A 57,671-nucleotide genomic window follows, 5' to 3' on the forward strand; every position below is an offset into this window, starting at 1 on the left:
TATACACACCGCCATCCAAGCCAAAAACAGGAGCTTCATTCGGGAATTTCCAACATAACGTGGGTAATAAGCCACTTTCGTGGGTTTGTGGGATTTCAGCCCCGGTGAGTGCCTGTAAAAAAGCGCCTGTACCAAAGGTAATTTTGGCATCGCCTTTTTCACGGCAACCGTGACCGAATGTGCCTGCAAACTGGTCAACGATAACAGCCGTAACAGGGGTTAAGTGGCCATCGAGGTTGATAGCCCCGAAATCACCAATGTTGTCTTTAATCGGTGGAAGACAATGAATAGGCACACCGAAAATGTCACACAGCTCTTGATCCCACTCTAATGTGTGGATATTGAGTAAAGAGGTACGTGAGGCGGAATTATAGTCAGTCGCAAACACATCACATAAGCGGTCAAGGAAAAACGCATCCATCGTGCCAATACGCAGTTTATTTTTGTCTGCTAACGTTTTGGCTCCCACCACATTTTCCATGATCCAACCCATTTTGCTGGCGGAAAAATAAGGGTCGAGGGGTAAACCTGATTTGGATTGAACTCGGGGTTCTAGTCCAGCCTCTTTGAGCTGAGAAATCATTTTTTCAGTACGCAAATCCTGCCAAACGATTGCATTGTAAAGCGGGAGTTTGCTGTCAGCATCCCACGCCACGATACTTTCGCCTTGGTGGCATAAGCCAATGGCGTCAACGACCTCGCAGCTATTCAAGCACTTAATGATATTGGCGAGTATTTCCTCAGGGTCGTGTTCAACCCAACCACTGTTCAAGGTGATTTGCTTATGAGGAATACTCATCGGGGAGTAATAGTGCCCGCCTTCTTCGAAGACCACGACCCGGGTTCCCGTTGTTCCTTGATCGATAGCGGCATAACGTTGATTGAGCATCACAGTATTCCCAGTGTTATAAATGTTGTAAATAGGTCTGTTTTTTTGCCTACTATCGTTTAATCGGAAGGAAAGTCCACAAAAAACTCACAATAAGTTTCACTGATGTGACAAAAATCACAATAAAGCAACAATGTGAGTAGTTTCTGGGTTATTGTTGTGCTTTGTGTTGTTTTAATTATTGTGATTGTGGGAATTATGTGGTTTTATGTGTGCAAGCAAGTTTTAAGTAAAGGATCTCAGCCATGGATATTAATAATAAAAAAATTTGGGATGTCATTGTCATAGGCGGTGGTGTCATTGGCTGTGCAGTGACACGTAAATTCACCTTGATGGGGGCGAAAACATTGCTGCTTGAGCGAGGTGGAGACATCTTATCAGGGGCAAGTAAGGCCAACAGCGCATTATTACATACCGGTTTTGACGCCACACCAGGGAGTCTTGAACTGGAATGCATGCAAGATGGGTATCGCGAATTCCTTGAAATCAGAGAAAAAATGAATTTGCCGATCCTCGAAACGGGGGCATTAGTTGTTGCATGGAATGAAGAACAACTGAGTAAGTTGCCAAGTATTGTTGAACAAGCTCACACAAACAACGTATTAGATGTGGCAATTATTGATAAAGACGAGTTATATCGCCGCGAACCTCACTTAGCAGACGGAGCGCTTGCTGCGGTGTCTGTTCCTGGTGAAGCGGTGATTGACCCATGGAGCACGCCACTATCTTACTTAACCCAAGCAGTAAAACACGGTGCGCAATACCATTTTCACTGTGAAGTTAAAGGCGGTGAGCTAAATGAAGGATTGTGGCATTTAACCACAACAAAAGGTGAGTTTTCTGCCCGATTAGTGATTAACTGCGCAGGGATTAATGGGGATATTGTTGAGTCGATTTGTCATCCATCACCATTCCAAATAAAACCGCGTAAAGGGCAGTTTTTGGTGTATGACAAGGCCGCTGCTGCGGATATCAATGCGATTATTTTGCCTGTACCAACCGCTATCACGAAGGGCGTTTTGTTATCAAAAACCATTTTCGGTAATTTATTGTTAGGGCCAACCGCAGAAGAACAAGAAGACCGTTGGAAAGCCGAGGTCAAACAAGAGGTGATGGAAGATTTAATCGCCCAAGGTTCGCGCATGTTGCCCTCTTTGCACAATTATAGCGTGACCGCGACTTACGCGGGGTTACGGCCTGCAACAGAAGAGAAATATTATCGCATTAATGATTACCCTGAAAAACAATGGATTTGTGCCGGAGGGATACGCTCAACAGGCTTAACATCCGCATTGGGTGTGGCGAACTACTTGGGTAAACTGTACCAAGAAAACTTCACGCCATTATTTGAATTATCACCGCCAGAAACACTTATTTGGCCAACTATGCCCTCTATTTCTGAATACCATCAGCGTGATTACCAATGTAAAAGTAATGGTGGCATTGTGTGCCATTGTGAGTTGGTCACTCAGCGTGAAATCGAAGCGACATTTGACTCCGATATTCCCCCCGAATGTTTGGGGGCCTTGCGCCGTAGGACTCGGGTGATGATGGGGCGCTGTAATGGGTTTTATTGTAGCAGCCAAGTGGCAGAAATTATAAATGGTCGCTTTGACCATACACTGGCAGTGGAGGCCGTGAAATGAGTTTACATTATGATGTGATTATCATTGGTTCAGGGCCAACTGGTATTGCTGCGGCTCACACTCTACGTCGTCGTGGTATTAAAAATATCGCTATCCTTGAGCGCGAATCCCATGCAGGCGGTGTTCCTCGCCATTGTCAGCACCCAACATTTGGTTTGTTGGTATTTAAAAGGCCGATGAAAGGCAATCAATTTGCCGCAAAAATTGTTGAGAGTCTCGGCGATACGCCCATCTTTACCCGCAGCACCGTGACACAGCTTTATCCGAATGGAAAACTGACCGTTTCTACCGCTGATGGGTTAGTTGAGATGCACGCTAAGCGCATCCTGATAGCGACAGGTGTTCGTGAAACACCACGACATCCACGTTTGGTATCAGGCCTTCGTCCGCAAGGTGTTTTAACTGCTGGGGCATTGCAGCAGTTTGTTTACCTTAATGGTAAAAAACCGTGCCGAAACCCAGTCATTGTGGGCAGTGAGTTAGTCAGTTTTTCCGCACTGTGGACATTAAAAAATGCAGGCGTAAAAGCGCAAGCAATGGTGGAAAGTGGGGAGCGCATTCTGGCATTCAAACCTGCGACCTTATTCGCTAAAGCGATGGGAACACCCGTTTATTTAAACAGTAAAATCACCGAAATTGGTGGTCTTGACCGTGTAGAGTATGTGATGGTGGAAACCAACGGTAAAAACCACAAAATTGAGTGTGATTCGGTCATTTTTACGGGACAATTTGTGGGTGAAAATACATTAATTCGCAAAAGCCACCTTGAATTTGATGCAAGTACAGGGAAGCCTGTGACAGACCAATTTAGTCGCTGCTCAGATGGGGCATATTACGCCGCGGGTAATATGTTGCACCCTGCGGATATGGGCGACCAGTGCTACCAAGAAGGATTATTGACGGGTGAATATATTGCGAATGATTTATTAGCGAATCATCATCAACCGCAAATTCAGCCTGTACAGCGCATTCCAGTAAGCAGAGACCCAAACGTCAGTTTTAGTGTTCCTGCGTGTATCGATATGGATGCTGTTGCTCGAGGTTGTATGGATTTCAACATTAAAGTCGAGCAAGCGGTTCAAGGAACAATCAAAGTGATAGCGGGGAATACAGTGCTGTATGAGAAAAAACACCGTTGTTTACCAACAAGACGTATTTTATTGAAAAATATCGATTTAACAAAAATACAACCAGATGCTACTGAAATTCGCATCACTGTTGTATAGTGCTGGAAATGTTAAATGGTCAAGAAGGATTAAACTATGTGTGAAGGGCGCTCTTCAAAAGTACGGCATCAAACCATCATTGAGTTATTGTCGACTCAAGGTCAGGTGTACGTGCAGGAGCTCGCAAAGCATTTTAATGTCGCGCAGGAAACAATCCGTCGAGATCTCAGTAAATTAGAATCACAAAAGTTACTAAAGAAAGTCCATGGTGGGGCGGTGAATATTCAGTCAAAATTTGAGCGAAATTTTACTGAACGCGCCCAAGCGGCTGTGGATGAGAAAAAAGCCATTGCAATCAAGGCTGCTGAATTGGTTAAACCTGGCGATACCTTATTTATTGATTTTGGTACGACGACGTTTGAATTTAGCCAACGTATTAAGCTAATTGATAATTTAACAGTGATCACCAATTCGCCACTATTAGCAACGACGCTACAAGAAAACCCATCCATTGAAACCATTTTAATTGGTGGGCAGTTTAATGCGGCACAAAACGCCTGTTTAGGAGCGATTGCGCTAAAAAATATTGCTGAGTTTTTTGCTGATTATGCCGTGATTGGTGCAGGGGCTATTCACGCACTACACGGCGTGATGGATCAGCATGTGGATGAAGCGGCTATTGCACAAAAAATGATGGAAAACAGTGACAAACTGATTGTGCTGGCGGATGGCACGAAGGCCAATAAGCACGCAATTAATTTTGTCACGAATTGGGACAATATCGATTATCTAGTGACAACCAGTAAAGAATTTAAATTACCCGAAAATAACAAGCGACCGAAAACCAAAATTATCATCGCTGATATCGAATAAATTTTAATGTAGTACCTATTTAAACCTATCCCTTGGAAAATATTCACGTATTTTTCACGGGATAACTGTACCTAAAATTTGAACACACCAACATCAGGAATTATTATGAGCCTTTATTTTATTGCTTGCCCTTATTCAGACCCAGACAGCAACGTGGTTGAAATGCGCTTCCAAGAAAGTACAAGAGTCGCTGCAGAACTCGCGCTTAAAGGAATAGCCACCTATAGCCAAATCACCATGACACATCCAATCAATCAATATTTGGCCGCAGAAGGTAAAAAAGTCGCATGGTCATCCATCGACATGGAATTTTTAACGCGCTGTGATGGGCTGATAGTGCTGACGTTACCGGGCTGGGAGAAAAGTGGTGGAGTGGCAGCAGAGATCCAATTCTTCAAAGAGCGTGGTTTACCTGTGTGGACTTATGATGAGTTTACTAATCATAATTCACTTTGATGAGATAAGGTCAAAGATAAAAAAGGAAGCCATGGCTTCCTTTTTGTATTTATGGAGAGAGGAGGTTAGTGAGCAGGTTTTAGATAGTCATCTAAATTTTTGCCTTCACCTTTTTTATCGTTGTCGCCATCGAGTATATCATCGATAGAACAACCGAACTCTTCCACATCATTACACATGAGTGTTGCCATGGATTTGGCAATTTCATGTTCACCAATGATAATGTGATCGGCGCCGCGCTCTTTAATAAAGCTGACTTCGTCATCATAGTGGGCACGAACAATAACGGTCACGTCCGGGTTCATTTCTTTCGCGGTCGCGACGATTTCACCTGCTTCATAACCATTTGGAATAGTTAATAATAACGTTTTGGCGCACTCAATGCGGGCAAGGCTGATGGTTTCTTTATTCGCACCGTTGCCGAGGATAGCACTGAAGCCATTTTCCGCCAGTTCTTCAAAGCGAGCACGTGTGTCTTCCACGACGACGACAGGGATTTCACGTCTACGCAGTTTGTCCGCTAACATGCCACCCACACGGCCGTAACCGACGATAATGGCGTGGCCGCAGATATCTACAGGCACTTGCGTTTCTTCTTCTAACGTTTCTTCCAGAAGTTGCTCTTCAATCGTTTCGGTTCTTTCAAGGTATTTATCTAACAGACTAAATAATACTGGGTTAAGCATAATCGAAACGATGGCACCCGCTAACACCAAGTTCTGCGCGTCTTTATCCATCACACCGAGGGTTAAACCCATACCAGCTAAGATAAACGCGAACTCACCGATTTGAGCAAGGCTGACGGAAATAGTGAGTGCGGTTCGCCGTGAGTGCCCAAACATCCTGACAAGCACCAAGGCGGCAGCAGACTTACCAATAATAATGATAGCCAGAACAGCTAAGATGCCAAGAGGTTGCTGGATCAGAACCATCGGGTCGAAAAGCATACCGACGGAAACGAAGAACAGAACTGCAAACGCATCACGCAGTGGTAAGGTGTCTTGTGCTGCACGGTGGCTTAGCTCAGACTCATTTAATACCATACCCGCGAAGAATGCGCCCAGTGCAAATGAAGCATCAAAGATAGCCACTGCTGCATATGCGATGCCTAACGCAAGGGCAAGGACAGCCAAGGTGAATAGTTCACGAGAACCCGTTGATGCGGTACGTGACAAAATCCAAGGAATGACCTTACGACCGACCACAATCATAATGAATATGAATAGAACAACTTTACCAATTGTCCATACAAGGCCAAGTGCGAGCTCACTGAAGCTTGCATCATCCGTATTCATAATCGCGGCGGTGGCAGGAAGCAGTACCAAGGTAAGAACCATGGCTAAGTCTTCCACGATCAGCCAGCCGATGGCAATCTGCCCGCGTTGGCTTTCAATCAGTTGCCGTTCTTCTAATGCACGTAATAAAACAACGGTACTGGCGGTTGAAAGACATAAACCAAAGACAATACCGGTAAAAATGCCCCAGCCAAATAGCATCGATAAGCCAAGGCCTAATAGGGTAGCGACTGCGATTTGCGCGATTGCGCCGGGGATAGCGATGGCTTTAACAGCCAACAAATCTTTGAGTGAAAAGTGTAAACCCACGCCGAACATCAGCAAAATAACACCGATTTCAGCTAATTCAGGTGCAAGCGCTGCATCTGCCACAAACCCGGGGGTAAATGGACCTGCAAGGACACCTGCTGCAAGGTAGCCCACAAGTGGGGAGATTTTTAATCGCTGCGCGATCATACCTAACAAATATGCAAGGGCGAGACCACCAACAATGGTTGTGATTAAGGGCGTTGAATGCTCCATTTAGTCTCCTCTGATTAGTATGAAAATATAAGGTGGGTACATGCCGTTGACTTTTAAAATGAGGCTTTCATTTTAAAATGCCAAATTGCATGTTTTTCTATTTTAACTTTTTTTGAGAAATATTTCCTTAAAAAAATGAAATGTTTTTAAAAAAAAGACAGGCTAAAGGTGCTAAATCGTTACAAACTTTAAGATTAGGGGATTTTTAGCTGAAATTTTTATGAAATATGGCGGGAAAGACCCACACTTATTTTTAAGTAAGTGTGGGTAAAATAAGAAAATAAACCTATTTATGGCCGATATTTGGTAACAATACTGTAAAAATTCCAAGTAAAGGCAAGAAAGCGCAATAATGATAAACTTGCTCAATACTGGTTTGGTCAGCAATATGGCCTAAAACTGCCGCGCCAACACCACCCATTCCGAATGCTAGACCGAAGAACAACCCCGATACCATGCCTGTTTTACCGGGGATCAGCTCTTGGGCATATACCAAAATAGCAGAAAACGCGGAAGCTAATATCATCCCAATGATCACTGTAAGCACGCCTGTCCAGTACAGTGAGGCATACGGTAAAATGAGGGTAAAAGGTGCGACACCGAGGATTGAGAACCAAATAACGTACTTACGGCCTATTTTATCCCCAATAGGGCCGCCAATCATTGTCCCTGCGGCAACAGCAAATAAGAAAACAAACAGATGTATCTGGGCATTTTGCACAGATACACCAAACTTCTCTATAAGATAAAAGGTGTAATAGCTGCTAATGCTCGCCAAATAGAAATATTTAGAAAAAATCAGAACTAATAACACGGCTAATGAGCCAATAACTGCCTTGCGAGGCAGAACTTTAATATCACCCGCAGAAATCGGTTTTTTACTGGCAGCACGATGTTGCTGCTTATACCAATTACTGACTTGCAGTAAAATCACGATCGCTAATAAAGCCGCAAGGGAGAACCAACCTAAGTTACCTTTCCCATAAGGTTCAATAATTAACGCTGCAAGCAATGGCCCTAATGATGCCCCTAAATTACCGCCCACTTGGAAAAACGACTGAGCAAGGCCATGGCGACCGCCTGAAGCCATACGTGCTACACGGGATGATTCTGGGTGGAAGACCGAAGAACCCGTCCCAACTAAAGCGGCTGCAAATAAAATCATTGGGAAGGTTTCTGCCATCGCCAATAAAATTAACCCCGTCAATGTAAAGCTCATGCCAATTGGTAAGGAATATGGCTGCGGGTGTTTATCCGTGTAATAGCCAATAATAGGCTGAAGTAGGGATGCCGTAATCTGATACGTCAGAGTGATCATCCCGATTTGCGCGAAACTTAGGGAGAAATCAGATTGTAATAAAGGATAAATCGCCAAAATTAGCGATTGGATCATATCGTTTAATAAATGGGAGACACTAATTGCCGTCAGAATACTAAAGACGGTTTTCCCTGTTTTATTCACGGGTTTTGATGGACTAGCGTTGTTAGGGGTTGTGGTTTGCTCACTCATAATTATCAGCTTTCTGTGTTACATAATTGTTATCAATATAACTGAAATACAATTTATTGAAATGAATAAATAAGTCACATGAAAAATAACAGCAGTGAATTATTTGACGGCGATCTCATTTTTATGAAACGAATTTCTTATTCTGCAAGAGGTATCAAATCTTGCTCATATTTTTATGCTATAAATCTGCGGGCAGTGACAAACTATAATCTAATATTCGTGAATAAAAATTCCTATACCAGCAGGGAGAAGTGTATGAAGTTTGCATTTAAAGCATCCGCGTGTGCATTAACTGTATCGTTAGCGTTAATACCCGCAACGATGGCAAACGCGTGGGAAAAAGACAAAACCTACAATATCACTATTTTGCACACAAATGACCATCATGGCCATTTTTGGCATAACGACCACGGTGAATACGGTTTAGCAGCACAAAAAACCGTTGTTGATGAAATTCGCAACGAAGTAGCGAAGCAAGGTGGCAGCGTATTGCTACTCTCTGGTGGTGATATTAATACAGGTGTGCCTGAATCTGATTTACAAGACGCAGAGCCTGATTTTAAAGGGATGAATTTAGTGGGCTACGATGCAATGGCATTGGGCAATCATGAGTTCGATAACCCGCTTGAAACACTGCGTCAGCAAGAGAAATGGGCTACTTTCCCATTCTTATCTGCCAATATTTACCAAACCAGTACTGGCAAACGTCTATTTAAACCTTACCAAGTATTTGATAAGCAAGGTGTAAAGATTGCGGTGATGGGGCTGACCACCGATGACACTGTTCGTATCGGTAACCCAGCGAACTTCCCTGATGTGGAATTCCGCGTACCCGCAGATGAAGCGAAAAAAGTCGTTGAAGAACTGCGTCAGACTGAAAAACCTGACATTATTATCGCAGCAACCCATATGGGGCACTATGATAACGGCAACCACGGTTCTAACGCACCGGGTGACGTCGAAATGGCACGCAGCTTACCAGCTGGTTATTTAGATATGATAGTGGGTGGTCACTCACAAGACCCTGTTTGTATGTCCCAAGAAAATAAAGACTACAAACAAGCGGACTATGTACCGGGTACACCGTGTGCGCCAGACAATCAAAATGGTACATGGATTGTTCAGGCCCATGAGTGGGGTAAATATGTTGGACGTGCTGATTTCGAATTCAAAAACGGCAAATTTACCTTAAAACATTACCAGTTAATTCCAATTAACTTGAAGAAAAAAGTCACTAAAGAAGATGGCAGCAGTGAGCGCGTTTATTACACGCAGGAAATTGCACACAACCCAGATATGATGAAGTTACTGACTCCATACCAAGAGAAAGGTGATAAGCAATTAAGCGTCAAGGTAGGCTCTGTTGAAGGCAAACTGGAAGGCGACCGTAGCAAAGTACGTTTTGTGCAAACAAATATGGGTCATCTTCTGTTAGCTGCTCAAAAAGAGCGTGCGGGTGCTGACTTTGCCATTATGAGCGGTGGTGGTGTCCGTGATTCTATCGAAAGCGGTGATATTACCTATAAAGATGTACTCAAGGTTCAACCATTTGCGAACGAGTTAGTTTACGTTGATTTTAAAGGGGATGAAGTCATTCCTTACCTGACAGCGGTTGCGAATATGAAACCGGATGCAGGGGCGTATGGCCAATTCTATAATGTGAATTTAACGTTAAATAAAGACGGTACGATTAGCGATGTAAAAATCGATGGTAAACCTGTTGATACATCAAAAACTTACCGTATGGCGACATTAAACTTTAATGCGATTGGTGGTGATGGCTATCCGAAAATTGATAATCACCCTAACTATGTAAATACTGGATTTGTAGATGCAGAGGTGCTCAAAGGTTATATTGAGAAACACTCTCCATTGAAAGCCGCAGATTACGAACCAAAAGGTGAAATTATTTATAATAATAAATAATTTTTCGAAAATAAGGCCCCATTAAATAATGGGGCTTTTTTATGATTGATTTTTCAATTTTAAAATTAATTACTATTGGTAATAGTGTTTGGCTATTTTTACTTGGTTTATTTTATTTATAAGTAACAGAAGGATGAATATGTTAATAGCCACTATTTTATATTAATTTACGATTTTAAAATCACCATATAAATTTAAGTTTAACTTTAATTAGATATGGTGGCATAAATGAAAAATACTGTTGCTGTAGATTTGGTTAATTTCCTTGAAGATTGTTATATTGATGCTGCATTTGGTGTTTCAGGTGGGTTTGTTTTTCCTCTATGGGATGCTTTATTTCATTCAAAAAAAATAGACTTATTTCATTGTCGTTATGAATCAGGTGGTGTTTTTTCTGCTTCTGAATACAGTATATGTAACAATAAACCTTCTGTGGCATTTGCCACATCAGGCCCTGGGATAACGAATGCACTTACGGGTGTTAAAGCCGCTAGACTAGATGGTTCTAATCTATTGTTTATATCATCAATTACGGATGATTATCACACTGGCAAATATAAACTGCAAGAAACAACACGAGACGAAATAAATAGTTTACGTGTGCATGATGGGCAAGGTTTTTTTGATGAAATATATTTTGTTTCAAATTTAACTGAGTATAAGAAAGCGAAAAAATCAATATCTGAAAATATAAACCGAGTTTCAGGTATTTGCATTGGTCTTTTTATTACATCATCGCTACAAAAAACAATTATTGATACTGCTGGGCATGGTGAGGAAAGTGAAAAAAAAGATGAAGGAAAGATTAATAATGAAAAACTTCAACTCCAATTAAATCAAGCGACCAATGCGATTATTAATAATAAAACACTTTTCTGGATTGGATTTGGCGCACGTCATGCCGCAGAGCAATTAAAAAAAGTGGTGGAGTTAAGCCAGTCCCATGTTATCTCAACACCGAGAGGAAAAGGCATTTTTCCAGAAACACATCCATTGTACGCAGGCGCTACAGGGCTAGGTGCTAATCAACAAGAAATTAGTGCTGAACTTTCGGCTGAACGCCATCCTGTCGTGATCATTCTGGGTTCTCGTTTAGGAGAGCTTAGCTCATCATATGTACAAAGTTCACTTACAAATTCGACCGTGTTTTTTGTGGGAATCAATAGCCACGAAGTGGCAGGTAATCTCCCTGAACAGACAACGATAATTGAATGTGAAATTGGGGCATTTTTACAGCATGTCTTGCAAAATATCGAACTGAAAAAAAACAGGATTGGGCTTGGCAATATTCACCATGTTGTCCCTTATGAAGATACGGAGATGCATCAAAGTCATTTGGGATATTTACATCCAAGAACAGTCATGCAATCTATACAACACATTGTTATTAATCAATATGATGGCTATGTTGCCGCTGAAGCGGGTAATTCTTTTACATGGACTAACCGATATTTGAAATTTTATCATCCTGTTCGGTATCGAAGTAGTCCAGGGTTTGGTGCAATGGGGCAATACGCATGTGGCTTAGTTGGGCTTTCTGCAAATAGAAATAATGTTGTTATTGGTGTGATAGGTGATGGCTCGATGTTGATGACGAATGAAGTCAGCACTGCGGTGAGATATCACCTTCCTGCGATATGGCTCGTGATGAATGATGGTTGTTACAATATGTGCCGGCAACTTCTGCAAGAGTCAGATGTTATTCCGCCAGATTGTGAAATCCCTTTGACGGATTTTGCATTAATCGGTGAGGGGTTAGGTGCGGTTGGATATAGGGCAACGGATAAAGAGAGCCTTGATAAAGCACTTATTTCTGCCATTAAGGCTAAAGCCCCAGCAGTGATTGATGTACGAATTGATCGTACTGTTTTAGCACCGTCAACGGATAGAGTAAAAACATTGCGGAGTATGTGATATGAAAAAAAATATAAATAAAGGTAGTGTTATATCCTTAGCAAATGTATTGCCCAACCATAGGCAAACAACCCTTGCCAATAAAGAAGAAGAAAGCGTCTTCCATGATAAAGCGGTAGGAAAAGACAGGAGTATTTGGCGGTTGGAAAATCAAGAAGATATTTCCAAATTAATGAGTCAAAGTTTGTTTAATGCTTTGCGACAAGTGAATATGGCTGTTAATGATATTGATTATGTCATTGTTGCTATTTCTTGCCCAAACAGCGTACAAAACGTAGAAACCGTTCAGTTTACTCAAGAGACCAAATTACGTTGCCCAGTTATGGCCATCAGTGCGGGGACGTCGGGAGGCGTGGCTGCGATGGAGTTAGCTTCGGGATTAATTAGCCAAGGCCATTATCGGCACATCGCAATTATTGCCGCGTGCTGCTATTCACATTACTTTGATATTAATGACCCAACGAAAGCCTTACTCAGCGATGGTGCAGCTTGCATGATAATAAGTTCCGATAGTGGAACAGAAATCGTCGATTTTCAAAGTGTGAGCACTTGTGATTATCTACCACTACAACTAAAAAATATAGAAAATAAACTGGTTGCTAATTGCCCGAAAGAAGGCGGCGAGGTTTTTACCAGAAACTATGACAAAACGATAAAACAGGCTGTAACCGCGTTATGTGATAGAAGCCATATATCGGTATCAGATATCAACAAGTTCCACTTTTATGACCCTATAAGTTGGGTTCCGAATGTTTTATCTGAGTCACTTGCCATAAAGAAAGAAAAAATAGAGTTGGCTTATGATAAATATGGGAGCCTTGGTGCTGCTCAAAACTTATTTGGTTTTTATTCCATAGTTAATCAAAATCAACTAGCTGAGGGGGATTACATTGTGTTGTCGGGCTTTGCGCCTGGAATGATTTCTGTTTCAGTGTTACTTGGTTTTAAACACATTCCTACGTCATTAGATTTTTATTCATTGTGATTAAAGCTAAGAGGGCGCTAGGCTAACATTAAAAGGCTCTGATCTCTAAATTCATGTCAACTTCGGAGCCTTTTATTTCACCGTGCATTATTCAACGAGAGGATTAACGTATTAGTCTTTTCTGATAGTCGCAAAAGTGGCAGTAAGCACACTTGCTAAATCAGCTGGCGCTAATTCAATATCCAACCCGCGTTTTCCCCCTGAAATAAACATTGTTGCATATTGCTGTGCTTGGTCATCAATTACCGTCGGTAAACGTTTTTTCTGCCCCAGTGGGCTGATGCCGCCCAGCAAGTAGCCTGTTGTTTTTTGAGCAATTTGCGGGTCTGCCATTTCCACCTTTTTTACTTTAAACACTTTAGCAACCAATTTTAGGTCGAGCTGGCCAGAAACAGGGGTGACAGCAACCGCGAGCGTTTTTTGGTCGCCATTTAATGCCACTAATAACGTTTTGAACACTTGTTTGGCATCTAAGCCTAATTTACGCACGGCTTCATCACCAAAATTGTTTTCATTTGGGTCATGGTCGTATGGGTGTAATTTGAAATTAACTTTTTGTTTTTCTAATAGTTTAACAGCAGGAGTCATTTTTTTGCCTTTTATTTATCTCTGTCACAATGGCGCAAATACTCAACAAGACTACCCTCACCAAAGAGGTGTAGTGCGCCTACCGCAACCACATAATTACCGTCTGGGAGCGCTTTAAGCTGTTCACTCCAATCAGCATTTCGTTTATCCATTAATACTTGATAAACATCTTTGCTGAAGGTGTTGGGCAAAGTCATGCTGCTATTGGGCTGATAATCGAGCCACCAACCAATCATGGTTTGCAGTGAGCGTGCGTTTGCTCGCCAGTGAATTAAAGAGTCTTGTAATAGCGCTAGCCCATTATTAGGCAAGGAAAGCAGCAATTCAACTTGGGATGCGGTGCCTTCCAGCTCAATGATTGGTTTAAGTTGAGTCTGAGCATTGCGAATAAGTTGATAATCGATGCCATAGTGACCGCGTAGGCCTAGTCCTTGTGCTTGAGTAGCTTGCAGGATCAAGGCAATTTGCCATGAGGGTAGCGCATCAAATTTTTCAGGTGGTTGGTGAATTTCTTGGCAATATTGCAAAAATAGTGCGTATTGCTCTTCGTCTAAGCGCTGCTGAACAGGAAGCTGTTCTTCAACATCATGAGGAAAAGGGGACTGTGTTTGGGTGATATCTGCTTCAACAATTAATGCATCTGCCTGATTCAGTTTATCGAGTAATATGGCAGACAACGGAAACATATTTTCCGTTCCCATATGAATACTGCCCACAATATGCAGTCTAAGGCCTTTTGATAAACGAATATCAATTGCAGGATAAGGGTATACGGGCGCCGTTTCCATATGCAGCCAATTTTTTAAGTTTTCGAACAGTTTTCCCATCATTCTTTACCCTGCTTTTTTCTTGATTGAATAGGTTAAACAATCTCTCGCCAATTTGCGAACATTGCCTGTCAATTACGCATTTTTCGTCGTTATTGATAAAAATTGAAAATGACAATTTAGGAAAGCTTCAATTATGGTTTGACGATGTGAAGCAACGTGTTAACAAGGTGGCGTTATCATTTTGTTAGCCTTAATTGGAGATAACATGATAACTCCCTTAATTTCAAACATTCATGTAGGCACACCAAAAATCACCGTTTTGGATAATCGTGGCTTAAATATTCGCATGATCCAATACCATCGACAGTCAAATACTCAACAGAAAGCGCAAGAGCGAATTGAGTTTCAACACTTTAATATTTATGGGTTTTTAGATAAAAACGCAGATGCTCGCTTGTCTGAAAGTGGACAATATAATTTTTATTACTTAACAGACTTAATGGGGTTCCCCGTTTTTAGCCAAGGCGCTGACAGTGGTGATGTTTACCAGCTCTATGATATTGAAGAGCGTTTAGTTATCTGTATTGATTCAAATAAAACATATAAGTTATGTGGCTATGAGGGGAGGGATTCGTTAGGCCGACTCAAATCAATCAACGAAAAAGTTGAGTTTGGGCACTGGAGAGTGAGTGAGTATTTCGAATCTGCAGGTCATTCATTCATAGAACAGATGGCAAATTTAGCTGGGCAATGTACCTGCCACTTCGATACGGCAGGGTTATTGCAAACTCAAGAGGTATCACTGCGAGGGGAGCCTATCTTATGGACACGGCAGTTTATTCAACAGTTTGATAACGTAGAATATAGTGTTGATTGGCAAGGAGATACCTGTTTAACGGCATTATCACCCGAAAAATTTCCTCAGCAAATATCCTTCGATGCCACAGGTGCTTGCCTTTCTATTCTCGATGCAAAAGGCCATAAACAGCTGCGAGAATATGATATTGCGGGGCAATTAATCAAATCGAACTTAACAGTTAAAGGCAGTGATCCACAATCAATAGTTCAACTTATTGAATATTCAGCTATTGGGCAAAAAGTGAGAGAGCTCCATGGCAATGGTGTCGTGACCGAGTATGAACATGAAGCACAAACACAACGTTTATCCCGTATACGAAGCTATAGGCCTGCTAACCATTTATTGGGCTATAAATTATTTCAAGATTTATATTATGACTACGACCCTGTTGGTAATGTAGTTGGAATTCATAATGGCGCAGAAAAAAGCCTTTTTTGGCGTAACCAAAAAGTTGAACCTAAGCAGCAATATCAATATGACTCACTGTATCAACTGATCCATGCCACTGGGCGAGAAATTGCCAATAAAGGCCAACAAAGCCACTGTTTGCCTCATTCTTCATCAATTGATAATTCGATTTATACACAGTATTTTCGCGCATATTCCTACGATAAGGCGGGCAATTTGACGCAAATTCATCACCGAACGCCAGCTATGCAACAAGCTTATACGGTGAAAGTCACAGTGAGCGACCGAAGTAATCGAGCGGTACTAGCAGATTTAGCTCAGCTACCTAACCAAGTAGAGTCGTTATTTACACTTAGCGGGCAACAAAAACAGCTTTTGCAAGGCCAAATACTTCGATGGACGCCTCGGCAGGAATTGCAAAGCGCAACAGGGGTTAGCGTGAGTGAGTTTTATCGCTATGATGCAAATAGCCAGAGAGTAATGAAAATAACTAAAGAAAATCAAAAGCAAAGCCAAGTTATTTATTTACCAAACCTAGAAATTAGGCAAATTGATAATAAAGAAAAATGCCAAGTGATTTGCATCGGTGAGGACAAGGAAACACAAGTGCAGGTGTTACATTGGGAATATGGGCAACCAAGTGAGATAGCGAATAACGTCGAACGATATTGCCTTAATGGAGTCGGCAGCAACCATAATATAGAGCTTGATAGCAGCGGAAACCTTATCAGCTATGAAGAGTTTTACCCTTTTGGCGGAACTGCCGTTTGGGCGGCACGCAGCACATTGGAAGCGAACTACAAAACACGACGTTATTCAGGGCAAGAACGCGACATTACAGGGCTTTATTATTATGGCCGCCGTTATTACCAACCTTGGGTTGGACGTTGGTTAAGTGCAGATCCCGCAGGAACTATTGATGGCTTAAATCTGTTTAGAATGGTGCAAAATAACCCTTTAACCTTTAAAGATGAGCAAGGGCTTGCTCCTGTACTTTTTAATAGCCGTGAAGAGATGTACGCAAGTTATGAGGAAACTGTGGGTGAGCTATTAATCAATTCAGCTAAAAACCCAATAGTGGCAAATAAGCCTGAAATGGTTGCTAATAGAGTGATTAGTTTTGCACAGGTATTTTACCGAGATGGCCATTCAAAATTTACGTATAGTATTAATTTATATGGAGGATTAGAAATAGAGAGAAAAAATAATAACATAAAAGTATGGGCAGCAGATAAGTTGGGTTACCAAGAAGCGAAGGGCACACAGAGTAAAGAGGAAAAAGAATTAGTCAATCACAGTGAAAAAAATCTGTTTAGAACATTAAAAGCGTCCTTGTTGAAAGACACCAATGTTAAAAACATTATTATTTCCCAAAAAGCGAAGATGTGCCCAAGTTGTAAAAATGCACTGTATCAATTTAGAGAAGAATTACCCAAAAATATATTTATGACAGTACGGTTAAGAAATGATGATATCCCGAAAGATGTGAAAGAGCATGGAACTTACAACGCAAAATACAGTACATATAAATACAAGAATATTGATTTTCAAAAAGAATTAGGCGGGTTTATGGGGGAAATTGATAGAAATTTATATCAGCGCTATCAAGCCCAGTTTAATAAGGTGTTTAAAATAAAAGCACTGGGGAAGGTGAGCTATCAAGGCAAACCTAAAGGTTATGATAGAAACCAACCCAGTACCAGTCGCCGCCATTGATATCACGGTTGCCCCCACATAGGGGGCAAATAGAATTAGCTATTTTTAGTGATGTTTTTAAACACACTGAGCAGTGTAAATAAACTGAATGAACTAAATACCATTTCGATACCAATTAACGTGGTTAATAAGGTAATGGAGGTCAATGGCCCATTGCCGACAAGCAGGAAGGCAATAAAGAAATCTAATAAACCGATAAGAATTTGCAGCCAACCACTTGGAGATTTGATTTGTTGAAAACCGACATATAAGCGAATGACACCGCCGACAATAAATAATGCCGCGACTAAAATGGCAAGGGCAATTAAGCTTTGCAGTGGATCTTTAATGAAGGAATAGCCGACAATAATATAGATTAAGCCAATCACAAAGCCGAATAAGCGCGACCACCCAGTATAAATCACGGTGCTCAGTATGCTAACAATGGCACCAACACCACCAATAATCAGCAACACACCTAACACCGTACTGACCGCAATGCCTGAAATCATCGGGTTAACGATACAAAAAATACCACCAGCCAACAGTAAAAAAGACAAAATTAACAAAAATGTTCGCTGTTTTTTAAATTCTTCACCAGCGAGTTTGGCGAGTTTTTCACGATCAATATTAAGCATTTTGCGCTCCAAATATTAAGTAGCTAATTATTTAATAGTATAGACCTAGCTGATGGTAAATAGCATCAAAGATCGTGCGATTTAAGCAATAAAATCTTGGAGGGCAAGCACTTAGCGTATTTTGATGATTGAAATAAGACAGGGAAGGGTGAGATAGGCTCCCACCCTTTTTTAAAGGTTATTTTTCAGGCTTAAAACGTAATAGACGGTTTGCGTTACTGACGACAGTGATAGAGGAAAGCGCCATTGCTGCTCCTGCAACGACAGGGTTAAGTAAAGTACCTGTTAGTGGGTATAAAATACCCGCTGCAATTGGGATCCCCAGTGTGTTGTACACAAAGGCACCGAACAGGTTTTGCTTCATATTACGCAATGTCCCTTTTGAGATAGAAACTGCATCGGCAACACCATGTAAGCTTTGACGCATCAAGGTGATAGACGCTGTTTCAATGGCGATATCACTACCGCCTCCCATCGCAATACCCACATCAGCACGGGCAAGTGCAGGAGCATCATTGATCCCATCACCGACCATTGCCACTTTGTGGCCTTTTGCTTGTAAGGCTTCAATTGCCGCAGATTTGCCATCTGGCATTACGCCTGCAATCACTTCATCAATGCCCGCTTCTTTGGCAATCGCATTGGCAGTGACTGGGTTATCCCCTGTCAACATCACTAAGCGGAAGCCTTGTTTATGTAAGCGAGCAAGGGCGCTGATACTGTCTTCACGCAGTGGATCACGGATGGATAATAACGCCGCTACTTTACCCTCAACCGCCAACAGTACAGGGGTCACCCCTTGAGTGGCTTGTTGATGCAAAAGACCGTCTACATCTGCGGTATCCACATTGCTTTGTGCTAACAGCTTCTGGTTACCTAACAAAATGGTTTTGCCATCAATAATGGCACTTACCCCTAAGCCTGCCAATGTTCGAAATTGCTCATTAGCGGGTAAGGTTAACCCTTTTGCTTTGGCTAAGACTGCACGTGCTAATGGGTGATTTGAACCATTTTCCAAAGAGGCTGCGAGCTGTAATGCACTGTCTTGGTCAAATCCATTGAACACATGGATGTCAGTCACCTGAGGCATACCTTCAGTCAATGTACCTGTTTTATCAAAGACGATAGTGTCCAACTCGCTAGCTTGTTGAAGAGCATCCGCATCACGCACTAACACCCCAAACTCTGCCGCACGCCCTACGCCTGAAATTATCGACATCGGTGTTGCCAATCCTAAAGCACATGGACAGGCGATAATTAAGACCGTTGTGGTGATAACCAGCGCATAGGTAATTTGTGGTGCAGGCCCAACAAAGTACCATATAGCCCCTGAAATCAAGGCAATAGCAACAACGACAGGAACAAACACCGCTGAAATTTTATCCGCCATTTGGCCAATTTGCGGCTTACTGCTTTGCGCTTGGCGAACAAGGTGGATAATCCGTGCTAATGTGGTTTGGCTACCGACTGCCGCCGCACGAAATAGCACCGTACCATCTTGTACAACGGTGCCTGCATGCACAGGGTCACCTTTACTTTTTTGCTGGGGGATAGGCTCACCCGTCAGCATCGCTTCGTCTAACCAAACTTCCCCTTCAATGATTTCCCCATCGACAGGGACACGGTCACCCGTTGCTAAGCGCAAGATCATACCTTTTTTCACTTGCTCCAACGGCATGTCAACTTCGCCTTGCTCCGTGACGACACGCGCAGTTGGTGGCGTTAAATCGAGTAATCTTTCAAGGGCTTTGGATGAACGTTGGCGCGCTCGTTGCTCTAACGCATGACCAAGGTTAATCAAACCGATAATCATCGCACTGGCTTCGTAATAAAGGTGGCGAGCTTGGTCAGGGAACCATTCAGGCCAAATATTGACGACGATAGAGTAGAGCCATGCAGCCCCTGTACCGAGTGCGACCAAGGTGTCCATGGTGGCACTGCCATTTTTCAAACTTTGCCATGCGCTGCGATAAAAATGCCCACCTGCGAATACCATCACGAGGAAGGCTAATACCCCAATGGTGAGCCACGTGGTGTGGTTTTGCTCCGTCAGCACCATGTTATCGCCCATCATCCCCCATACCATCACAGGGATACCAAGGGCTAAGGCTAAGGCGGATTGCCAACGGAAGCGGCGCATATTGGCTTGAGCCACTTCTTGTTGGCGCTCGCGGCGTTTGGCTTCATCTTGAATAATTTCAGCACCATAGCCTGCTTTTACCACAGCATTGATCAGGTCATCGGGCTTAGCCGTTCCTGTGACTAATGCGCTGCGCTCAGCTAAATTCACTCGTGCGTTTTCCACGCCGGGGACCCCGCTGAGTGCTTTTTGCACTTTATTGACACAGCTTGCACAGGTCATGCCATCAAGCAATAACTGTACGCTGTCATCGGTTGGGTCGATGTCAGGTTGCTCACCTAAATCAGACTCTTGTGCCGGAATGTCACAAATTGCCGCTGAATCAGCATCCGGCTGTTCAGTTTGGGTAGTCAGCGGCTCAGTTTTTGGGTGAGATTCACCTTCTGTGGCTTGGTAACCTGCTGCTTCAACCGCAGCAATCAACGCCGAAACTGGGGCAGAACCTTGCACGATTGCGGAGGTTGTATCCACTTTTGCACTTGTGACACCATCAACAGCTTCAAGTGCTTGCTGGGTTTTTGCTGCACATTTCATGCAACTTAAACCTGAAAGGGATAAGGTCACTTCATCGGATTGTGGCAATTGCGCTTTAAAGCCTGCTTGTTCAACCGCAGCGATTAAGGTTTGTGCATCAGCTGTGCCATACACTTTTGCCTGAGTTGTATTCACCACCGCAGCGGCAACACCTTCAACTTCTTCAAGGGCTTTTTGGGTTTTGCCTGCACATTTCATGCAATTCAAACCCGAAAGCTGCAATTCGACATCAGGTGCTGATGCGACTTCGGCTTCATAGCCTGCTTCAGTAATCGTGTTGATGATATCAGCAACATTGGCATCACTTTCTAATGTTGCATAATCGATAGTGACGTTTAAATTTGCCACATCACCACGTGCTTCTAATGCTTTAGTGACAGAGCCGACACAGTGCATGCAGCTTAGTCCCTGTAATTTTAGGATAATTTTGTTACTCATTTTGCAGCCTCCGAACCCGTTCGATGAATTTGGGTCTATAACTTTATCTACAATTAGGTCTATAATTCGACAATGAGCAAAGGTTACACCTTCCAGCAAGGTTAAGGTCAAGGGGTTATTATGAATATTAGTGAAATTGCCAAAAAAACAGGCCTAACTGCAAAAGCCATCCGTTTTTATGAAGATAAAGGGCTGATCACACCGCCAGAAAGAGGGGAGAACAGTTATCGCTATTATCAAGAACGGCACTTAAATGAACTGGTATTGCTTAAACAAGCCAAAGATGTTGGCTTTACCTTGGATGAATGTGGTGAGTTATTGGGGCTGTTTCGTAATCCAACCAGACATAGCGCCGATGTAAAAAGCACAACCATTGCTAAGATAAATGAAATAGAGCAGACAATTTTAAAACTGTCTGCTATTCGCGATACATTACAAGAGCTGGTGGATGTGTGCCCGGGGGACGATGGAGCTGACTGCCCAATTATTGACCATCTGGCGCGTGGCTGTTGCCACCACCAGAAGGCTTAACTTGCAGTGTAATACCATCAACGGCGATAACCACCACTTCGGTATTAGCGGGAAGCGGGACATCGCTGTATACCCGCCAACTGCCATCAGCAAGACGTACACGGCTAAAACCTTCTTCGGTATCCGTTAATAAACGGGCTTTAAAGCCCACAAGCTGGTGGCTGATTTGGTTAACATCATCGGCTTTACTTTTTTTACGGCCGCTTAACCATTTGCGCCATAACACGGCAGAAACAAGGGTAAAGACGGCAAATAAAATCCCTTGCCACTCCCAACTTAGGAAGGGCAAAGCCCAAGTCAATAAACCGACGACAACAGCGGCAATCCCTGTCCAAAGCAAATAGCCGCCTGTACCAAGTAACTCAGCAATCAGTAACAACCCACCAAGGCACAGCCAAAACCATGCCGGTTGAGCACTGATAAGCTCTATCATTCTTTTGCCTTTTGCGTGGTTTTCTTGCTTTCGCTAATGAGCTCAGTAATGCCGCCGATAGCCCCCATTAAGTTACTGGCTTCTAATGGCATCATAATCACTTTGCTGTTTTGCGCCGAGCCGATACTGGTTAAAGCGTCCGTGTATTTTTGTGCCACGAAGTAGTTAATGGCTTGCATATCCCCAGCGGCGATAGCTTCAGACACCATTTGGGTGGCTCTGGCTTCCGCTTCTGCGGCTCTTTCACGGGCTTCTGCTTGTAAGAAAGCAGACTGCCTTTCCCCTTCAGCTTTTAAAATTTGCGATTGTTTTTCACCTTCAGCTTTCAAGATTGCCGCTTGGCGAATACCTTCCGCTTCTAAAATATCGGCACGTTTTGTTCGTTCCGCTTTCATCTGCGCATTCATCGCGCTGATAAGTTCTTTTGGCGGCTTCACATCACGAATTTCAATACGGGTAATTTTCACGCCCCACGGGTTAGTGGCTTCATCTACGACGTGTAATAAGCGGGAGTTGATTGAATCACGCTGAGACAGCATTTCATCAAGCTCCATTGACCCTAACACGGTACGAATATTGGTCATCGTCAGGTTAAGCACGGAGAGCTCTAAATTGCTGACTTCATAAGCGGCACGAACAGGGTCAATCACTTGAATAAAGCACACAGCATCAATGGTAACGTTGGCGTTATCTCGTGAAATAACTTCTTGGGATGGGATATCGAGGACTTGTTCCATCATATTGATGCGGCGGCCAATTTTGTCCATAAATGGCACAATAATATGCAGCCCAGGTTGCAATGTACGGGTGTAACGCCCAAAACGTTCAACCGTCCATTGGAAACCCTGCGGTACTGTTTTAACGCAGGTGAAAACAATAACGATGGCCACAAAAATAATAATCGGGATGGCACCAAAGGCGAACAAGTCCATATCTAACCCTTAATTAATAAAGTAATGAATACATTTGGCGGCGATATTTACTCGCAATCGCATCGCCCGTTCCCATGGCAGACATAATATCCATCATGGTTTTTTTCACCGCACCGTCACCGGCACCTAAGTCTTTACGTAAGAAGCTAAATAACATCTCAAGCGCTTCTTCGTTACGGTTCACTTCATGTAATTTTAGCGCTAATTGAACGGCTAATGTGGTATTTTGCGGATCTTGATTAAATTCGTCCTGCAATTGCTGAATTTCAGGGGTATCTGCCGCTTGTTTTAACAACTCAATTTGCGCAATCAGCCCTTGATAACGGCTGTCTTTATCCTGTAATGGCACCACGTCTAATGTGGTTTGTGCATCATCGACGAGTTTTAGGTTAATTTGCGTTTCCGCCAATAACAGCGTGATATCGCTATTTTTCGGGTTTAGTTGATGAGCTTCTTTCAGCAGAGGCAACGCTTCTTGTATTTTACCTTCAGCAATTAATTCAGCCGCTTGCGCTGCTTTCAGCTCTTCAGGGCTTGGTAGAACACGGGATAAAATTTCTAACACCACCTCTTCTGGCTGTGGCCCCTCAAAGCCGTCAACGGGGCGACCATTTTGCAGCACATACACTGTTGGAATGGCTTTTAAGCCAAACTGGCTGGCAATCATTTGCTCTTCGTCACAATTAACTTTAGCTAAGATATATAAACCTGCGTAGTCGTTGGCAATTTTTTCCAACATTGAACCAAACTCTTGGCAATGAGGACTACGCGGTGACCAAAAGTAGAACATGACGGGTAAGTTCATTGATTGTTCAATGACTTGATGAAGGTTGGTTTCGTTAATATCAATAATTTGGGCGTTATTCGCAAACATAGGGTATCTCTTTTGAATGAGTTAGCATTAATAGTAGAGTGGGGCTTATTTTGCTTTTTTCAAGCCTTTTTTCCCTGATTTGCCAGTATTTTATCCATCAGTTTGTCAGGTAAAATACGTTTAAGTACTCGAACAGCCACCGTCAAAAGGGTAACGGAATAACGTACGCGTGGACGTGGGCTTTCTAACGCATGGATAAGCTTTTCCACCACATGCTCTGGGGTTAAGGTAAAGCGTGAGGCAATCCCCGGGTTTTTAACCGGTTTATCTTTCTGAGTTTGTTCAACATTTTGCGTAAATGCTGTGTGAATGGGCCCCGGCTCAATTAAACTCACAAAAACACCGCTGCCTTTTAATTCTAACCGCAAGGCATCTGACCAACCTTCCAATGCATATTTGCTTGCTGCATAAGCACCACGACCCGGCGTAGAGATAATTCCCATCACCGAACTGGTCTGCACAATGCGCCCTTCGTTGTGTGCTAGCATGGCGGGCAGCAGTTGGAAGGTCAATTGGTGGACTCCGAAAAAGTTGGTGGAAAACTGGGCTTCAAGCTGTTCCCGATTCACACTGTTTAATGGCCCATAAACCCCAAATCCCGCATTGTTGAATAATCCGAAAAGTCGGTGATTACAGAGTGTTAGCACCTCTTGTGCCGCTGTATCTATGCTATTCTTATCATCGAGGTCGAGAGCGACAGCATCGAAACCAAGGTCTCTCAAGCGTAAAATATCGTTCTCTTTGCGACACGCGACAATCACATGGTAACCACGCTGGTGCAGAGTTTGGGCAGCACAAAAGCCGATACCGCTTGATGCACCGGTGATCAGAACCGATTTTCCGTTTCGTGCGGATGTTTGCATAACTTTACCTTCATTTCATGCAACTGAATTTATTTCGCGTATAAAGAGCCCTTTATCGCGTTTGTTTACCGTCTATTTTACTTGTTTGAGGGTAAAATATGTGCGGAAAGTTGTTTTTCCATAAAGTCAGCAATGGATGGCTGTGCTTCAACAGTCGGGTGTATCCCATCTTGTTGTATCCATTCCGGCTTAGTAATAACAGTCTCCATGTAAAAAGGCAGTAACGGAATTTGATTGCTATCAGCCAGTTTCGGGTACACTTTTTCAAAGCTTGTTGTATAACGTTTTCCATAATTTGGTGGAATACGAATTTGCATTAAGAGCGGTTTTGCACCCGATTGCACGATTTGGTCGATAATTTGCTGTAAATTAGTTTCCAGTTGTTCGACAGGTAAGCCTTGCAGACCATCGTTAGCGCCTAATTCGATCAGCACCCAGCTCGGTTTATTTTGTTCCAATAAGGTAGAAAGGCGTTCCAGCCCTTGTGCTGATGTATTGCCACTAATGCTGCCATTGACCACCTCAATAGGCGGAGACAGTTTCTGCCAGCGGTCGGCAAGCAAAGAGGCCCATGCCTGCTCAGCCGGTAAACGGTAGCCTGCACTTAGGCTATCACCTAAGATCAATAGCTTAGTTGACGCAAGGGCGTGTCCACTTGCAGTCAGTAACAGGAGAAAAACCAATATATGTCGGCGAATAATATTCTTGAAGTTCATCATCTCATTAAACGTGTTGGTCAAGGTGAACATGAACTGACTATATTGCAAGGTGTTGAGCTAATTGTCGAGTCTGGTCAAACAATTGCTTTAATTGGCGAGTCTGGATCGGGGAAATCAACCCTGCTTGGGATCATTGCGGGCTTAGATGATGGCACGAGTGGCACGGTGAATTTATTGGGTCAAGACCTAACACGTATGGATGAAGAAGAACGCGCCCGTTTACGTGCACAAAGCGTGGGGTTTGTGTTTCAATCATTTATGTTAATCCCCACATTAAATGCCATTGAAAACGTGCAGTTACCTTCGCTACTACGTGGAGAGTCAGAGTCATCGAGCTACCAACATGCAGCAGAGTTACTGACTGACTTAGGCTTGAAAGATCGCATGAAGCACATGCCTCCGCAGCTTTCTGGTGGTGAACAACAGCGTGTGGCGCTGGCGCGTGCATTTAATGGTCGACCACAAATTTTATTCGCCGATGAGCCGACAGGGAACCTTGATAGGCAAACAGGGGATAAAATTGCTGACTTGCTGTTCGCCATGAACAAAGAACATGGCACGACGCTGATTTTAGTCACACACGATAACGAACTCGCTGCACGTTGCCAGCGCCGCTTACGCTTAGTTGATGGGCAATTGAGGGAAGAAGCATGATTTGGCGTTGGTTCTGGCGTGAATGGAAAACGCCCTCATTACTGATTGTTTGGTTAGCGCTCACGCTCGCTGTTGCGTGTGTATTAGCGTTAGGGCGTATTAGTGACCGTATTGAAAACAGCATGAGCTACCAAAGCCGTGAGCTACTTGCCGGGGATCTGGTTCTACGCTCCTCACACCCGAGCGAGCCCGCTTGGTTGCAAGAGGCCCAAAAAGACGGGTTAAAACTGAGTCAGCAGATTTCATTTTCGACGATGGCCTATGCAACGGAAGATGAAGATGCCCGACCACAGTTGGTGTTAGTCAAAGCCGCTGACAAGGCTTATCCGCTATATGGTGGGTTAGTGACAGAACCTGAGGGGTTAGTACCAACCCAAGGGGAGGTGTTAGTTGCCCCTCGCTTATTAGAGTTATTGAATCTGAACATTGGCGATAATATTGATATCGGTGATGCGACATTAAAGGTTTCTGGCAAGTTAATCCAAGAGCCTGATAGTGGTTTTAACCCGTTCCAGATTGCACCAAGGGTATTAATTGCGATTGAAGACGCACCATTAACAGGGGCAATTCAGCTCGGTAGCCGTTTAACCTATCGCGACATGTTTGCGGGAGATAGTCAGGTTATCGATGCATTTAAGCAGAAATTTGATAAAAACCTGCGCAATGACCAGCGCTGGTATACCTTAAGTGAAGACAATGGCGCGGTGGGGAAAACCTTCCAACGTGCTCAGCAGTTTTTGTTGTTATCTGTCTTATTAACCCTGTTATTAGCGATTGCTGCTGTTGTGGTTTCTATGACTCACTATTGCCGCAGCCGTCACCAGCTGATTGCGGTTCTAAAAACCCTAGGGGCAGGGCGTAGTGCGCTACGCAAATGGATCATTGGCCAGTGGTTAGTCATTTTAGTGGCAGCGGCATTATTAGGTTCATTATTAGGGCTAGCCTTTGAGGGCATTCTGATGCAAATTCTGGGCGCAATGCTGCCAAAAGAACTGCCTCCTGCTAGCCTAATGCCGTGGGTCTGGGCGATAGGGACATTGTTTATCATTGCCATTATTGTAGGCAGCCGACCTTATTACCAATTGATGGCGACCCAACCTTCTCGGGTGTTACGTGAAGATGCAAAATCCCCCGTGTGGCCGCTGCATTACTATCTCCCTGTGGTTATTTTAATTGTCGTGGGCGGGTTATTTGTTTTTGCGGGAGTAAACCCTCTGTTATGGTCGATTTTGGCGGGGATTGTTGTCGTTGCGATTTTATTGGCTTTAATTGGCTGGGTCGGGCTTTGGGGGCTGAGGCACATTAAGTTTCGCCAACTGAGTTTGCGCCTTTCTGTTAGCCGTTTATTACGCCAACCGTTACAGACTATCACCCAAATGAGCGCATTTTCGCTCTCGTTTATGTTGTTGGCATTATTAATTTTAGTGCGTGGGGATTTGCTCGATCGTTGGCAGCAACAACTCCCTGCGGATAGCCCAAATTATTTTCTAATTAATATGAACGAGTCACAGCTTAAGCCTGTAACTCAGCTATTGGCACAGTATCAAGTTAAACCTACCGAGTTTAACCCCGTGGTATTGGCACGCTTAACCGATATTAACGACCAATCTGCTATTGAGTGGGCTGATAAGCGCGACCCGAACAATAACACGGTGAGGCGTGAACTCAGTTTGACGTGGCAATCCCAATTGGCGCCTGCAAATATTGTGGATGAAGGCACATGGCCACCGAAAGCGGGTGAAGTGTCCATCGAACAAACTGTTGTCAAAGAGTTAGGGTTAAAACTGGGGGATAAGCTGACGTTTAATGCGGGAGCACAAGTCTTTTCGGCGACAGTAAGCAGTATCCGAACGGTAGACTGGGAAAGTTTACGACCCAATTTCTACTTTATTTTCTCGGAAGAAAGCTTATCGAAAATGCCCGCAACATGGCTGAGTAGTTTTCATTATGAAGGTGATGGCCAGTTATTGACACAACTTAGCCGCCATTATCCGACTATCAATGTGTTGGATACGGGGGCTATTATTACGCAGATTCAGCAAATTCTTCAGCAAGTCAGCCAAGCCCTTGAAGTGATGGTGGTTTTGGTGATTTTCTGTGGGTTATTGCTATTGCTGGCGCAAATTCAAGTGGGAATGAACCAACGGGAACGGGAGCTGGTGGTCTATCGGACCTTGGGTGCAAGCAAAAAACTGATGCGTAGAACCTTATGGAGCGAGTTTGCATTGCTTGGCTTAATGGCAGGCCTTGCCGCAGCCTTTGGTGCTGAAATTGCCCTGTGGTTATTGCAGAGCAAAGTGTTTGATTTCCCATGGCAACCTGAATGGCGTATGTGGGTGTTATTGCCTCTGTGCGCGGCTATTTTGCTGTCTATTTGTGGTGGCTGGTTAGGCTTGCGTTTATTAGGCACAGGCAGCCAGCACCGCCGATTACCCAATGGGTGATTAGTTTATAAAGAATAATTGGGCGTGAAATCATTTACGCCCAATTAAAATAACTGTCTTCAATCCTTCACAAAACCGTCATTCACTCAAGTTATGATTCCGCCGTCGATTATTGATAGCCTTAAAATGGAAACATAACCATGCAGCATAAAAATTCAATTAAACGCTCAGTTAAACAAAAAGTTGGCTCGTTTTCTTTATTGGCAAGCTTGATTTCATTCAGCCTCTCAGGGTTCGCTCAACAAGAAGTGCCTGCCACATTAGCGGGGCATTCTATTCTTCCTGTTGATTCCACGGTGCCTGCACCACAAAATGCGCCTTCAGACTTACAAGTTAGCGGTAAATTCACCACGGGGACACGCGTTGATACCCTCGGTAAAGTGGAAGGAAAATCCGCTGATCGCCCAACAGGAAAACACATTCCAATTAAAGGGCAGCCATTACAAGGCCATTCGGGGATTAAACGTATGGCGGATGGTACCTATTGGGTGTTAACGGATAATGGGTTCGGTAATAAAGTGAATTCACCAGACTCGATGCTGTATGTGACGCAATATGATATCGATTTTAAATCAGGCAAAACCACACCACTCAAAACGGTTTTTTTCCATGATCCCGATAAAATTATTCCTTTTCATATTATTAATGAGAGCACAAAGGAACGTTATTTAACGGGCAGTGATTTTGACCCAGAAAGTTTTCAATTTGCGAATGGCGCGTTATGGGTAGGGGATGAATTTGGCCCATACCTGTTAAAAATGGATTTGGATGGCAAAGTGCTAGCCCTGTTTGAAACACAAGTCGATGGCAAAAAAGTGGTTTCCCCTGATCATTACCAAGTCACCACACCGGGTAAACCAACGGATAAAGTGGCTTTCCAAGTTAATCGCTCAAAAGGATTTGAAGGGATGGCCTCCTCGCCAGACGGTTCAAAACTGTACCCAATGCTTGAAGGGGCGATTTGGGTAGATGAGAAACAAGATTATGAAAATGTAGATGGCAAACGTGCTGCTCGCATTCTTGAGTTTGATGTGAAAAAACAAGATTGGACAGGTAGAAGTTGGTTGTATGTATTTGAAGACAATCAAAATGCTATCGGCGATTTTAATTTAATCGATGAGACCCACGGCTTAATTATCGAACGTGATAATGGTGAGGGGACATCGGATAAAGCCTGCGCCGCGGGCAGTGCAAACACGGAAAATTGCTTTAGTAACCTCGCGAAATTTAAACGCGTATACCGCATTGCATTTTCAGACGAAAACGTCGGCGGTGCGGTTGATAAGCAGGCGTACATTGATTTAATGAATATTAAAGACCCAAATAGTCAGGCTAGAAAGCCACTGAATGATGGGGTGTTTACTTTCCCATTCTTCACGATTGAGAACGTGGACGTGGTTGACGGCGAACATATTATTGTTGGAAATGACAATAACTACCCATTTTCATCGAGCCGTGATCCTAATAAAGCCGATGATAACGAGTTTATTCTGTTGAAAGTGCCTGAATTGTTAAAGCCTTGATTGACTTTGTGCCACCTCATTGTGGTTTATGGTGGCACAATATGAAACGCATGTTTTGATCCAATATCTGGTTTTCTGATCATTTTCCCTTGGTTATTATTTTCCCGAGCTTGTGCTCGGGATTTTTTATTTGGCGTTGAGGGAAGGTGGTTTCATCATTAAGGTCAAACCGAGGATCACCACAACAGGGGCGGTAATCACTAAAAATGCGGGGGTGAAGCTACCTGTGTAGTCCTTGATCCCACCTGCGATAAATGGCGCTAAACAGGCAATAGTTGAAATCAAGTTAACCACAGAAAATAGCTCTAAATAAGGCCCGCGGCCAAAGTAGTTTGATAGCAAAACGCTTGAGGCCAAGAATGTCATGCCGTAACCAATCCCTACAAACAGCACAAATAAAATTAACCAGAACCAAGAGCTTGCGATACTGAGGAAGATAACCCCTAACACCATAATAATTAAGCTGCCAATAAGCAGTTTTTTCGGCTCCAGCCATTCTCCAGCAGCCCCACCAATAAAACGTGAGAATGCATTTACAAAAGCCATCGTACTCAGTAATGAAACCGCTACTGTCATACCGAAGCCTCGTTCTTCAATATGGGCAACTGCAAAGCTATTTACGGTAATCCCACACCATAAAAATGACGTATAAGTTGCAGCGATTAAATAAAATTGCCACGTACGCAGAGCGCGTCCAACTGTCCATACTTCGGCAGTACGGTAAATGGGTTTGCTTGCATTACTGACCTGTTTTTGCATCACTTTTTTGGCGTGTTCTTGCTCTTGTTTACCTTCTCGCAGCATAAAGATAGTGATAAGTGTGACGATGCTGAGATAGACCGCGCATAAAACCCAGTGCATACGCCACGAGCCCAATTGGTTTGAGGCGTAGAAATAAATCCATGGCCCTGCAACCCCACCGAGCCCACCAATGGTGAAATACAAGCCAAAAGCGAGGGACTGTTTTTCAAATAATCGGGAAAGTACGTAAGTGCCGGGCACGGTAGCTAATAAGGTAAAACCAATACCAATCAAGGCGGTTCCTAAGAAATAGGTGCTGATGGTGTTGGTGGAATAAAGACTATAAAAGCCTGCAACGAACACCAAGGTGCCGAGCAATAATGTGGCTCGCACACCGACTTTACGGATTAACAGGGAAGGTAGGAAACTTGCTAACCCGCAAGTTAGACCTAATAAGGTAAAGCCGAAACCTGCTTCACTCCAGCTCCACTTTAGTTCGCTGATCATTTCGGGCAAAACAACACCTAATGAGGTGAAAGTGGTCGCAGTGGCTAAAAAATACACTAGCCCTAACAGAACTAAAATACACCACTGATAAAACGGACTAAAATGCTGCGAGGACATAGTAACTCCAGTCATGCCGCACACCTTTAGTCAGGAGAGTTATCATCTGGATGACGGCGAAAATAGCAGAATGCCCGAAAACAAGTTCGGGCATCGATTAAGGGCTATTTTCCCTATTTATTGACGAGAGTACCAGTCTAATTTTGCATTTGCCCACTCAATGCCACTTTTGTACTCATTTGGTAACAGAGGAATTAATGCGCTAAGGGTTTCGGCTAACAGTGGGCAATCGCTGTGGGAGAGGTTTAAGTGGCCAACTTTGCGGGCTGGGCGCACCTCTTTTTCATACCAATGCAAGTGGACGAGTGGCAAATTGAGCCAATCAATATTCACACCAGTACCAATTAAGTTCACCATCACCGCAGGGCTGAATACTTCAGGGGATGGCATTGGCAGATTCAAAATGGCACGTAAATGCAACTCAAATTGGCTGATTGAGGCCCCGTTTTGTGTCCAGTGCCCGCTATTATGTACGCGAGGGGCAATTTCATTGATAAGCAGTGTGTCGCCGACAACAAAGCATTCCATCGCCATCACACCAATATAACCAAGCTCATCCATCACCGCACTTAACATAGTTTGTGCGGTCTCTTGCTGGGGATTTGTGGATTTTGGGAACGCAACGCTGGTGCGTAAGATGCCTTCTTGGTGCAAATTGTGAGTGATAGGGTAAAAAACGGATTCACCCGCAGCATTACGTGCACCAATGACAGACACTTCAGCATCAAAAGGGATGCCTTGCTCGACAATGCATTCACCGTAGATTTCAGCAGGTAGATTGATTTCATCGCCGGGGCGTACACGCCATTGGCCGCGCCCGTCATAACCGCCTGTTCTGCGCTTGACTATCAGAAAATCACCTAGTGAGGCGAATAATTCAGACCATTGTTCTGGGGATTCAAGCAGTGCCCAAGGGGCGGTTGACAAATTTAAACTATCAAACAGGCTCTTTTGCGGAAAGCGGTCGGCTAAACGCGGGAAAATATCGCGGTTAATAAAGGCATTGTGGCGTGCTAATTCTTTGGTCAATGGCGTTTCAGGCCAACGTTCGATTTCAGCGGTGATCACACTTTGCTGATAAGGAACGGCTTCAGGTTCTGCATCTAGCCCAACAGGGAATACCGCGATGCCCAGCGGCTCACCAGCTTGGCGCAACATACGGCCGAGTTGACCGTTACCCAGTACGCAAACGGGTTTCATTACGCGTCCCTCGGGTCTGGGTTATTGAGTACGTCGTTAGTTTGTGTTTCACGCCATGTGGATAAGCGCTTAAAAACAGCGTCATCAGCGATAGCTAAGACTTGCGCCGCTAGTAATGCGGCATTTGCAGCACCTGCTTTACCAATCGCCAAGGTGCCCACAGGAATGCCTTTTGGCATCTGGACGATGGAATATAAGCTATCAACTCCACTGAGTGCGGCACTTTGTACAGGAACACCAAAAACAGGCACTAAGGTTTTGGCCGCTAACATCCCCGGTAAATGGGCTGCACCACCAGCGCCTGCAATAATTACATCAAAGCCGTTTGCTTTGGCAGTTTCGGCAAATGAAAACAGTTTATCGGGTGTACGGTGTGCGGAGACAATTTCGACGTGAAAAGGAATTTGGAGTTCGGTTAATACATCAGCAGCGTGCTGCATGGTCGTCCAATCACTTTTCGAACCCATAACAATGGCGATTTTTGCCGCAGATTGAGCAGAAGCTTGGGCAGTCATTTGGTGCTTTCCTGTATTGAAAAAAACGTCACCCGAAGGTGGAGAATTGAATTGAGTCGATCATATCACGACAAAGCAGCAAGGAAAACGTTTGCGTGATTAATAAATAAGCAAACGGTCGCGTTTACGACCAAGAAATTGTCTGTGGTTATTCGAAGGGAAAGAAAATCAGTTCGATGCCTTGTTCATTAATCACAAAGGCAGAACCGTCATGGTGCCATGCACCTAATACTCCACGGAAATGTAGCTTTCCGCCAATATTGATTTCATGAATGGCGGGGCGGTGGGTATGGCCGTGGATCATCCATTGGGCTTGGTGTCTTTGTAGTGCGTCAACAACCGCTTGTGGATTAACATCCATAATGGATTCCGCTTTCATGCTACTGGCATATTGGCTGTTTTGACGCATTTTTTGCGCAATCCGACGGCGAATAAACAGCGGAAGTGTGAGAAAAACACGTTGGATCCAAGGCGTGTGAACTTTTTTACGGTAGTTTTGATAAGCCATATCATCGGTGCACAAGGTATCACCGTGTAGAATTAAAATGCGCTTATCATAAATATCGAGAAGGGTTTCTTGGGGCAAAATTGTCATTCCACACTGCTTGGCATAGCGTTTACCGATTAAAAAATCGCGGTTGCCATGAATGAAATAACAAGGAATGCCTTTTGCTGTGAGCTGTTTTAGCTCGTTTGCGACACGTTGATGAAGCGGGGTGTTATCGTCGTCGCCCACCCAATAATTGAAAAAATCACCGAGGATATACAGGCTATCGGCGTGGATGGCTTGCTGTTGAATAAAATTGATAAAACCGGCGGTGATCGCCGGTTCATCTTCACTCAAATGCAGATCTGCAATGATGTAAGTGGACATAGAGGCAGGATTACTCGCTGACAGTCACTTTTTCAATCACAACATCTTCACGAGGAACGTCTTGGTGGAAACCGCTACGGCCAGTAGAAACGCCTTTGATTTTATCAACCACGTCCATGCCTTCAACGACTTCAGCAAATACGCAGTAACCCCAGCCATCTGGGCGCTCTGAACGGAAGTTTAAGAAGTCATTATCAGCAACGTTGATAAAGAATTGTGCGGTGGCAGAGTGAGGGTCGTTAGTACGAGCCATTGCCAGCGTACCACGGGTGTTTTTTAAGCCGTTGTTTGCTTCGTTTTTAATAGGCGCTTTCGTGTTTTTTTGTTCCATGCCCGGCTCAAAACCACCGCCTTGGATCATGAAGCCGTTAATAACACGGTGGAAAATGGTATTATTGTAAAAACCTTCACGGCAGTAAGTTAAAAAGTTTTCGACTGTGACTGGCGCTTTATCGTCAAATGTTTTGATAACAATGTCGCCGTGATTGGTATGAAATGTAACCATAATAGCTATCCTGAATAATTGTTTTTTGTGCGCTATCTTGCGAAAGCGTTGAGATCTGCACGTTTATATCACAGATAAAACCCGACTTGAAGTGACAGTGCATTTTGCCGGTGCTTTATAGCATAATAGGTGTGTATTAAATGCCTGTTGAATTCAACAAGAAAAGGCAGGGTAAACCCTTGCATTCTTAAGGTGATCGGGGTTCAATAACATGGTATTTTACCGATAGAAATCGATAATCATTTTTCACTTACATGGAAAAGTCCAGATGCTACAAATTTTTAATACACTAAGTCGTCAAAAAGAAGAGTTTAAGCCCATCCACGCAGGAAAGATTGGGATGTATGTGTGTGGCATCACTATCTACGACTTGTGTCATATCGGCCATGGCCGTACATTTGTGGCATTTGATGCAATTAGCCGTTATTTGCGCTATTTAGGCTATGATTTGAATTATGTTCGCAACGTGACGGATATCGACGATAAAATCATTAAACGTGCTGCAGAAAATAACGAAAGTGTTGAAGAACTCACCACTCGCATGTTAGCGGAAATGCACAAAGATTTTGATGCGTTGAATATTCTACGCCCTGATAGCGAACCACGTGCCACACGCCACATCGGCGAAATTATTGAGCTAACTGAAAGCTTAATCGAACGTGGCCATGCTTATGTGGCGGATAACGGCGATGTGATGTTTGAAGTGAAAACTGACCCAAATTACGGGCTGTTATCTCGTCAAGATTTAGAACAGCTTCAAGCGGGTGCTCGCGTTGAAGTTGCAGACGTTAAACGTAACCCAATGGATTTCGTGCTTTGGAAAATGTCCAAAGAAGGGGAGCCAAGCTGGGAGTCACCATGGGGCTTAGGCCGCCCGGGTTGGCACATTGAGTGTTCTGCGATGAATAGCAAAACATTGGGTAATCATTTTGATATTCACGGTGGTGGTTCGGACTTAATGTTCCCGCATCATGAAAATGAAATTGCGCAATCGACCTGTGCTCATGATGGCCCATATGTTAACTATTGGATGCACTCAGGGATGGTGATGGTTGATAGAGAGAAAATGTCGAAGTCTCTCAATAACTTCTTCACGATTCGTGATGTGCTCGAGTATTACGATGCCGAAACAGTGCGTTACTTCCTGCTTTCAGGCCATTATCGTAGCCAACTGAATTACACAGAAGAAAACCTGAAGCAAGCGCGTACTGCGTTAGAGCGTATGTACACAGCATTACGTGGCACAGATAAATCAGCAAAAGCAGCGGGCGGTGAAACCTTTAAAGCACGCTTCGTTGAAGCCATGAATGACGACTTCAATACGCCAGAAGCCTATTCCGTGTTATTTGACATGGTGCGTGAAATCAACCGTTTGAAAGCGGAAGATATGGCCGCTGCTAACGGTATGGCAGCTGAACTGCGTGAACTAGCAGGCGTTCTTGGCTTACTGGAACAAGACCCAGAAAGCTTTTTAAAAGGCGGCGCTCAAGGTGAAGATGATGCGGAGGTTGCAAAAATCGAAGCGTTAATTCAACAGCGGTTAGATGCTCGTCAAAATAAAGATTGGGCACAAGCTGATGCTGCACGTGATGCATTAACGGCGATGGGCATTGTGCTGGAGGATTCATCGGCGGGGACTACTTGGCGTCGTAAGTAAGCGTACGCGTCATATTTCAAACCGCAGCGTTGTTGTCTGCGCCCAGTTACCTTAGTCACATACTTATGTATGCTCCTAAGGATAACTTCCCTTGACGCCTAGCTGCAATTTGAACTATTTAGCGTATTGAATACATTAAAAAATTAGAGTTCGATAAAACTAAACGGCTAGGTATTGATTCAATATCTGGCCGTTTTTCTATTTAGTGGCTAAATTTGCAAGAAATAATTATTTTTCCATCAAATAATAAGCTCAATTAATGAACAAAATGCAGCCATCAACAGTGCGAACAATATGATGGCGCTATTATTTGAAATGAGGGTAATAATTATGGTATCACCAATTAGCATATCAATCAGAAGTTTATGGCCTGCAACACCCGTTAAAAAACGTCTCGTTACTTTTTTACAAAATCTTGTGGGAATTAAAAGGCAGCCAGTGAATATGCCCAAGGCCACTTGGTATGTTCCAAGTGCAATACCCTCCGAAAGCACAATAGCACCAATTAATGCCAAACAAGTACCGATAAAAAGCGAACAAAAGGTGGTAATGGCAGACATTGAACCGATCAAGCCCAAAACACCACCTATTGAACAATTCCTCTCTGATATTATGCAAAATAAACCCAAGGTGGTGATTGTCTGGTCATCAGCGGAGCACCAAGAAAAGCAAGGGAAAATGTTGTTTTCAGAAGGTGTTAAAGAACAGCAGTTTGGTGATTTGAAAATAAAAAAATTTGGTATAAATAAAAATGGAAATACTGAAAATTTAAAGTTTGAATGCTTTAACTTAGTCGTTATGCGAAATGGCCATCGACATGAAGTCCCTGTGATGCATGTAAAGAACTGGTCTAGTGAGCTGAACCTCCCAAGAAATGAAAATTCAAAGCTGATAAGTCGAACAGTTGAATTAATATACGAGTCAGCGAAACTGAATAAATCTAATGAAAAGAAATCAGTCGATGATGGGAAGGGTAAAATGATTCAATTTACTTTTGATGGTAGAGTACCAGAAGACATACTAAATAGTATTCGGATAGATAATGCATTGGGTCGAGTAAGATCTTAATTAGGGTAATTGGTAAGCTGAAAATATCAGCTTACCAATAATATTACTCTGCAATTTTGACTTGTTCGTCGCCCATAGAGACAACTTTGCCTGCCAAAATTTTACAGCGCTTACGGGTTTCGACTTCGCCGTCAACCTGTACTAAACCTTCAGCGATCATGGCTTTTGCCATTGCACCGCTTTCTGCCCAGCCTTGAATTTTCAGCAAATCACACAGTTCAACATGTGGGTGCCCTTCAAGATTGAAAATTTCCATGAATAACTCCAAAATACATTAAATATCGTGATACTCTTCGCACGCTTGCAGCGTGTTTTGAATCAGTGTTGCAACAGTCATTGGACCAACACCACCCGGAACAGGGGTGATCCACGCTGCGCGTTTTGATGCTTCATCAAAGTCCACATCACCTGTCACCTTGCCATTTTCTAAGCGGTTAATGCCCACATCAACCACAATAGCACCCGATTTAATCCACTCGCCTGGGATGAAATTCGGTTTACCGACAGCCACAACCAGCAAATCAGCATTGCGGACATGTTGTTCTAAGTCTTTGGTAAAGCGATGTGTCACCGTTGTTGTACAGCCCGCTAATAATAACTCAAGACTCATAGGACGGCCGACAATATTCGACGCACCAATAATAACGGCATTGAGGCCATAAGTATTGATGTTGTAGCGTTCAAGCAGCGTGACAATCCCACGAGGCGTACAAGGGCGCAAACGGGGCGCACGTTGGCACAGGCGGCCGACGTTATAAGGGTGGAAACCATCAACGTCTTTATCTGGGTGAATACGCTCAATCACTTTGACGTTATCAATCCCAGCAGGTAATGGCAGTTGGACTAAAATACCGTCAATTTCAGCGTCTTGGTTTAAATCGTCAATCAGTTTCAGAAGTTCAGCTTCTGTGGTGGTGTCGGGCAAATCATAAGAACGAGAAATAAAACCGACTTCTTCGCAGGCACGGCGCTTGCTACCAACATAAATTTGAGAAGCAGGATTCGCACCCACTAAAATGACCGCGAGACCCGGGGCCCGTTTCCCTTGCTCTAAACGTAACTGTACTTTTTGGGCAACTTCCTGCCGAATTGTCTGCGCAATCGTTTTCCCATCAATAATTTTTGCTAACATCTGTAACTTAATCCATATATGAGACACGGTGATGGCTCTATTTTGTCAGAAGTTAACGCCATTGTCAGTTCAAACTGTTACATAAAATGAGCATATAGCTATTTTAGTAGCGAAAAGCCATTGACTCGGCGCTCAGCAACCGTATAATTCAACGCCATCAGCCAGATAGGCTGCCTGCATTAACAATGCGCCCTTAGCTCAGTTGGATAGAGCAACGGCCTTCTAAGCCGTAGGTCACAGGTTCGAATCCTGTAGGGCGTACCATTCTCAAGTATTTCAACGTCTACAACAGTCCATAAAACCCTTATAAAATCAGATATCACAAGAATTCCTAGTATTCCAAGGTCTAGTTACGTCTATTGAAATCTACAACTATGTGGGGGCATTACCCCGTTCAATGAAAATCGGTGCCCCCAGATGAAGCTAACAGCCAGACAAGTAGACACTTCCAAGCCAAAAGAGAAAGCTTATAAACTTTCTGACGGTGGGGGCATGTATTTAGAAGTTGCTCCGAATGGTTCTAAGTATTGGCGTATGAAATATAGATATGCAGGTAAAGAGAAAAGGCTGGCTTTAGGTGTATATCCATCAATATCACTTGCACAAGCAAGGGCAAAAAGAGAAGAAGCCAAGCGCATATTAGCCTTAGGTGATGATCCATCGTTGGTAAAGAAAGCCGAAAAGCGAGAAAAAGAGTCTCAGGTCAATAATAGCTTTGAGAAAGTCACGCTTGAATGGCATGACTATAAAAAGCCGAACTGGTCGCAAGGCTACGCTGATGACTTATTAGAAGCCTTCCAGAAAGATATCTTCCCCTACATAGGTAAAGCTAGTATTACGGAAATTAAGCCGCTAGATATGCTAGAGGTGCTTAGAAAATTAGAAAAGCGTGGTGTGTTGGACAAGCTAAAGAAGATAAGACAGGCATGTAACCAAGTATTCCGTTATGCAATTGTGACAGGGCGTGCAGAGTATAACCCTGCATCAGAATTAGCAGGCGCACTGTCTACACCAAAAGCAAAACATTTCCCTCATTTAAACGTTAATGAGTTACCTGAGTTTTTACAGGCGCTATCTGTATGTAGTGGAAGTAAGATCACTCAAATTGCGACCAAGCTATTGATGATAACAGGCGTTCGTACTATTGAACTAAGAGCCGCTGAATGGCCAGAAATAGATTTCGATAAGGCTATTTGGGAAATACCAAAAGAACGTATGAAAATGCGTCGACCGCACATGGTGCCATTATCTACATAGGCATTAGAGTTGTTCAATGAAATACAAACCATAACAGGAAAGTTTAAATATATCTTTCATTTTGACTGCTCACTTTGTCTTTTTTAGTTATTTTCATCATCTATCTTAGTCGAGTTATATCGTAAATTAAAGTATTGTTTTAGTGTGTGATAATTCTGTATATATATCGGGAATATAAAATTATTTTTGTTGATATATATTTTAAAAGGGTAATTTCAAAGGGAGTAAATTATGTTTAAATATATCAAAAAAAGACATAGAAAAACAAATGGTTGATTTTGTTTATTTCAATTTATATTTTCTATTTATGATGTAATAGATGTTTTCCATTGATTTCTTATGCGATAAAAAAATATAAATCCAACTAATCCTAAATAGATAAAAGGTTCAGGCGTGAGTGTTTTGAGTGACAATATGTAATGGCAAAGTACAAGTAAGAGGGTCGGGTAAAGTAGCATATGGACTCTTTTCCACCATATACCTAACCAATTACGAATACAGTTTAATGAACTGATAGCCATCAGAAATAAACATAGCCAAGCAATAGCGCCAATAACTAAATAAGCTCGCGAATAAATTTCTTCAAAAAATAGCCCCAAATTATTGATGCCGATTTCAAGTAACAGATAGCTGCTTAAATGTAGTGCTGCCCAGAAAAAACACCAGAGCCCAAGTGCTTTGCGCACTTGAAACAATGGGGCAAATCGTAATAACTGAGCAATAAGCGGGATGCACGCAGTCAGAATTAATAAACGTAATGCAGCGATCCCCGTAAAATGTTGTATATCTTTAGCTGGATCGGCGCCAAGTTGTTGAGTATTAATTAAAAAAAACAACCAAAGTAAAGGAAGCAGAGCAATAAGATGAATACTCCCCTTGGTTAACCATACTGTTAGTTTATTTTCTTGGGACATTAATAATATCTCCGCAAGTCCATACCTTGGTATAAGCTTGCCACTTGGTCGGCATATCCATTAAAGAGCAACGTGGGTTGTCGAGTTACTTGGCCTAAGCCGCCTGCACCAATAAAACGCTCAGTTGCTTGTGACCAGCGGGGGTGGTTTACGTGAGGATTCACATTGGCAAAAAAACCATATTCATTTGGTGCAGAAAGGTTCCATGTTGTTTCCGGCATGTGCTCAGTCAGGCGGATTTTCACGATAGACTTAATGCCTTTAAAGCCGTATTTCCAAGGAACGACTAGTCGGATAGGTGCGCCATTTTGGTTGGGTAAACTTTTTCCATATACGCCTGTGGCCAATAAAGTGAGTGGGTTCATTGCTTCATCTAAGCGTAATCCTTCAACATAGGGGTAGGTTAACCCGCCACCAATGTAACGACTTTTTTGCCCAGGCATCTGTTCGGGGGCGTAACGTGTTTCAAAGGCGACGTATTTAGCTTTACTTGTCGGTTCCACAAGCGCCAATAGCTTAGCGAGTGGGAAGCCAACCCATGGAATAACCATCGACCACGCTTCTACGCAGCGCATCCGATAAATACGTTCTTCTAAGGGAAACTTAGTGTTGATATCATCTAAATTGAGAGTCATTGGATGGCTAACTTCACCCTCAATCGTGACAGTCCATTCGTCAGTGACTAATGTATGAGCATTATCGGCGGGATCTGACTTACCGAGTCCAAACTCATAAAAGTTATTATACCCAGTCACTTTATCTTCCGGCGTCAGAACAAGCGATGATTGGTATTCCTCAGGTTGAATAAATGTCAGCGATTTTCTAGGCAGGGTTGGAATCGCGGGGGTATCGTCACTAAACCAAGAAAATAAACCTGCATTTGCTGTGGAAGCGAGGGTTATACCAGCCGCCCCGATACCCAAAGCTTTAAGAAGTTGCCTGCGTTTCATAAAAAAAATCGACTCATCTGTGATTTGAGACGTTGGAATCCTTGGTGCTTTTTTCATTGTGCGCTCCAGAGTAATAAGGCGAATTAACTCTGTTATATCAAACGCGCAAAAAATAAAGCTGACAGTAAGATGACAAATTTGTCATCTTACTTGATTGTAGGGAATCGGAGTGTAACTGTACTGGTACCTGAGCAGTGTTCAAAGCTCACTGACCCACCATGCAATTCAACAATCGCTTTAACAATTGCCAATCCTAAACCAGAGCCTTCTGTTGAACGAGCATTATCTCCCCGCCAAAAACGAGTGAAAATTTCCTCACTATCTTGCAGTAGAGTGCCTTGGTTAGTGACTTTAATTTCTTGGTGGTTGGGATATGCCGTGATTTCAGTAATTACGCGAGTTTTTGCGTGAGAAAATTTAATTGCATTTGAGATAATGTTAACGAAAACTCGGGTGAGTAGTGTAGGGTCAGCATAAAGGGTTAATGATGATGGTACACATGATAGCTCGATTTGTTTTTCTTGTGCGTAGGCGAAAAACAGCTCATACACCTCATCAATAACTTGAAATAAAACGATACTTTCGCGATTTAACGTAATGTTCTTATTTTCGGCACGGGCAATAAATAGGGTGTTTTGGATCATTTTCGCCAGTTTATCCAATTCTTCTATATTACTGACGATCATCGCTTCATATTCGGCAACACGACGAGGCCGTTGTAATGTAACCTCATTCTGCACACGAATAGCGTTAATTGGGGTTCTTAACTCATGGGCTAAATCATCAGCCAATTGGGTGAGTTTGACAAAATCATGCTTCAATCTTTGTCGCATGGTATTCATTGATTTACCCAGCTCTTTAAGCTCTTGCGGCAACTGCGCAATATCGATAGGGTTCTTTAATGTATAAATATCCGTCTTTGCCGTGATTTGGCTAAGCGATTGAATATCTGACAGTCCTTTTTTCAATAGCCATATACTGAGTATTCCCATGAGTAATATTGAAAAGGCTGAAACCAGCATACTTTGGGTTAAATATTGAGCTAAGATACCACTGCGGTCGACCGAAACTTTGCCGAGGACAACGTGTAATGGCCCTTGTGGGGAACTCGTCACGAAATATACGGAAGAAATAGGGACTCCCTGCGCTGTTTTCCCATGGTTGATAACATTGAGACTTAATTGTTTTTGAGGGACAAATTGTCGTTGGGTATCAAGCTGCGCATTATTTGTCGAAACTAATACGCGTCCAGCTTCATCCGAGATTTGGATGATATCTTGGCGCATGTCCATCATGCTTTGGAAATACATGGGAAGTGTTTTAATATCAATGCCACTGGAAATTAACTTGGCGAGTTGGTGAGCTCGGTTAATGAGTAAGTTGTTATCTTGTTCAATGAGCTCATTTTTAAGTGAGTGATACAAAACCCACGTTACCATACCTGCATTGACAACCATCAAAGCAACAAATAATGAAATAAGCTTAAAGCGCAGCGATTTTTTTTTCATTCTTCTGGCCTATTTAAGCGATATCCCATGCCACGAATTGTTTCAATGAGCTTAACGTCAAAACTATCATCAATTTTCTTTCTTAGCCGGCGAATGGCGACATCAATAACATTGGTATCGCTGTCAAAATCAATCCCCCAAACTTCACTGGCAATTAATGTTCTCGGTAAGATTTCATCACAATGCAGCACAAAAAATAATAAAAGCGAAAATTCTTGACGAGTTAAGGCGATTTTTATGCCTCCTCGCTCTACCTCATGGCGAGTAAGGTCTATTTTTAAATCTGCAATCGTCATATTTGTTGATGTGGCTTGATGAACTTTTAAGAGATTTTTAACCCGAGCGAGTAATTCTGAGAATGAAAATGGTTTAACGAGATAGTCATTTGCACCAAGCTCTAATCCTTTAATTCGGTCGTCTACTGCATCGCGAGCGGTGAGGCAAATCACAGGAATATTTTTAGATGTCCTTAAAATTTTCAAAATATCCCAGCCATCCATGCCTGGGAGCATAATATCGAGAATAACTAACTGGTAGTTATTCTCTAAGGCAAAATAGAGACCATCACGGCCATCTTTGGCGGTATCCACAAGAAAACCGGCTTCTTCTAAGCCATTTTTAACCCAATGTTGGGTTTTTATATGATCTTCGATTAAGAGTATCTTCATGAAATTCGTATAGTGGCCTCAATTTAGTTTTATATTAAAGAAACTTAGGCGTGTTTAACAATTAAAAATCACAGGATGGTGGTTGTGAAGGCGATTTAGAGTGATAATATATTCCATTGCCTGCTCTGACTTTAGACGTATTATGGACCTTCTATATTAAATACAGACCTACTTAATACGTTGCAAAACAAATTAACATACTGAATATAAATAACTTTATATGAATAACGCTCCCTCTTTCCAAGACATAATTTATCACTTAATCGGTAGTATCCCTGAAGGTCGAGTGGTGACTTACGGTACTCTCGCTAAAATGGCGGGTTACTCCACTTATGTACGCCAAGTATGCCAAGTTATTCGCACGATCCCAGAAGGGAGTGCTTTGCCATGCCATCGTATTATTAATGGGCAAGGGAAACTGTCTGTGAAAGGGGAGAGCTATGTTCGACATAAAAAAGCATTGGTAAGTGAAGGGATTGTATTCGATTCTAACGATAAGATAAAACTTAAACAATATTTGTGGGAAGGATTGGATTGACCTTTACTTTTCATTTTTTGAAGAAGGGCAGTGCGTGCACTATGCATATAGCTCAGCAAACTTAACTCACTAGAAACACGTTTATAAATAAAGGTAATTTTTGATTACGAGTTTCTATTTCCTACCAAGCAGCCCAACCCGCTCACTATGATGTTTAAAAACATAACGATAGTCCCAAAAATACTCTTCAGCTAGCTAAGCGTTTTATCTATTTAAAGGCTAAGATAAGTCTTAAAAAAAAATAAGAAATAAGTTTAACTCAAAATTCGGGTATTTAAATGTCTATATACTGTTTTTTTTGATTAAATTTTGAGCTGAAAAAACATAAGATGAGTTAAAAGTATATGCTAATATTTTTAAATGTATCTAATTGTAAATATCACACTAAGTGTTTCTACCAAATTCAAGTGTATCTCATTGTAAATAAAGAGTTATTTAATTTAAGCGTCATTTCACTGTAACAGTTTTTAATTTTAATAGGGTGGTGAGTTTTTTTAATAAAAATCAATTCGCACTATCAATTATACAAAAAAAATATTCAGACATATAATCATTCGAAATTTAACAGACTCCCTAAAATGTATTACTCAAAAAAAAGGTTAAATTAAATGACTTATTTTTCTAATGGAATAAATATAGAAATAGGACAGTATTTGCGAGGGATAAGAAAAGAACAGAACCTTACAGGACGTGAACTTGCAAAAAAGTTAAATGTGAGTCAACAACAAATATCTCGATATGAGACAGGGAGAACTAAATTAACATTTGAAATGATGGACACTATATTAACATTATTTAATAAGACATGGCGAGACTTTTTTAATCATGTAATCGATAAGCATGATAATGAACGCCTGCAAACCATAATAAGAAATGAGTCTAATTATTATTCAATTTTGGAAAAAGACACAAAGAAAATGTGGCGTTAAGAATAAAGCATAAATTTAAAACAAGGATATGGTTGCCTTTAATAGATAAAATTAAAAAACAAAACCAAGATTTTAAATGATAACTTTATTAAGAATAATCATTATATTATTTGATTAAATAATGATTATTTTTATCTAAAGTTGTTATGAACAACTATGTGCAAAAAATATATTATATAGGATTAACTAATATGAAATTGAATAAATTTGTAGTCGGCGCAGTATTAGCATCAGGTTTTGCTTCATTTGCAGCTATGGCCGCTTATACAGGTACCCCAACTAACGGTACAATTGAAATTACAGGTGAGCTAGTTAACTCTGCTTGTGGTTTAAGCGAAGAGTCAAGCCCTGTTAAAGTTAATTTTTACCAAATTCCTGTATCAAATTTAAAAAATGGTGAGCGTGCAGGTAATGTTAAAAAAGATATCGTTCTGCAAGGTTGTGATACTACAGTAGCTCAAACTGCAACGGTTACTTACACGCCATCTACAGTAAATCCGAATGATAGCGCATTAGCTGCATTTACTTCAGGAACTGCAAGCGGTGCAGGTATTGGTTTAAGAGATAATGGAAATCAAGATGTTGTATGGGGTCAAGCTTCTACAGCGGTTAACTTAACTAATGGTAAAACAACAATCCCATTTGTTGCATACCTGAAATCTGATAACGCATCCAATGCTGTTACTCCAGGTAACTTCGATTCTACAATTAACTTCCAAATCGATTACCAATAATTTGGAACTAATTTAGTGATTGTATGCGGAGTATTAAATACTCCGCAATACTGAACCTAAAAATATAATTAAAGCGGTGTTACCCATGATAATTCGAGTTAAAAAAATAGTATTAAGCTCTAGTTTATTATGGCCCTTATTAAGCTGGGGAGGCGTTGTAAATAACACCCCCGGTGATATTGTTATGCAAGGTGAATTAATTGAGGCTTCTTGTAATATCGATCCCGATAGCCGAGAGCTTTGGATTAATTTCGGTGAAGTGAGTGCACGTGAAATTACGCCTGATGCTAATTTACTTTTGAGTAAAAATTTTAATATAAAGCTAGTCGGTTGTACGCTTCCTTCCGAAGATAAAGGTAGTGCATCAAGAGCGCAAATAACGATGATGGGAAGCACGGTTGATCGTGGTCAATTACTTCAAGTTAATGGTGATTCAGAAGGTTTTGGTATTCAATTAAAAAATTCTCATGGTGAGATTCTAAAGTTGAATACAAAGCTGCCTGATTATACTTTGCTTGAGGGGCGTAGTAGTTTGGAATTTACCGCTACATTAGTTGCTTATCAGAAATATATTAAAGCAGGTGAGTTCACTGGGGTTTTAAGATTTAGAATGGATTATTTTTAAAGAAAAAATGGATTTGCGATTTCATTGGAAATCGGATTGTTTTTTGAATGGCTAGTGAATACAGAGTAAATTACAATGATTATTTTTAGCGGAAATACAAAAAAGATTTTTGCAATATATATTGCAATGCTTTGCTATTCACCAAATATGCTAGCAAGCGATATTGTTGAGTTTAATACTGATGTATTGGATGTCGGGGATCGTAATAATATTGACTTAACTCGCTTTTCTAAAGACAACTTTGTATTTCCTGGCACCTACCTGTTAGATGTTTATATTAATGGACAGTCATTATCGCAGCAAAAAGTCACCTATATTATTGACCCTCAGGATAGCGAGAAAACCCTCGTGTGTTTTACGCCGGCACAAGTTGAGATGCTGGCACTCAAAGAAGATGCATTAAAGAAAATTCAGGTGATTTCACCAGAATGCTCGAATATTTTACCTATATCGGGTGTCAAAATTAATAACTTCGAAGGTAAGCTTGATATCACAATGCCTCAAGCATGGATGAAGTATTCAGATCCAAGCTGGGTTCCGCCTGAGCGTTGGGATACAGGTGTTTCAGGTTTATTGTTCGATTATAACCTGAATGGTTCGATTTCACGCTCTTTAGTCAGGCACACAAATAGACATTCTTTATCTGCTTATGGTCAAACTGGATTTAATTTAGGTGCATGGCGGTTTAGAGCTGATTACCAAGCAAATTACAACGAACGTGGTGATAGAAAATTCGATTGGAATCAGTTTTATGCATATCGCCCTTTAATTCATATGGCGGCTAAATTAACGCTAGGAGAAATTTATCTAAACTCCCAAATTTTCGACACTATTCGATATACAGGTCTTAATTTGAGTAGTGACGAGCGCATGTTACCACCAAATTTACGAGGCTATGCGCCACAAATTAATGGTATTGCCAAAAGTAACTCAAAGGTCATAGTAACCCAAGCTGGGCGTGTTGTTTATGAAACGACAGTACCTGCTGGGCCATTTAGTATTCAAGATTTGCAAAGCTCAGTTCGAGGAACCTTGGATGTTAGAGTTGAAGGTGATGATGGTGATGTATCTACTTTTCAAGTTGATACAGCCAATATTCCTTATTTAACTCGCCCAGGTTATGTCCGATATAACGCTTCAGTTGGTAAGCCATCTCGATTCAACCATAAGCCGGAAGGGCCTATGTTTGCGACAGGGGATTTTTCTTGGGGACTAAGTAATAACTGGTCGCTAATTGGTGGGATCTTGTTTGCTGGGAGGGATTATACCGCACTTTCAGCAGGATTAGGACGTGACTTGTCAGCATTCGGGGCTTTGTCTGCGGATGTAACACAATCGGTTAGTCGCATTCCTGGTGAAAATACAGAAACAGGGTCTTCATTTCGTCTGAGTTATTCAAAATCTTTTGATGAAATTAATAGTACGATCACATTTGCTGGCTATCGCTTTTCTCAAGATAAATTCCGTACCCTCTCACAGTATTTAGATGAGCGTGAAAACCGATATCTAGGCTTTGGACGCCAAAAAGAGATGTATACCATTACGGCTAACAAAACGTTTTGGGCGGATGAGCCTGATTGGCGAACAACACTCTTTTTAACTTATACCCATCAAACTTTCTGGGATCAAACCTCTCAAGATAGATATGGCTTGTCTGTCGGTCGATCATTTCGGTTATTTGGCATAGACGGTGTATCAACAAATATTGCTGCTTATCGTTCTGATTATCGGGGAAGGCGTGACGACAGTGTGTCTCTTTCCGTGTCAGTACCTGTTGGTGATAGCCGTTGGGCAGGGTACGACTTACAAAATAGCGGAAGTAAAACAAGTCATATGTTGTCGTATAGTGATAATAGAGATTTCAATAACTTATGGCGAGTAAGAGCCGGGCGGAGTAGTGATGACCGCGTACAGTTTGATGGCTATTACCAAAAACGCACTCAGCTTGCTGAGGTGAATACTAATGTCAGCTATCAAGAAAGGCAAACTGCATCCATTAATGGGACATTGCGCGGAGGGTTCACCGCAACGGCTTATGGTGCTGCACTACACAACAGTAGCGCGACAACAGACACTGCGCGGATCATGGTGGACACAAATGGGATCAGTGGTGTGCCATTTAACCATGAGAAGACACGAACAAACTGGGCAGGAATTTCAGTGGTACCAGATATTGTGAGTTATTACAGCTTCGATACGCGTATTGATGTGGATAAGTTAAATAGCGATGTAGACACCAACAAAGCGATTGCAACTTCAACACTGACGGAAGGAGCGATTGGTTATCAACGATTTGCCGTAGCTCAAGGTGAAAAAATAATTGCCACAATTCGCTTTAATAATACGGTGCCACCTTTTGGTGCGGATGTGACTAATGCTGATGGCATTAATGTTGCAATGCTGATGGAAGATGGATTGGCATATTTGATGGCTGTAAATCCTAAAGAAATATTAACGGTCTCTTGGGGTGGAAAAGCGCAATGTAAAATTCAATTGCCTGAAAAAATTAATCCAGGTATGTCAGTTTTACTGCCTTGCCAATAATGAAATGACAATCAGAACAAGTTTTTAAATAAGGTATAAAAAATGGCGATTTGTATAAAAAAATGGGTGGGTGGTTTATTGGTGGCTATGGTTGGAGTAAGCCAATCATATGCAGGAATATCACTAGATAGAACACGGTTGATTATTACCGGTGCAGAAACCTCTTCGAGTGCTAATTTATCAAACACCAGTTCAAGTATTCCCTTTTTAGCGCAGTCTTGGGTTGAAGATGCAAATGGGAAGAAAATTACATCTCCATTAGTTGTATTGCCTCCATTACAGAGAATTAATGGTGGACAAAAAGGTGTCGCCCGAGTCTCAAAAACAGCAGAAATAGATAAACTTCCTCAAGATCGCGAAAGTTTATTTTATTTAAATGTGAGAGAAGTACCACCAAAGCCAGATAAACCAAATGTCTTACAATTGGCGATGCAATCGCGTATCAAATTATTTTATCGACCAACGGCAATTATTCCCACATCAAAAAGTGCAGTTTGGCAAGATCAAGTGACATTTCATAAGCAAGGAAATAACTGGCGTGCTGAAAATCCAACACCTTATTTTGTCACCATTATTAGCTTGAATAATAAATTGGTTACTGAGGGCGGAAAGAAACTGACAGATTTTCCAGGGGTAATGGTTGCGCCTAAATCTCACTTAGATATTAAGGTCAATGGCGCAGGCGACAGTTTTACCATGATGTATGTGAATGATTACGGCGGCCATCCAGAACTGAAATACAGTTGTAATGGAAATATCTGTAAAGCACTACCACCGGAGCAACAACCACGCTAGGAGTATTCGCATGAAAATTAAATACTTAGGGTTTATGTTACTTGGGTTAGGAAGTTTTTCTGTATTTGCAGAAATGGCTGATGATAAAACTTCGCGTCAAACCTTACTGGATGTACACAGTACTGTGCATTTTCAAGGGAGTGTATATGCATCACCTTGTGTTCTCGAATTAAATACACAGGAACAATATGTTGATTTAGGCGAAGTAAGTGCACGGTCATTTCATCGCATTGGCGATAGAAGTACACCCGTGACTTTTAGCGTAAGACTTAAGGATTGCCAGCGTGGTGCATCTAAATCTTTTGTAAATTCGGCAGGGGAAGCAACGCAAAATGGTCAGCGTTATTACCTAACAGGTGAGAGTGCGGTTTCGTTGAGCATTGCGGGAGACTCGGATTTTTATAACCCAGATTTAGTACGAATTAGTGGTGGAGCTAAGGGCGCTGGTTTGCGCATCTTTAGCCAAGACCATGAGAATTTAATGCTTAACCAACCTAAAGGTTCATGGGTAATTAAACCCGGGGACAATAATATAACCTTAAACGCATCTTTAGAAGCGACAAGCCAAGTTGTTTCAGCAGGTAATTTTAGCGGATTAGTTAGGTTAAAACTGGAGTATTTATAACAATGTCTATATCCAACAATAAAAGATTAAAAGATATAGCGATTGCGAGTGGTTTAATAACTGCGGCATTGTTACCTCAATCTGTATTGGCATATCCACATGGGTCTGTAATACCCGATGGTGGAACCTATACATTTGAGGCACGAATGAATAACCAACTTCTGATAAATGAGAAAGACGCGGAGACAGTATTTGATTTTAATGTTACAGATTGGCCTTATTTTAATATTTATTGCCAAACTTACATGCAGCCTGGCGGGCCCGGTAATAACAATCCCGATTCTGGGATGACCTTTGATTTAATGTCAACCATACCCAAATCAATGCAAAATCCGGGTTATCTGACTTTAAATGAGTATTTCGATGTAAAAGTTGAAATCCAACTCGGTGGAACACAGCCTAGAAAAGTCGCTGTTCCTGCACCGAACTTATGGAATGGTGGCTCTGACCCCATGGAGTGTCGTCCGACGGTTACAAATAGCCGCCCATATGCAACAACGCTTCGAACAGGCTCTAGCGGAACAATAACATTTAGGTTAAAGAAACCGATTATTAATGGGATCACCATCAATCAAGCTGAACTCGTTCAAGTATTTGCAAAAAAAGGAACCGCAACTAACGGATTAACATCTTACCCACCAATTCCCTCAACACGTGTTGTACTGGCGGCTGGGATTATCACTGTTGCTGATGAATGTACGATAAATGATGGAAATCCAATTAATATTAACTTTAAAGATGTTGCAAACACGAGTGAACAATTAAATGGAATTAATTATGCAGAATCTTTTGATATTCCAGTGAAATGTAGAGGCGGAAGCTTTACTACGGGGGATTTGAACATCAAGCTGTCTTTACTTCCAGGGGCTTCAGGCCAAGCCGATTTTAATACGGATTATTATGGAACATTAAAAAATGGTGTGAAGCGAACAAACCTTGGCATTGTTGTTAAAGAGAACCTGACGGGAGCATTAATTAAACCTAATCAAGCCTACACTATGCCTAAATTCTATAACAACCAAGGTACTTGGAATTTAACTGCGGCACCAATTGCAGCACCAGGTAGCACAGTGGATGACGGTGAATTTACAGCGACAGGTACGATCCTCGCTGAATTTCAATGAGGTTAACAATGCAAAATAATAATCAAATATTAAACACAATTTATTTATCCGTATGTTGCCTTTTTTTATTTGGTTCAAATCAGGCGATTGCAGATATTACTCATTCTAATATGGGGAGTTATTCCTTTAGGGGTAATGTGGTGGTTACACCTTGCCAAATAGCACCAGGCAGCGAAAAGGTGCCTGTAGATTTTAAACAGGTTTCAGTAAAGGAGCTTTATTCAACAGGTAAATCAAAGCCCTTATTATTTTCGATTCATTTAACAAACTGTAATACATCTGTATTTAACGCAGTAACAGTAACATTTAATGGAATAGAAAATATCAATCTCCCTGACCATTTAGCGATTAATGACAAAAGTGAAGCGAGTGGGATCGGGATTGGGCTATTAAATTTAAATGAAACACCGATAGAGTTAAATGTTCCATCATTGGTACAAAATTTGAATGATAATAATACAGAACTTCAATTTAAAGCTTATGTTGAAGCTGAACCAGAGGCCCGAAGTAATCAAACTATTACATACGGACAGTTTTACAGTACAGCATATTACACATTAAATTATCAATAATAAGTAAAAGCAATACGATGAGTGTGACAGAAAACAGAGAAAAACAATATTTATATCAGCAGCCAGAGTGGGTAGTGTTAGGTTGTGTGGTTATTTTTTTTGGTATAATACTTCATGTCTATTTTCCTAATTTAGGTGGTGCTGGGTTTTCATTACCATTAAATATTATTAGTGCTTTTTTTCTGGCATTGTTTGTGCTGTTAGCTTCTTTTTTGCAGATAAAAAAAAAGGGTATAACCTATTCGATAGCAAGTAATTTTATTTCATTAGGATTAATAATCTTAATGGCATTATGCTTTTTTTCGCCTGATAATTATCGTTACAATGCTTACTTAACAGCATATTGGATATTAGGGATATTAATATTTTATCAGGGTTTAATTCAGTTTAATATTTCAAGCATAGGCCGTGAAATTATACTTTGTGGAATACTTATTGCTGCTACTATAGAAAGTATATTGGCAATGCTTCAAGTTTTTAATCTATTGCCAGTAATAGGACTGCCTTATCCCCCTTTAAATGGAGATAGGCCTTATGGAGTATTTCAACAGGTTAATGTTTTTTCTAGCTTCACTTGTGTGGGAATTGCAAGTGCAGTGGGTTTATTGATTAAAATAAAGAATATTAAATGGCCTTTAGTAGGCTTTATTACTGCTGCTTTGGTTTTGATGAGTGCAACTTTACCTTTATCTCAATCATTAACAGGTTATTTAAATTTATTTTTTATTTTTATTGTTTTTTATTTATTTGCAAAGTATTATCGTAAGAATGTTTTATTTGTTTTTGCATTTGTTATTCTTGGTTTAATTATTGGTTATGGAATAAAAAATGGCCTTAATATAATAGATGCAACTGAAAGTAAATTAAATACATCTCGTATTCGATGGGTTTTATGGCAACACAGTTTATATCTTTTTAGTGAAAAACCATTGTTGGGATGGGGCGTAGGAAGTTTTGAGTCAGTATTTTTAGAACGATTTGGTGGTAGTTTACTAGAAACTAATGAAAGAATAATGTCTCATCCACATAATGAAATATTACGTTGGATGGTAGAGGGTGGCTTTGTTGGGCTTGTTGCGACAGTTTTAGTTATTATTGGTGGTGTAGTTTTACTGCTATCTACATTTAAAAATAAAAATGAAAATTATATTTATTGTGTAGTAGCTTTACCGATAGTATTTCATATGATGACAGAGTTTCCATTGTGGTTATCAATGCCTCATGGAATAGTTTTAATATTATTATTACGATGTGCTGATTCACCAAATAAAGAATATAAACTAAATAATATGGTGAGTTACTTTTCAAAAGGAACTGTTATATTTTGCTCAGCTTTGTCAGTCGTTTTGTTATTCATGACATTTCAAGCGCAACAATATTTAACCTATATAGAAAAAACTGGGCAGCAAACGTTATTATCAATAGAAAAGCCAGCTTATCATAATTTTAACTATTTATTGATATATGACCGTTACCTGTTTGATTTGAATATGGGCTATTTATTACACTATAACGAAACACAGGATGTTAAGTACCTTAATTTATTTAATGATTGGGCAATGAAAGCATCAAGTTCATCTCCTGATATTAATATTTATGTTTCTTGGATTCTAGTTCTAAATGAGCTAGGGGAAAAGGATAAAGCAAGAGAAGTTAGATATAAGGCGAGTTATTTGTTTGGCGAAAATGAAAGATTAAATCAATTGAATTTTTAGTTGGTTATTATTGTTCTTTTTTCTAAAAATAAAAAATTCTAAAGAATTTGTTGGTAATCTATTACCAATAGATATGTGTTTTATTAATTAATATTTATCTTAAAAGGAAATAATATGAAAACATTAAATGCTATCGAAGCTGCTGCTGTAGTTGGTGGAACTAAACAAGTTTGTACTGATTCTTATGAAAGTATCATTGTTGGCGGTGTATCTTCTTGTAAATTAATTACAACTTGTACTGACAAGCATGGTAATAAAACGTACAAAGCAAAAAATGTTGATGCAGCTAACTGTTCAGGCACAGTTAAACCATAATATTTGATTTAGCTATTTTTAATTAATACATGGGGATGGATCCCCATGTATATTATTACCTTAAATTGGAATAACTGTTATGAAAATGAACTTTAAACCAATAACCATTACAATTTACACAGTATTAGTTGCTGTGATTTCTTCACTCATGACGGTTTTGTTCTACCATATTTTTATTTTTAATACATTTTCTAATAATAATTTAGATGACTCTTCTTTTGTTGAGTTTACTAACGCACAAGTTTTATCAAGCCCAATAAAGCAAGATAATAGCATCATAGAAATATTTTCTTATGGTTGCCATTATTGTGCACTAACCCATGAAAATATGATTAAGTTTGAAACAGCGCTCCCAGAAGGTATTACGTTTAAAGCCATTCATTTAGCAATGGATAATAACTTAGGGCTTGCGGCATACGCGCCTATTTTTGCGACTCTTGACGAAATGGGTGTAGAAGCTAAATTGCGCCAGGAACTGTATAACTCAGTCATTAATGAGAAATTGGACTTAACCAAGAAAGATATTTTAGATGCATGGTTAAAGCAGCACGATATTGACCCAGTTAAATACTTTGAAGTTAGCCAATCCAGCGCAGTTAAAGAACGTATTAAATATATGGCTGATATTACCCAGTATTACCAAATCACAGGTACCCCCGCATTTATTATTAATAAACGATATGTGGTTTACCAGGATCGTGATTTCCCTGAATTTTCAGCTTATATGTTGGAATTAATGGAAAAAAGCAATAAGGCGTCACAGTGATCCGGTTTTTAATTGTTTGGACGGTGTTCAGTGCTAAAAGCTGCTTAATACCGTTTACAAAAGGATATAAAAATCTCAGCCACCATGGGATCTCCTCTTTTCGCTTTCTTTTGCGTCGCGGTTATATTGCCCCTGTTTTGCTAATGGCTAAATTAGGTTGCCGAATCGGAGTATTCGGTCGCAAGTACCGTAATCAAAACAAGGTTGCAACGCAAAATTACCGCAGTTTAGTGGAGACGAATGGCAACGTCGATGCGAGATGGATAGCAGTACAGCGCTTTATTTTGGAAGAAGCCGCAACATGGGGGCAAAATCGCCAAATTATGGCGCAATTACAAGCTTGTATTCTTGCCCTTGATAGTGTTGTCGCACCTTTGCATCAGCAAAAAAAACCGATTGTTTTGGCGCCATTACATATGGTTTCTGATGTTCTGGCTACGGTAGTCGGCGCTGGGGTTACTCCAGGCAACGCTACGGTCGTAGTTTCATCCAGTGCGGAGCAACAAAAATACAATGCCTCTGCCCGTGAATTAGGCCAGGTGAATTTATCGTATTGCTCAATTCATCAAGACAATAAGTCATTAGCGACTCAATTAATGACTTTAATGGCAGAAACTGCGACGGGCCAGAAAAATATGATTGTATTTCCAGATATCACGCCAGATTACACCATTCAAACTGAAGAAGGGATGTCGAGTAAATTATCGTGCCAGTTATTTGGTCGTGCAGCGAAATTACATAATGGGGTTGTACGTTTATCTAATGCGATTTCAGCGCAGGTCGTTTTTTATCATCTGTATTATCAGAACGGCTTAAAAATCAAGGTACATCCACCTGTTGCTGCAAAAGATGTTGCAGCAAAAATGCCCGTTATTATCGAAAATTCAATTCGCGAATATCCTAATGACTGGCTTTTATGGCATAGCCATTCACTTTATTTTATTAGTCACTAATAATAATGAAAAATACTATTCCAAATTTTGTCGCTCAAGAAGAAACGAATGAATGCGGTTTGGCATGCATTGCGATGTTGGCTCAAACTCAAGGCCTTTCACTTTCTCTTAATGCATTGAGGGAAGTTCACCCTGCATCCGATCATGGAACTTCATTGATCGATCTTTCCTCAATTTTAGCAAACTATGGCATCTCAACTACACCTGTCTTATTTGAACATGATGAATTAAATAGTTTGCCGCTTCCTGCGATTTTACATTATGGCGCAAATCATTTTGTCGTACTTGCTTATCGTAAGGGAAACAATGTTTGTGTAATGAACCCTGCGATAGGGCAGCAGTGGTTGCCATTTTCTGCACTAAAAGCCGAAATTAGCGGTTATGCGCTGATTTTAGAGCCGGATACGGCATTGGAAAAAGTCGAATCACTTTCCTCCGGACACAGTACAAATAAGGCCTCCACACAGAAAGTACCTCATGCGATGAGCTTGAAAGAAACCGCTAAGGTGCGAGGCATTTATTGGTTAATGACCTTTGTTTTCCTCGTTTCGCTGACACTATTTTTAATGCCTGCGATGGTGAGTAATGCCATCAACCAAGCCTTTTCAGATGCTAAAAATGCCGTGTTTCCTTATGGTTGGTTTATTGTCGCGTTTGTTGTTGCCACGCTACTTGCGCTAGGTGTTCGCATGATAAGCGAGCGGTTTGTTAAACACTTTGTGTTAATTAACAGTGGTGTGGGTTTTTCGCGGTTAATGAGTAACCCTTTACGATTTTTTGAAAAACGCGCACCAGGGGATATTTTTAGTCGTTTTGTTGCTTGGCAGGGCGCGTTAACTGAGAAAATTGAGCTTGATAATGGGCTTCGAACCGATTGGATTATTTGTGCCATTGCATTGGGTGTGATGTTTTGGATAGCGCCTGTCCTTGCCGTTATTTCAGCGGCAGGGGTGACAGTGATGGGGCTCATTAGCGTGTGGGCAATAATCCGCGACCGTTGGTACACTCAGCAATTACAGCTTAAAGCCGCTGAGCTTAATGACTTTTTTATGGAAACCTTACAAGGCATTCTGACCATAAAAACAGCAGGAATAGAGAATCAACGTAAGGCGCAATTTGCGTGGCTAAGCCGTGAATTATTTACCTGTATGCAGCGTCGAAATGTGTACCAGCAAATTAAAGATGGTATTTACCAGCTAACAGGTAGCCTCGAAATGGTTATTTTTATGTTGGTTGTACTACCGATGGTTGCTAATGATCTGATTTCCTTAGGCGATTTTTTTGCTTATAGCTTTTTGCGTCAAATTTTCACTACCTATGTTACTCGAATTTTTTATGCGATTATCCACAAATCTCAGCTGCATATTATTGATACACGCGCTCACTCTTTATTTCCTCAAAAAAGCGAGGAAAGCACGGTCTCACCTCAAAAAATATCACCAGCAGGTAGAGCCCCGAACCTTAGATTCGAAAATATTCATTTTAGCTATGACCCATCGAAGCCAATATTAAATGATATCTCGCTAGATTTGCCGTCAGGTGCTCAAGTCGCCATTGTGGGTGAATCTGGGGCAGGTAAAAGTACCTTGTTAAGAATT

At 41.6% G+C, this 57,671-nt stretch carries 51 protein-coding genes, 1 tRNA gene and 1 pseudogene (2 of these 53 only partly in view); 30 read left to right on the forward strand and 23 right to left on the reverse strand.

Annotated elements, in window-relative coordinates; translation table 11 throughout:
* Positions 1–889, reverse strand: partial view of an FGGY family carbohydrate kinase gene (locus tag AC4IFT_RS00685; RefSeq protein ID WP_490750448.1) — the 5' portion only. The gene continues 551 nt to the left of window position 1, outside the view; the window shows 889 of its 1,440 coding nt (coding positions 1–889); its start codon is at positions 887–889; its stop codon lies off the left edge, out of view.
* 245 nt (positions 890–1,134) lie between these two features.
* Between AC4IFT_RS00685 and AC4IFT_RS00690 the strand changes: the two genes are divergently transcribed.
* From AC4IFT_RS00690 to AC4IFT_RS00705, 4 genes are all read left to right on the forward strand, one after another.
* Positions 1,135–2,535 (forward strand): NAD(P)/FAD-dependent oxidoreductase, encoded by a 1,401-nt coding sequence (locus AC4IFT_RS00690; RefSeq protein WP_490750367.1) that lies wholly within the window; start codon positions 1,135–1,137, stop codon positions 2,533–2,535.
* On the forward strand, positions 2,532–3,761 hold the full coding sequence (locus AC4IFT_RS00695) for an NAD(P)/FAD-dependent oxidoreductase (protein ID WP_490750368.1): 1,230 nt from the start codon (positions 2,532–2,534) through the stop codon (positions 3,759–3,761). Before AC4IFT_RS00690 ends, AC4IFT_RS00695 begins: the two co-directional genes overlap by 4 nt.
* A gap of 36 nt (positions 3,762–3,797) precedes the next feature.
* On the forward strand, positions 3,798–4,574 hold the full coding sequence (locus AC4IFT_RS00700; protein WP_490750369.1) for a DeoR/GlpR family DNA-binding transcription regulator: 777 nt from the start codon (positions 3,798–3,800) through the stop codon (positions 4,572–4,574).
* A gap of 105 nt (positions 4,575–4,679) precedes the next feature.
* A complete protein-coding gene (locus AC4IFT_RS00705) occupies positions 4,680–5,030 on the forward strand; it encodes a DUF1937 family protein (protein ID WP_490750370.1) in 351 nt (116 codons plus the stop codon).
* A 65-nt stretch (positions 5,031–5,095) separates the two neighbouring features.
* Here AC4IFT_RS00705 and ybaL read toward each other — a convergent pair whose 3' ends face one another.
* Both ybaL and AC4IFT_RS00715 read right to left on the reverse strand, forming a co-directional pair.
* Positions 5,096–6,847 carry a YbaL family putative K(+) efflux transporter gene (gene ybaL / locus AC4IFT_RS00710; RefSeq protein ID WP_490735223.1) on the reverse strand — a complete coding sequence of 584 codons (1,752 nt, stop codon included), beginning with the start codon at positions 6,845–6,847 and terminating at the stop codon, positions 5,096–5,098.
* Positions 6,848–7,133: 286 nt separating this feature from the next.
* Positions 7,134–8,357, reverse strand: a complete 1,224-nt coding sequence (locus AC4IFT_RS00715) for an MFS transporter (protein ID WP_490735221.1) — start codon at positions 8,355–8,357, stop codon at positions 7,134–7,136.
* 255 nt (positions 8,358–8,612) lie between these two features.
* Between AC4IFT_RS00715 and ushA the strand changes: the two genes are divergently transcribed.
* The 3 genes from ushA to AC4IFT_RS00730 all read left to right on the forward strand — a co-directional run bounded on the left by ushA (position 8,613) and on the right by AC4IFT_RS00730 (position 13,182).
* Complete coding sequence (gene ushA / locus AC4IFT_RS00720) at positions 8,613–10,283, forward strand: bifunctional UDP-sugar hydrolase/5'-nucleotidase UshA (RefSeq protein ID WP_273803784.1); 1,671 nt, start codon at positions 8,613–8,615, stop codon at positions 10,281–10,283.
* Positions 10,284–10,511: 228 nt separating this feature from the next.
* Positions 10,512–12,197: a thiamine pyrophosphate-binding protein gene (locus tag AC4IFT_RS00725; RefSeq protein ID WP_490750371.1), complete on the forward strand. Its 1,686-nt coding sequence runs from the start codon at positions 10,512–10,514 to the stop codon at positions 12,195–12,197.
* Position 12,198: 1 nt separating this feature from the next.
* A complete protein-coding gene (locus tag AC4IFT_RS00730) occupies positions 12,199–13,182 on the forward strand; it encodes a 3-oxoacyl-[acyl-carrier-protein] synthase III C-terminal domain-containing protein (RefSeq protein WP_490750372.1) in 984 nt (327 codons plus the stop codon).
* A gap of 111 nt (positions 13,183–13,293) precedes the next feature.
* Here the strand turns inward: AC4IFT_RS00730 and ybaK are convergent, their stop codons facing one another.
* Together ybaK and AC4IFT_RS00740 are read right to left on the reverse strand one after the other, a co-directional pair.
* The gene (gene ybaK, locus AC4IFT_RS00735) at positions 13,294–13,770 is read right to left on the reverse strand and encodes a Cys-tRNA(Pro)/Cys-tRNA(Cys) deacylase YbaK (RefSeq protein WP_490735214.1); all 477 of its coding nucleotides are present in this window, start codon (positions 13,768–13,770) and stop codon (positions 13,294–13,296) included.
* A gap of 11 nt (positions 13,771–13,781) precedes the next feature.
* Complete coding sequence (locus AC4IFT_RS00740) at positions 13,782–14,597, reverse strand: TraB/GumN family protein (protein ID WP_490750449.1); 816 nt, start codon at positions 14,595–14,597, stop codon at positions 13,782–13,784.
* Between the two features lie 208 nt (positions 14,598–14,805).
* Between AC4IFT_RS00740 and AC4IFT_RS00745 the strand changes: the two genes are divergently transcribed.
* Positions 14,806–17,523, forward strand: coding sequence for an RHS repeat-associated core domain-containing protein (locus tag AC4IFT_RS00745; RefSeq protein ID WP_490750373.1), 2,718 nt, complete (start codon positions 14,806–14,808; stop codon positions 17,521–17,523).
* 35 nt (positions 17,524–17,558) lie between these two features.
* Here the strand turns inward: AC4IFT_RS00745 and AC4IFT_RS00750 are convergent, their stop codons facing one another.
* Together AC4IFT_RS00750 and copA are read right to left on the reverse strand one after the other, a co-directional pair.
* Positions 17,559–18,140 (reverse strand): HdeD family acid-resistance protein, encoded by a 582-nt coding sequence (locus tag AC4IFT_RS00750; protein WP_219246151.1) that lies wholly within the window; start codon positions 18,138–18,140, stop codon positions 17,559–17,561.
* 178 nt (positions 18,141–18,318) lie between these two features.
* On the reverse strand, positions 18,319–21,252 hold the full coding sequence (gene copA / locus AC4IFT_RS00755) for a copper-exporting P-type ATPase CopA (protein WP_490750374.1): 2,934 nt from the start codon (positions 21,250–21,252) through the stop codon (positions 18,319–18,321).
* 120 nt (positions 21,253–21,372) lie between these two features.
* On the opposite strand from copA, the gene cueR reads away from it, so the two are divergent.
* Positions 21,373–21,783 (forward strand): Cu(I)-responsive transcriptional regulator, encoded by a 411-nt coding sequence (gene cueR, locus AC4IFT_RS00760; protein ID WP_490735208.1) that lies wholly within the window; start codon positions 21,373–21,375, stop codon positions 21,781–21,783.
* Here the strand turns inward: cueR and AC4IFT_RS00765 are convergent.
* From AC4IFT_RS00765 to tesA, 5 genes are all read right to left on the reverse strand, one after another.
* On the reverse strand, positions 21,737–22,216 hold the full coding sequence (locus tag AC4IFT_RS00765; RefSeq protein ID WP_490750375.1) for an NfeD family protein: 480 nt from the start codon (positions 22,214–22,216) through the stop codon (positions 21,737–21,739). The two genes, cueR and AC4IFT_RS00765, sit on opposite strands and share 47 nt — an antisense overlap.
* Positions 22,213–23,148: an SPFH domain-containing protein gene (locus AC4IFT_RS00770; RefSeq protein ID WP_490750376.1), complete on the reverse strand. Its 936-nt coding sequence runs from the start codon at positions 23,146–23,148 to the stop codon at positions 22,213–22,215. Before AC4IFT_RS00770 ends, AC4IFT_RS00765 begins: the two co-directional genes overlap by 4 nt.
* A gap of 13 nt (positions 23,149–23,161) precedes the next feature.
* Positions 23,162–24,022: a co-chaperone YbbN gene (locus AC4IFT_RS00775; protein ID WP_490750377.1), complete on the reverse strand. Its 861-nt coding sequence runs from the start codon at positions 24,020–24,022 to the stop codon at positions 23,162–23,164.
* A gap of 59 nt (positions 24,023–24,081) precedes the next feature.
* Positions 24,082–24,885, reverse strand: a complete 804-nt coding sequence (locus tag AC4IFT_RS00780) for an SDR family oxidoreductase (RefSeq protein ID WP_490750378.1) — start codon at positions 24,883–24,885, stop codon at positions 24,082–24,084.
* Between the two features lie 77 nt (positions 24,886–24,962).
* Positions 24,963–25,604, reverse strand: coding sequence for a multifunctional acyl-CoA thioesterase I/protease I/lysophospholipase L1 (gene tesA, locus AC4IFT_RS00785; protein WP_219246157.1), 642 nt, complete (start codon positions 25,602–25,604; stop codon positions 24,963–24,965).
* Here tesA and ybbA point away from each other — a divergent pair.
* The 3 genes from ybbA to AC4IFT_RS00800 all read left to right on the forward strand — a co-directional run bounded on the left by ybbA (position 25,572) and on the right by AC4IFT_RS00800 (position 30,225).
* On the forward strand, positions 25,572–26,258 hold the full coding sequence (ybbA, locus tag AC4IFT_RS00790; protein ID WP_219246158.1) for a putative ABC transporter ATP-binding protein YbbA: 687 nt from the start codon (positions 25,572–25,574) through the stop codon (positions 26,256–26,258). The two genes, tesA and ybbA, sit on opposite strands and share 33 nt — an antisense overlap.
* Complete coding sequence (gene ybbP, locus AC4IFT_RS00795; RefSeq protein WP_490750379.1) at positions 26,255–28,702, forward strand: putative ABC transporter permease subunit YbbP; 2,448 nt, start codon at positions 26,255–26,257, stop codon at positions 28,700–28,702. Before ybbA ends, ybbP begins: the two co-directional genes overlap by 4 nt.
* 140 nt (positions 28,703–28,842) lie before the next feature.
* On the forward strand, positions 28,843–30,225 hold the full coding sequence (locus AC4IFT_RS00800; protein ID WP_490750380.1) for an esterase-like activity of phytase family protein: 1,383 nt from the start codon (positions 28,843–28,845) through the stop codon (positions 30,223–30,225).
* Between the two features lie 126 nt (positions 30,226–30,351).
* Here the strand turns inward: AC4IFT_RS00800 and AC4IFT_RS00805 are convergent, their stop codons facing one another.
* The 5 genes from AC4IFT_RS00805 to ppiB form a co-directional block, all read right to left on the reverse strand.
* Positions 30,352–31,605 carry an MFS transporter gene (locus AC4IFT_RS00805; RefSeq protein ID WP_490750381.1) on the reverse strand — a complete coding sequence of 418 codons (1,254 nt, stop codon included), beginning with the start codon at positions 31,603–31,605 and terminating at the stop codon, positions 30,352–30,354.
* Positions 31,606–31,707: 102 nt separating this feature from the next.
* Positions 31,708–32,790: a 5-(carboxyamino)imidazole ribonucleotide synthase gene (gene purK / locus AC4IFT_RS00810; protein WP_490750382.1), complete on the reverse strand. Its 1,083-nt coding sequence runs from the start codon at positions 32,788–32,790 to the stop codon at positions 31,708–31,710.
* Positions 32,790–33,305: a 5-(carboxyamino)imidazole ribonucleotide mutase gene (gene purE, locus AC4IFT_RS00815; RefSeq protein WP_490735194.1), complete on the reverse strand. Its 516-nt coding sequence runs from the start codon at positions 33,303–33,305 to the stop codon at positions 32,790–32,792. Before purE ends, purK begins: the two co-directional genes overlap by 1 nt.
* Before the next feature lie 148 nt (positions 33,306–33,453).
* Positions 33,454–34,179: a UDP-2,3-diacylglucosamine diphosphatase gene (gene lpxH / locus AC4IFT_RS00820; protein WP_490750383.1), complete on the reverse strand. Its 726-nt coding sequence runs from the start codon at positions 34,177–34,179 to the stop codon at positions 33,454–33,456.
* A 10-nt stretch (positions 34,180–34,189) separates the two neighbouring features.
* Complete coding sequence (ppiB, locus tag AC4IFT_RS00825; protein ID WP_219246164.1) at positions 34,190–34,684, reverse strand: peptidylprolyl isomerase B; 495 nt, start codon at positions 34,682–34,684, stop codon at positions 34,190–34,192.
* Between the two features lie 268 nt (positions 34,685–34,952).
* Here ppiB and cysS point away from each other — a divergent pair, with 268 nt between their 5' ends.
* Both cysS and AC4IFT_RS00835 read left to right on the forward strand, forming a co-directional pair.
* Positions 34,953–36,341: a cysteine--tRNA ligase gene (cysS, locus tag AC4IFT_RS00830; protein WP_490750384.1), complete on the forward strand. Its 1,389-nt coding sequence runs from the start codon at positions 34,953–34,955 to the stop codon at positions 36,339–36,341.
* 330 nt (positions 36,342–36,671) lie between these two features.
* Positions 36,672–37,409 (forward strand): protein-tyrosine phosphatase family protein, encoded by a 738-nt coding sequence (locus AC4IFT_RS00835; RefSeq protein ID WP_490750385.1) that lies wholly within the window; start codon positions 36,672–36,674, stop codon positions 37,407–37,409.
* 43 nt (positions 37,410–37,452) lie between these two features.
* Here AC4IFT_RS00835 and ybcJ read toward each other — a convergent pair whose 3' ends face one another.
* Positions 37,453–37,665, reverse strand: a complete 213-nt coding sequence (gene ybcJ, locus AC4IFT_RS00840) for a ribosome-associated protein YbcJ (protein ID WP_219246167.1) — start codon at positions 37,663–37,665, stop codon at positions 37,453–37,455.
* Positions 37,666–37,683: 18 nt separating this feature from the next.
* Positions 37,684–38,541, reverse strand: coding sequence for a bifunctional methylenetetrahydrofolate dehydrogenase/methenyltetrahydrofolate cyclohydrolase FolD (gene folD, locus AC4IFT_RS00845; RefSeq protein ID WP_490750386.1), 858 nt, complete (start codon positions 38,539–38,541; stop codon positions 37,684–37,686).
* A 187-nt stretch (positions 38,542–38,728) separates the two neighbouring features.
* Between folD and AC4IFT_RS00850 the strand changes: the two genes are divergently transcribed.
* Together AC4IFT_RS00850 and AC4IFT_RS00855 are read left to right on the forward strand one after the other, a co-directional pair.
* Positions 38,729–38,805, forward strand: a tRNA-Arg gene (locus tag AC4IFT_RS00850).
* Positions 38,806–38,958: 153 nt separating this feature from the next.
* Positions 38,959–39,795: pseudogene (locus AC4IFT_RS00855) on the forward strand (tyrosine-type recombinase/integrase); the annotation flags it as partial.
* 308 nt (positions 39,796–40,103) lie between these two features.
* Here AC4IFT_RS00855 and msrQ read toward each other — a convergent pair.
* The 4 genes from msrQ to hprR all read right to left on the reverse strand — a co-directional run bounded on the left by msrQ (position 40,104) and on the right by hprR (position 43,838).
* Complete coding sequence (msrQ, locus tag AC4IFT_RS00860) at positions 40,104–40,712, reverse strand: protein-methionine-sulfoxide reductase heme-binding subunit MsrQ (protein ID WP_490735175.1); 609 nt, start codon at positions 40,710–40,712, stop codon at positions 40,104–40,106.
* Positions 40,712–41,719 carry a protein-methionine-sulfoxide reductase catalytic subunit MsrP gene (msrP, locus tag AC4IFT_RS00865; protein WP_490750387.1) on the reverse strand — a complete coding sequence of 336 codons (1,008 nt, stop codon included), beginning with the start codon at positions 41,717–41,719 and terminating at the stop codon, positions 40,712–40,714. Before msrP ends, msrQ begins: the two co-directional genes overlap by 1 nt.
* An 89-nt stretch (positions 41,720–41,808) precedes the next feature.
* Entirely contained in the window at positions 41,809–43,170 is a 1,362-nt protein-coding gene (locus AC4IFT_RS00870; protein ID WP_490750388.1) for a heavy metal sensor histidine kinase, read from the reverse strand.
* Positions 43,167–43,838 (reverse strand): response regulator transcription factor HprR, encoded by a 672-nt coding sequence (gene hprR, locus AC4IFT_RS00875; RefSeq protein ID WP_490735169.1) that lies wholly within the window; start codon positions 43,836–43,838, stop codon positions 43,167–43,169. Before hprR ends, AC4IFT_RS00870 begins: the two co-directional genes overlap by 4 nt.
* A gap of 220 nt (positions 43,839–44,058) precedes the next feature.
* Between hprR and AC4IFT_RS00880 the strand changes: the two genes are divergently transcribed.
* From AC4IFT_RS00880 to AC4IFT_RS00945, 14 genes are all read left to right on the forward strand, one after another.
* Positions 44,059–44,376: an MGMT family protein gene (locus tag AC4IFT_RS00880; protein ID WP_490750389.1), complete on the forward strand. Its 318-nt coding sequence runs from the start codon at positions 44,059–44,061 to the stop codon at positions 44,374–44,376.
* Between the two features lie 608 nt (positions 44,377–44,984).
* A complete protein-coding gene (locus AC4IFT_RS00885; protein WP_490735165.1) occupies positions 44,985–45,305 on the forward strand; it encodes a helix-turn-helix domain-containing protein in 321 nt (106 codons plus the stop codon).
* A gap of 191 nt (positions 45,306–45,496) precedes the next feature.
* Positions 45,497–46,039 carry a fimbrial protein gene (locus AC4IFT_RS00890; RefSeq protein ID WP_206082842.1) on the forward strand — a complete coding sequence of 181 codons (543 nt, stop codon included), beginning with the start codon at positions 45,497–45,499 and terminating at the stop codon, positions 46,037–46,039.
* A gap of 85 nt (positions 46,040–46,124) precedes the next feature.
* A complete protein-coding gene (locus tag AC4IFT_RS00895) occupies positions 46,125–46,664 on the forward strand; it encodes a fimbrial protein (RefSeq protein WP_490735162.1) in 540 nt (179 codons plus the stop codon).
* A gap of 75 nt (positions 46,665–46,739) precedes the next feature.
* Complete coding sequence (locus AC4IFT_RS00900; RefSeq protein ID WP_490735160.1) at positions 46,740–49,208, forward strand: fimbria/pilus outer membrane usher protein; 2,469 nt, start codon at positions 46,740–46,742, stop codon at positions 49,206–49,208.
* Between the two features lie 87 nt (positions 49,209–49,295).
* Complete coding sequence (locus tag AC4IFT_RS00905; RefSeq protein ID WP_490735227.1) at positions 49,296–50,003, forward strand: fimbrial biogenesis chaperone; 708 nt, start codon at positions 49,296–49,298, stop codon at positions 50,001–50,003.
* Between the two features lie 10 nt (positions 50,004–50,013).
* The gene (locus AC4IFT_RS00910; protein ID WP_490735158.1) at positions 50,014–50,628 is read left to right on the forward strand and encodes a fimbrial protein; all 615 of its coding nucleotides are present in this window, start codon (positions 50,014–50,016) and stop codon (positions 50,626–50,628) included.
* Positions 50,629–50,630: 2 nt separating this feature from the next.
* Complete coding sequence (locus tag AC4IFT_RS00915; protein WP_490735156.1) at positions 50,631–51,752, forward strand: fimbrial protein; 1,122 nt, start codon at positions 50,631–50,633, stop codon at positions 51,750–51,752.
* Between the two features lie 8 nt (positions 51,753–51,760).
* The gene (locus tag AC4IFT_RS00920) at positions 51,761–52,324 is read left to right on the forward strand and encodes a fimbrial protein (protein WP_490735154.1); all 564 of its coding nucleotides are present in this window, start codon (positions 51,761–51,763) and stop codon (positions 52,322–52,324) included.
* Positions 52,325–52,341: 17 nt separating this feature from the next.
* Entirely contained in the window at positions 52,342–54,039 is a 1,698-nt protein-coding gene (locus tag AC4IFT_RS00925; RefSeq protein WP_490750390.1) for a PglL family O-oligosaccharyltransferase, read from the forward strand.
* A 114-nt stretch (positions 54,040–54,153) separates the two neighbouring features.
* On the forward strand, positions 54,154–54,354 hold the full coding sequence (locus AC4IFT_RS00930) for a DUF4762 family protein (RefSeq protein ID WP_490735150.1): 201 nt from the start codon (positions 54,154–54,156) through the stop codon (positions 54,352–54,354).
* A gap of 79 nt (positions 54,355–54,433) precedes the next feature.
* Positions 54,434–55,120, forward strand: a complete 687-nt coding sequence (locus AC4IFT_RS00935; protein WP_490735148.1) for a DsbA family protein — start codon at positions 54,434–54,436, stop codon at positions 55,118–55,120.
* Positions 55,117–56,073, forward strand: coding sequence for a lysophospholipid acyltransferase family protein (locus tag AC4IFT_RS00940; RefSeq protein WP_490735146.1), 957 nt, complete (start codon positions 55,117–55,119; stop codon positions 56,071–56,073). Before AC4IFT_RS00935 ends, AC4IFT_RS00940 begins: the two co-directional genes overlap by 4 nt.
* A 5-nt stretch (positions 56,074–56,078) precedes the next feature.
* Positions 56,079–57,671, forward strand: partial view of a peptidase domain-containing ABC transporter gene (locus AC4IFT_RS00945; protein ID WP_490750391.1) — the 5' portion only. Its footprint extends 600 nt past the window's final position; the window shows 1,593 of its 2,193 coding nt (coding positions 1–1,593); it begins with the start codon at positions 56,079–56,081; its stop codon lies off the right edge, out of view.

It is taken from the genome of Providencia sp. UF-183 (assembly GCF_058246155.1).

What these genes read in the sequence shown, in the direction of transcription:
- AC4IFT_RS00780 (WP_490750378.1), bottom strand. Translation starts at nt 24,885, where the DNA reads ATGCAAACATCCGCACGAAACGGAAAATCGGTTCTGATCACCGGTGCA.
- AC4IFT_RS00910 (WP_490735158.1), top strand. Translation starts at nt 50,014, where the DNA reads ATGAAAATTAAATACTTAGGGTTTATGTTACTTGGGTTAGGAAGTTTT.
- ushA (WP_273803784.1), top strand. Translation starts at nt 8,613, where the DNA reads ATGAAGTTTGCATTTAAAGCATCCGCGTGTGCATTAACTGTATCGTTA.
- AC4IFT_RS00885 (WP_490735165.1), top strand. Translation starts at nt 44,985, where the DNA reads ATGACTTATTTTTCTAATGGAATAAATATAGAAATAGGACAGTATTTG.
- AC4IFT_RS00690 (WP_490750367.1), top strand. Translation starts at nt 1,135, where the DNA reads ATGGATATTAATAATAAAAAAATTTGGGATGTCATTGTCATAGGCGGT.
- msrQ (WP_490735175.1), bottom strand. Translation starts at nt 40,712, where the DNA reads ATGTCCCAAGAAAATAAACTAACAGTATGGTTAACCAAGGGGAGTATT.
- AC4IFT_RS00770 (WP_490750376.1), bottom strand. Translation starts at nt 23,148, where the DNA reads ATGGACTTGTTCGCCTTTGGTGCCATCCCGATTATTATTTTTGTGGCC.
- AC4IFT_RS00925 (WP_490750390.1), top strand. Translation starts at nt 52,342, where the DNA reads ATGAGTGTGACAGAAAACAGAGAAAAACAATATTTATATCAGCAGCCA.
- AC4IFT_RS00900 (WP_490735160.1), top strand. Translation starts at nt 46,740, where the DNA reads ATGATTATTTTTAGCGGAAATACAAAAAAGATTTTTGCAATATATATT.
- AC4IFT_RS00915 (WP_490735156.1), top strand. Translation starts at nt 50,631, where the DNA reads ATGTCTATATCCAACAATAAAAGATTAAAAGATATAGCGATTGCGAGT.
- ppiB (WP_219246164.1), bottom strand. Translation starts at nt 34,684, where the DNA reads ATGGTTACATTTCATACCAATCACGGCGACATTGTTATCAAAACATTT.
- AC4IFT_RS00700 (WP_490750369.1), top strand. Translation starts at nt 3,798, where the DNA reads ATGTGTGAAGGGCGCTCTTCAAAAGTACGGCATCAAACCATCATTGAG.
- purK (WP_490750382.1), bottom strand. Translation starts at nt 32,790, where the DNA reads ATGAAACCCGTTTGCGTACTGGGTAACGGTCAACTCGGCCGTATGTTG.
- AC4IFT_RS00740 (WP_490750449.1), bottom strand. Translation starts at nt 14,597, where the DNA reads ATGGGAAAACTGTTCGAAAACTTAAAAAATTGGCTGCATATGGAAACG.
- AC4IFT_RS00715 (WP_490735221.1), bottom strand. Translation starts at nt 8,357, where the DNA reads ATGAGTGAGCAAACCACAACCCCTAACAACGCTAGTCCATCAAAACCC.
- AC4IFT_RS00905 (WP_490735227.1), top strand. Translation starts at nt 49,296, where the DNA reads ATGGTTGGAGTAAGCCAATCATATGCAGGAATATCACTAGATAGAACA.
- ybaK (WP_490735214.1), bottom strand. Translation starts at nt 13,770, where the DNA reads ATGACTCCTGCTGTTAAACTATTAGAAAAACAAAAAGTTAATTTCAAA.
- ybbA (WP_219246158.1), top strand. Translation starts at nt 25,572, where the DNA reads ATGTCGGCGAATAATATTCTTGAAGTTCATCATCTCATTAAACGTGTT.
- AC4IFT_RS00765 (WP_490750375.1), bottom strand. Translation starts at nt 22,216, where the DNA reads ATGATAGAGCTTATCAGTGCTCAACCGGCATGGTTTTGGCTGTGCCTT.
- AC4IFT_RS00890 (WP_206082842.1), top strand. Translation starts at nt 45,497, where the DNA reads ATGAAATTGAATAAATTTGTAGTCGGCGCAGTATTAGCATCAGGTTTT.
- AC4IFT_RS00895 (WP_490735162.1), top strand. Translation starts at nt 46,125, where the DNA reads ATGATAATTCGAGTTAAAAAAATAGTATTAAGCTCTAGTTTATTATGG.
- cysS (WP_490750384.1), top strand. Translation starts at nt 34,953, where the DNA reads ATGCTACAAATTTTTAATACACTAAGTCGTCAAAAAGAAGAGTTTAAG.
- ybbP (WP_490750379.1), top strand. Translation starts at nt 26,255, where the DNA reads ATGATTTGGCGTTGGTTCTGGCGTGAATGGAAAACGCCCTCATTACTG.
- purE (WP_490735194.1), bottom strand. Translation starts at nt 33,305, where the DNA reads ATGACTGCCCAAGCTTCTGCTCAATCTGCGGCAAAAATCGCCATTGTT.
- AC4IFT_RS00775 (WP_490750377.1), bottom strand. Translation starts at nt 24,022, where the DNA reads ATGTTTGCGAATAACGCCCAAATTATTGATATTAACGAAACCAACCTT.
- ybcJ (WP_219246167.1), bottom strand. Translation starts at nt 37,665, where the DNA reads ATGGAAATTTTCAATCTTGAAGGGCACCCACATGTTGAACTGTGTGAT.
- AC4IFT_RS00725 (WP_490750371.1), top strand. Translation starts at nt 10,512, where the DNA reads ATGAAAAATACTGTTGCTGTAGATTTGGTTAATTTCCTTGAAGATTGT.
- AC4IFT_RS00745 (WP_490750373.1), top strand. Translation starts at nt 14,806, where the DNA reads ATGATAACTCCCTTAATTTCAAACATTCATGTAGGCACACCAAAAATC.
- AC4IFT_RS00930 (WP_490735150.1), top strand. Translation starts at nt 54,154, where the DNA reads ATGAAAACATTAAATGCTATCGAAGCTGCTGCTGTAGTTGGTGGAACT.
- AC4IFT_RS00935 (WP_490735148.1), top strand. Translation starts at nt 54,434, where the DNA reads ATGAAAATGAACTTTAAACCAATAACCATTACAATTTACACAGTATTA.
- AC4IFT_RS00805 (WP_490750381.1), bottom strand. Translation starts at nt 31,605, where the DNA reads ATGACTGGAGTTACTATGTCCTCGCAGCATTTTAGTCCGTTTTATCAG.
- AC4IFT_RS00880 (WP_490750389.1), top strand. Translation starts at nt 44,059, where the DNA reads ATGAATAACGCTCCCTCTTTCCAAGACATAATTTATCACTTAATCGGT.
- AC4IFT_RS00750 (WP_219246151.1), bottom strand. Translation starts at nt 18,140, where the DNA reads ATGCTTAATATTGATCGTGAAAAACTCGCCAAACTCGCTGGTGAAGAA.
- AC4IFT_RS00695 (WP_490750368.1), top strand. Translation starts at nt 2,532, where the DNA reads ATGAGTTTACATTATGATGTGATTATCATTGGTTCAGGGCCAACTGGT.
- lpxH (WP_490750383.1), bottom strand. Translation starts at nt 34,179, where the DNA reads ATGTCCACTTACATCATTGCAGATCTGCATTTGAGTGAAGATGAACCG.
- msrP (WP_490750387.1), bottom strand. Translation starts at nt 41,719, where the DNA reads ATGAAAAAAGCACCAAGGATTCCAACGTCTCAAATCACAGATGAGTCG.
- folD (WP_490750386.1), bottom strand. Translation starts at nt 38,541, where the DNA reads ATGTTAGCAAAAATTATTGATGGGAAAACGATTGCGCAGACAATTCGG.
- hprR (WP_490735169.1), bottom strand. Translation starts at nt 43,838, where the DNA reads ATGAAGATACTCTTAATCGAAGATCATATAAAAACCCAACATTGGGTT.
- AC4IFT_RS00920 (WP_490735154.1), top strand. Translation starts at nt 51,761, where the DNA reads ATGCAAAATAATAATCAAATATTAAACACAATTTATTTATCCGTATGT.
- cueR (WP_490735208.1), top strand. Translation starts at nt 21,373, where the DNA reads ATGAATATTAGTGAAATTGCCAAAAAAACAGGCCTAACTGCAAAAGCC.
- tesA (WP_219246157.1), bottom strand. Translation starts at nt 25,604, where the DNA reads ATGATGAACTTCAAGAATATTATTCGCCGACATATATTGGTTTTTCTC.
- copA (WP_490750374.1), bottom strand. Translation starts at nt 21,252, where the DNA reads ATGAGTAACAAAATTATCCTAAAATTACAGGGACTAAGCTGCATGCAC.
- AC4IFT_RS00870 (WP_490750388.1), bottom strand. Translation starts at nt 43,170, where the DNA reads ATGAAAAAAAAATCGCTGCGCTTTAAGCTTATTTCATTATTTGTTGCT.
- AC4IFT_RS00730 (WP_490750372.1), top strand. Translation starts at nt 12,199, where the DNA reads ATGAAAAAAAATATAAATAAAGGTAGTGTTATATCCTTAGCAAATGTA.
- AC4IFT_RS00835 (WP_490750385.1), top strand. Translation starts at nt 36,672, where the DNA reads ATGGTATCACCAATTAGCATATCAATCAGAAGTTTATGGCCTGCAACA.
- ybaL (WP_490735223.1), bottom strand. Translation starts at nt 6,847, where the DNA reads ATGGAGCATTCAACGCCCTTAATCACAACCATTGTTGGTGGTCTCGCC.
- AC4IFT_RS00800 (WP_490750380.1), top strand. Translation starts at nt 28,843, where the DNA reads ATGCAGCATAAAAATTCAATTAAACGCTCAGTTAAACAAAAAGTTGGC.
- AC4IFT_RS00705 (WP_490750370.1), top strand. Translation starts at nt 4,680, where the DNA reads ATGAGCCTTTATTTTATTGCTTGCCCTTATTCAGACCCAGACAGCAAC.